This is a genomic window from Mesorhizobium sp. M0052 (assembly GCF_040323255.1).
Classification (GTDB): domain Bacteria; phylum Pseudomonadota; class Alphaproteobacteria; order Rhizobiales; family Rhizobiaceae; genus Mesorhizobium.
In genome coordinates, this window is record NZ_JAMYUS010000010.1 from 113,437 (window position 1) to 171,107 (window position 57,671).

Annotated in this window: 44 protein-coding genes (2 of these 44 only partly in view); 33 read left to right on the forward strand and 11 right to left on the reverse strand. The window is 64.6% G+C overall.

Translation table 11 applies throughout. From position 1 onward, the window contains the following. Positions 1-244, forward strand: partial view of a class II fructose-bisphosphate aldolase gene (fba, locus tag NKJ77_RS15780; protein ID WP_023687044.1) — the end only. The gene continues 821 nt to the left of window position 1, outside the view; 244 of the gene's 1,065 nt are visible here — the last part of the coding sequence; its start codon lies beyond the left edge, outside the window; the stop codon is at positions 242-244. 161 nt (positions 245-405) lie between these two features. Here the strand turns inward: fba and NKJ77_RS15785 are convergent, their stop codons facing one another. The 5 genes from NKJ77_RS15785 to NKJ77_RS15805 form a co-directional block, all read right to left on the reverse strand. Continuing rightward, positions 406-1,512: an isopenicillin N synthase family dioxygenase gene (locus tag NKJ77_RS15785; protein WP_023687043.1), complete on the reverse strand. Its 1,107-nt coding sequence runs from the start codon at positions 1,510-1,512 to the stop codon at positions 406-408. Between the two features lie 136 nt (positions 1,513-1,648). Continuing rightward, on the reverse strand, positions 1,649-2,305 hold the full coding sequence (locus tag NKJ77_RS15790) for a methionine ABC transporter permease (RefSeq protein ID WP_023668578.1): 657 nt from the start codon (positions 2,303-2,305) through the stop codon (positions 1,649-1,651). After that, positions 2,286-3,374, reverse strand: a complete 1,089-nt coding sequence (locus NKJ77_RS15795) for a methionine ABC transporter ATP-binding protein (RefSeq protein ID WP_023687042.1) — start codon at positions 3,372-3,374, stop codon at positions 2,286-2,288. Before NKJ77_RS15795 ends, NKJ77_RS15790 begins: the two co-directional genes overlap by 20 nt. 84 nt (positions 3,375-3,458) lie before the next feature. Next, positions 3,459-4,313, reverse strand: coding sequence for a MetQ/NlpA family lipoprotein (locus NKJ77_RS15800; RefSeq protein WP_023668580.1), 855 nt, complete (start codon positions 4,311-4,313; stop codon positions 3,459-3,461). A 172-nt stretch (positions 4,314-4,485) separates the two neighbouring features. Further along, positions 4,486-5,169, reverse strand: a complete 684-nt coding sequence (locus NKJ77_RS15805; RefSeq protein WP_023668581.1) for an SDR family NAD(P)-dependent oxidoreductase — start codon at positions 5,167-5,169, stop codon at positions 4,486-4,488. A gap of 213 nt (positions 5,170-5,382) precedes the next feature. On the opposite strand from NKJ77_RS15805, the gene NKJ77_RS15810 reads away from it, so the two are divergent. Continuing rightward, a complete protein-coding gene (locus NKJ77_RS15810; RefSeq protein WP_023709949.1) occupies positions 5,383-6,498 on the forward strand; it encodes an anhydro-N-acetylmuramic acid kinase in 1,116 nt (371 codons plus the stop codon). Here the strand turns inward: NKJ77_RS15810 and NKJ77_RS15815 are convergent. Together NKJ77_RS15815 and NKJ77_RS15820 are read right to left on the reverse strand one after the other, a co-directional pair. Then, positions 6,495-6,914 (reverse strand): GNAT family N-acetyltransferase, encoded by a 420-nt coding sequence (locus NKJ77_RS15815; RefSeq protein WP_023684459.1) that lies wholly within the window; start codon positions 6,912-6,914, stop codon positions 6,495-6,497. The two genes, NKJ77_RS15810 and NKJ77_RS15815, sit on opposite strands and share 4 nt — an antisense overlap. A 60-nt stretch (positions 6,915-6,974) precedes the next feature. Beyond that, positions 6,975-8,153 (reverse strand): MFS transporter, encoded by a 1,179-nt coding sequence (locus tag NKJ77_RS15820; RefSeq protein WP_352535427.1) that lies wholly within the window; start codon positions 8,151-8,153, stop codon positions 6,975-6,977. A 48-nt stretch (positions 8,154-8,201) separates the two neighbouring features. Between NKJ77_RS15820 and NKJ77_RS15825 the strand changes: the two genes are divergently transcribed. From NKJ77_RS15825 to NKJ77_RS15850, 6 genes are all read left to right on the forward strand, one after another. Beyond that, positions 8,202-8,741, forward strand: coding sequence for an Lrp/AsnC family transcriptional regulator (locus NKJ77_RS15825; RefSeq protein WP_352535428.1), 540 nt, complete (start codon positions 8,202-8,204; stop codon positions 8,739-8,741). A gap of 98 nt (positions 8,742-8,839) precedes the next feature. Next, positions 8,840-10,243, forward strand: a complete 1,404-nt coding sequence (locus NKJ77_RS15830; RefSeq protein ID WP_352535429.1) for an SWIM zinc finger family protein — start codon at positions 8,840-8,842, stop codon at positions 10,241-10,243. Beyond that, on the forward strand, positions 10,240-11,673 hold the full coding sequence (locus NKJ77_RS15835; RefSeq protein WP_352535430.1) for a DUF5691 domain-containing protein: 1,434 nt from the start codon (positions 10,240-10,242) through the stop codon (positions 11,671-11,673). The genes NKJ77_RS15830 and NKJ77_RS15835 overlap by 4 nt, the downstream gene beginning before the upstream one ends. A 19-nt stretch (positions 11,674-11,692) precedes the next feature. After that, positions 11,693-12,772 carry an ATP-binding protein gene (locus NKJ77_RS15840; RefSeq protein ID WP_352535431.1) on the forward strand — a complete coding sequence of 360 codons (1,080 nt, stop codon included), beginning with the start codon at positions 11,693-11,695 and terminating at the stop codon, positions 12,770-12,772. 4 nt (positions 12,773-12,776) lie between these two features. Further along, entirely contained in the window at positions 12,777-15,029 is a 2,253-nt protein-coding gene (locus NKJ77_RS15845; protein WP_352535432.1) for a DUF5682 family protein, read from the forward strand. A gap of 2 nt (positions 15,030-15,031) precedes the next feature. Continuing rightward, positions 15,032-16,267: a VWA domain-containing protein gene (locus tag NKJ77_RS15850; RefSeq protein ID WP_023687036.1), complete on the forward strand. Its 1,236-nt coding sequence runs from the start codon at positions 15,032-15,034 to the stop codon at positions 16,265-16,267. Here the strand turns inward: NKJ77_RS15850 and tssH are convergent, their stop codons facing one another. Next, positions 16,268-19,042, reverse strand: a complete 2,775-nt coding sequence (gene tssH, locus NKJ77_RS15855) for a type VI secretion system ATPase TssH (protein ID WP_023732192.1) — start codon at positions 19,040-19,042, stop codon at positions 16,268-16,270. 324 nt (positions 19,043-19,366) lie between these two features. Here tssH and tssA point away from each other — a divergent pair, with 324 nt between their 5' ends. The 17 genes from tssA to NKJ77_RS15940 are packed head-to-tail and all read left to right on the forward strand — an operon-like array spanning position 19,367 to position 39,519. Next, positions 19,367-20,545: a type VI secretion system protein TssA gene (gene tssA, locus NKJ77_RS15860; protein WP_023687034.1), complete on the forward strand. Its 1,179-nt coding sequence runs from the start codon at positions 19,367-19,369 to the stop codon at positions 20,543-20,545. Positions 20,546-20,551: 6 nt separating this feature from the next. After that, a complete protein-coding gene (tssB, locus tag NKJ77_RS15865; protein WP_023673718.1) occupies positions 20,552-21,088 on the forward strand; it encodes a type VI secretion system contractile sheath small subunit in 537 nt (178 codons plus the stop codon). Between the two features lie 3 nt (positions 21,089-21,091). Further along, complete coding sequence (tssC, locus tag NKJ77_RS15870) at positions 21,092-22,597, forward strand: type VI secretion system contractile sheath large subunit (protein ID WP_023682611.1); 1,506 nt, start codon at positions 21,092-21,094, stop codon at positions 22,595-22,597. A 52-nt stretch (positions 22,598-22,649) separates the two neighbouring features. Further along, on the forward strand, positions 22,650-23,099 hold the full coding sequence (locus NKJ77_RS15875) for an Hcp family type VI secretion system effector (RefSeq protein ID WP_023673716.1): 450 nt from the start codon (positions 22,650-22,652) through the stop codon (positions 23,097-23,099). Next, a complete protein-coding gene (gene tssE / locus NKJ77_RS15880) occupies positions 23,086-23,841 on the forward strand; it encodes a type VI secretion system baseplate subunit TssE (protein WP_023714850.1) in 756 nt (251 codons plus the stop codon). Before NKJ77_RS15875 ends, tssE begins: the two co-directional genes overlap by 14 nt. 3 nt (positions 23,842-23,844) lie before the next feature. Beyond that, complete coding sequence (tssF, locus tag NKJ77_RS15885) at positions 23,845-25,719, forward strand: type VI secretion system baseplate subunit TssF (protein ID WP_023714851.1); 1,875 nt, start codon at positions 23,845-23,847, stop codon at positions 25,717-25,719. After that, complete coding sequence (gene tssG, locus NKJ77_RS15890; RefSeq protein ID WP_031194673.1) at positions 25,683-26,726, forward strand: type VI secretion system baseplate subunit TssG; 1,044 nt, start codon at positions 25,683-25,685, stop codon at positions 26,724-26,726. Before tssF ends, tssG begins: the two co-directional genes overlap by 37 nt. Continuing rightward, positions 26,723-28,192 (forward strand): type VI secretion system-associated FHA domain protein TagH, encoded by a 1,470-nt coding sequence (gene tagH / locus NKJ77_RS15895; protein ID WP_023714854.1) that lies wholly within the window; start codon positions 26,723-26,725, stop codon positions 28,190-28,192. The genes tssG and tagH (NKJ77_RS15895) overlap by 4 nt, the downstream gene beginning before the upstream one ends. 3 nt (positions 28,193-28,195) lie before the next feature. Next, complete coding sequence (gene tssJ, locus NKJ77_RS15900) at positions 28,196-28,648, forward strand: type VI secretion system lipoprotein TssJ (protein WP_023735638.1); 453 nt, start codon at positions 28,196-28,198, stop codon at positions 28,646-28,648. 58 nt (positions 28,649-28,706) lie between these two features. Then, positions 28,707-30,041: a type VI secretion system baseplate subunit TssK gene (gene tssK / locus NKJ77_RS15905; protein WP_352535433.1), complete on the forward strand. Its 1,335-nt coding sequence runs from the start codon at positions 28,707-28,709 to the stop codon at positions 30,039-30,041. 4 nt (positions 30,042-30,045) lie between these two features. Further along, complete coding sequence (gene icmH, locus NKJ77_RS15910) at positions 30,046-31,371, forward strand: type IVB secretion system protein IcmH/DotU (RefSeq protein WP_023830354.1); 1,326 nt, start codon at positions 30,046-30,048, stop codon at positions 31,369-31,371. 1 nt (position 31,372) lies between these two features. Next, positions 31,373-34,909, forward strand: a complete 3,537-nt coding sequence (tssM, locus tag NKJ77_RS15915) for a type VI secretion system membrane subunit TssM (protein WP_023830355.1) — start codon at positions 31,373-31,375, stop codon at positions 34,907-34,909. Beyond that, positions 34,891-35,433 carry a type VI secretion system-associated protein TagF gene (gene tagF / locus NKJ77_RS15920; protein ID WP_023830356.1) on the forward strand — a complete coding sequence of 181 codons (543 nt, stop codon included), beginning with the start codon at positions 34,891-34,893 and terminating at the stop codon, positions 35,431-35,433. The genes tssM (NKJ77_RS15915) and tagF overlap by 19 nt, the downstream gene beginning before the upstream one ends. A 16-nt stretch (positions 35,434-35,449) precedes the next feature. Next, positions 35,450-36,532, forward strand: a complete 1,083-nt coding sequence (locus NKJ77_RS15925) for a DUF2169 family type VI secretion system accessory protein (protein WP_023830357.1) — start codon at positions 35,450-35,452, stop codon at positions 36,530-36,532. Next, positions 36,529-37,548, forward strand: a complete 1,020-nt coding sequence (locus NKJ77_RS15930) for a hypothetical protein (protein ID WP_352535434.1) — start codon at positions 36,529-36,531, stop codon at positions 37,546-37,548. The genes NKJ77_RS15925 and NKJ77_RS15930 overlap by 4 nt, the downstream gene beginning before the upstream one ends. 3 nt (positions 37,549-37,551) lie before the next feature. Then, on the forward strand, positions 37,552-38,637 hold the full coding sequence (locus NKJ77_RS15935; protein WP_352535435.1) for a DUF4150 domain-containing protein: 1,086 nt from the start codon (positions 37,552-37,554) through the stop codon (positions 38,635-38,637). A gap of 6 nt (positions 38,638-38,643) precedes the next feature. After that, complete coding sequence (locus NKJ77_RS15940) at positions 38,644-39,519, forward strand: hypothetical protein (protein WP_023823520.1); 876 nt, start codon at positions 38,644-38,646, stop codon at positions 39,517-39,519. A gap of 45 nt (positions 39,520-39,564) precedes the next feature. Here NKJ77_RS15940 and NKJ77_RS15945 read toward each other — a convergent pair whose 3' ends face one another. From NKJ77_RS15945 to NKJ77_RS15955, 3 genes are read right to left on the reverse strand one after another with little or no spacing between them, the layout of a single operon-like run. After that, positions 39,565-40,593, reverse strand: coding sequence for a hypothetical protein (locus tag NKJ77_RS15945; protein WP_155923912.1), 1,029 nt, complete (start codon positions 40,591-40,593; stop codon positions 39,565-39,567). A 41-nt stretch (positions 40,594-40,634) separates the two neighbouring features. Then, positions 40,635-41,060: a DUF6484 domain-containing protein gene (locus NKJ77_RS15950; protein ID WP_023823522.1), complete on the reverse strand. Its 426-nt coding sequence runs from the start codon at positions 41,058-41,060 to the stop codon at positions 40,635-40,637. Between the two features lie 7 nt (positions 41,061-41,067). Further along, positions 41,068-43,401 carry a type VI secretion system Vgr family protein gene (locus NKJ77_RS15955; protein ID WP_352535436.1) on the reverse strand — a complete coding sequence of 778 codons (2,334 nt, stop codon included), beginning with the start codon at positions 43,399-43,401 and terminating at the stop codon, positions 41,068-41,070. A 271-nt stretch (positions 43,402-43,672) separates the two neighbouring features. On the opposite strand from NKJ77_RS15955, the gene tagH (NKJ77_RS15960) reads away from it, so the two are divergent. The 8 genes from tagH (NKJ77_RS15960) to NKJ77_RS15995 form a co-directional block, all read left to right on the forward strand. Continuing rightward, a complete protein-coding gene (tagH, locus tag NKJ77_RS15960; protein WP_352535437.1) occupies positions 43,673-44,692 on the forward strand; it encodes a type VI secretion system-associated FHA domain protein TagH in 1,020 nt (339 codons plus the stop codon). Positions 44,693-44,944: 252 nt separating this feature from the next. Next, positions 44,945-46,471 carry a type VI secretion system protein TssL, long form gene (gene tssL / locus NKJ77_RS15965; protein ID WP_352535438.1) on the forward strand — a complete coding sequence of 509 codons (1,527 nt, stop codon included), beginning with the start codon at positions 44,945-44,947 and terminating at the stop codon, positions 46,469-46,471. After that, a complete protein-coding gene (gene tssM, locus NKJ77_RS15970) occupies positions 46,468-49,989 on the forward strand; it encodes a type VI secretion system membrane subunit TssM (RefSeq protein WP_352535439.1) in 3,522 nt (1,173 codons plus the stop codon). Before tssL ends, tssM (NKJ77_RS15970) begins: the two co-directional genes overlap by 4 nt. A gap of 157 nt (positions 49,990-50,146) precedes the next feature. Continuing rightward, entirely contained in the window at positions 50,147-50,905 is a 759-nt protein-coding gene (locus NKJ77_RS15975; RefSeq protein WP_023695276.1) for a PP2C family protein-serine/threonine phosphatase, read from the forward strand. Next, positions 50,902-53,271, forward strand: coding sequence for a serine/threonine-protein kinase (locus NKJ77_RS15980; protein ID WP_352535440.1), 2,370 nt, complete (start codon positions 50,902-50,904; stop codon positions 53,269-53,271). Before NKJ77_RS15975 ends, NKJ77_RS15980 begins: the two co-directional genes overlap by 4 nt. An 11-nt stretch (positions 53,272-53,282) precedes the next feature. After that, entirely contained in the window at positions 53,283-53,744 is a 462-nt protein-coding gene (locus NKJ77_RS15985; RefSeq protein ID WP_023667922.1) for a DUF1036 domain-containing protein, read from the forward strand. Further along, a complete protein-coding gene (locus tag NKJ77_RS15990) occupies positions 53,741-56,137 on the forward strand; it encodes a M23 family metallopeptidase (protein WP_352535441.1) in 2,397 nt (798 codons plus the stop codon). The genes NKJ77_RS15985 and NKJ77_RS15990 overlap by 4 nt, the downstream gene beginning before the upstream one ends. 264 nt (positions 56,138-56,401) lie before the next feature. Continuing rightward, positions 56,402-57,671 carry the 5' portion of a caspase family protein gene (locus tag NKJ77_RS15995; RefSeq protein WP_023695271.1) on the forward strand. Its footprint extends 344 nt past the window's final position, so 1,270 of the gene's 1,614 nt are visible here — the first part of the coding sequence; its start codon is at positions 56,402-56,404; the stop codon falls past the right edge of the window.

The following is a 57,671-nucleotide window of genomic DNA, read 5'->3' on the forward strand; positions in this document are numbered from 1 at the left end:
CAACATCGACACCGACAACCGCATGGCGCTGACCGGCGCCATCCGCAAGGTGCTGACCGAAAACCCGAGCGAGTTCGATCCGCGCAAATACCTGACGCCGGCCATGGCCGCGATGCGCAAACTGTGCAAGGAGCGCTTCGAGCAGTTCGGCACCGCCGGCAATGCCCAGAAGATCAAGCCGCTGCCGGTAGCTGAGATGGCCAAGCGCTACAAGTCGGGCAGCCTTGATCCGAAGTTTGGGTGAAGTCCCCTGGCGCCTCTTCCTTCTCCCCTTGTGGGGAAGAAAGAAGAGCTATTGACATAAAAAAGGCCGGGCGCGAAAGCAGCCCGGCCAAAAGAAGGTCAAGAACCTTCAGAGGGGAACACCGTTCGGTGGAATGGGAGGAAACCGCCGAACGATAATTCCTATATGCGCGCATTCGCTGCGGTTGGCGACGAACGGCTTTCTAAAACAATGCGGGATGCGGAAATTTCGTTCTTGTCTTCCAAGATTTCAGCCGGCTGAGCGCCGGTTTCCAGGAGATCGGCGTAGTGCCGGCGCGCCACGTCGGGATGCGAGCGCAGGCGGCTCTTCAGCACATTGGTACCGACATTGCGAAACAGCGGATTGTCGGGATCGCTGGCCGGACCCCGCGCCTCGGCCGCCAGTTCCTCGGGCAGGTTGAGCAGCGGGATCGTGGCGTCGAGCCGGGCGCTGAAGAAGAAGGGCACCGAAATCCGCTCGACACCGGCCGGTGGCGTTACCACGCGGTGGACCGTTGCTCTCAGATACCCGTTGGAGGCCAGCTCGAGCAGTTCGCCGATGTTGATCACCAGCGTGTCGGGCAGCGGATCGACGTCGACCCAGGCACCGTCATATTCGACCTGCAGCCCCTTGCTCTCGTCCTGCAACAGAAGCGTCAGGAAACCGCCATCCTTGTGCGCGCCGACGCCTTGGTTGTCGCCGGTGGCGTCGCGGCCGGGGTAGCGCACGATCTTCATGCGATGGTTGGGCTCGGCCCGGTAGACGGGATCGAAGGCGTCCTCGGCCTGATCGAGCGACAAAGCGAAGGCCCGGAGCAGCCGGATCGCCACCGCCGTCGCCTTGGCCTGCCATGCGAGTAGCGCCGGCTTCAGCTCGGGCAGCGTGGCCGGCCACTGGTTGGGCCCTTGCAGCCGCGTCCAGGCGGGCACGCCGGGGCCTTGTTCGATGGCCGGGCGTTCGACGCCGATGTCGAGCTGTTCGCGCCAGTCGGCCTTGCCTTTGGTCAGCTCGCCGCCGGCGCGCGTATAGCCGCGGAACTGCGAGGACTTCACCATTTCGATCGCCAGTTTGTCGGCTTCCGGCAAGGCAAAGAACCGGCGCGAGGCGTCGAGCACTTCTGCGGTATCCGCAGCCGATATGCCGTGGCCGGTCAAATAGAAGAAGCCGACATCGCGCGCGGCCGTGCGCAGGTCGAAGAGAAACGTTCGCCGCTCGGAAGCGCCCTGTTCGAGACGGCCGAGATCAAGCACGGGTACGATCCTGGGCATGGTCAAGCTCCTTGTTCCGCTGTCACGGTGGCACGCAGGCCGGTCCGATCAAAGCAACGCGCAATCCAATCTCGGCGCCGATAGAGAAAGCCGGCGCTGCGTTTGGCAGCCTGCCGGCAAATAACGTTCGTGGCGCTCATCCGCGCCGGTCCAGCCTGGCGACCAGCCGGTCACCGACCCACTGGATGCCGCAAACGAGGATGATCAGCACAATGACCACGGCGACCATGACGCTGGTCTCAAAACGCTGGTAGCCGTAGCGGATGGCGAGGTCGCCAAGCCCGCCGGCACCGATGGCGCCGGCCATGGCCGAGGCGCCGATCAGGGTCACCAGCGTCACCGTGAAACCAGCAACGATGCCGGGCAAAGCTTCGGGCACCAGCACCTCACGGATGATCGTCCAGCGGTTGCCGCCCATGGCGCGCGCCGCCTCGATCAGGCCGCGATCGACCTCGCGCAGCGACACTTCGGCGATGCGGGCATAGTAGGGCGTCGCCGCAATCGACAACGGCACGATCGCCGCCCAGGTGCCGATCGAGGTGCCGACGATCAGCCGCGTCACCGGGATCAGCGCCACCAGAAGGATGATGAAAGGCACCGAGCGGAAGCCGTTGATGACGGCGCCGAGCGCGCGGTTCACCCACAGGCTTTCGGCAATGCCGCCGCGCTCGGTGGCAATCAATGCCAGGCCGAGCGGCAGCCCGAAGACGAGCGAGATGAGGCCCGATGCCGCCGTCATCAGGACCGTCTCCCAGATCGAGCGCAGCAGAAGTTCAAACAGAACCGGCGACATGGCCAAGCACCTCCACCCGTGCGTCGCGGGCCTTCAGGAATGCGATTACTTTGGACAGATGTTTCGGATCGTTGCCCGCGACCGCAAGGAACAGCGTGCCGACCGGCTGCTGCTGGACATGGTCGATGCCACCATGGACGAGGCGGAACCGTCCCGGCACGGCCACCGCAAGATCGGACAGCAGCGGACCGCGCGCGGCCTCACCTGCGACGTCGACCCTGAGGATGAGCTCGGCGCCGCCTCCGGGAGCAAGCCGGCCGGCAATCTCGGCCGGCAGTTGCGGGCGGATGCCGCCGAGCAGGCTCCTGGTGATTTCGGAACGCGGCTCGGCAAAGACCGACCACACCGGGCCTTGTTCGACGATGCGCCCGGCATCGATCACCGCGACGCGGTCGGCGATCGAGCGGATCACCTCCATCTCGTGGGTGATGAGCAGGATGGTGAGGCCGAGCTGCCGGTTGATGTCTTTCAGCAAGGCCAGGATGGAGCGCGTCGTCTCCGGATCGAGCGCTGAGGTCGCCTCGTCGGACAGCAGCAGCGCCGGCCGCGCGGCCAGCGCCCTGGCGATGCCGACGCGCTGCTTCTGGCCGCCCGACAGCGAGGACGGATAGGCCTTCGCCTTCTCCGACAGGCCGACGAGGTCGAGCAATTCGGCGGCGCGCGCCAGCCGTTCGGCCTTTGGGCGGCCCTCGATCTTCAGCGGCAGCGCGACATTGTCCTCCACGGTCTTGGCCGACAGCAGATTGAAGTGCTGGAAGATCATGCCGATGCGACGCCGCAGCGGCTGCAATTCACGCTCGCCGAGCCGGCCGATCTCGCGGCCCTCGATGAAGACGTCGCCGGAGTCCGGCCGCTCCAGCCCGTTGAGGCAGCGGATCAGCGTCGACTTGCCGGCGCCGCTGCGGCCGATGATGCCGAGGATCTCGCCCTTGCGCACCGTCAGCGAGACGCCGTCGAGCGCAGGCGTCGCGCCAAAGCGGCGCTTGAGGTCGACCAGGCGTACGACATCTTCTTGCCCGGCCGATATATTGACCGGACCGGATGCCTCGGCCGTGACGTGCTGGTTCATCTCACTGTCCGTTTCAACGCTCGACAAAATGCGACAGCGGCCCGCTCAACAGCGGGCCGCCTGCTCCTGACAACCAGGCGCCAATCAATAGGCGCTGATCCCGGTGCCCTTGTAGACCTTGTCGAACTCGGCCTTGACCGCCTCGTTCTGGTAGGACGCGACCAGCGTCTTCACCCACGCCTCGTTCTCGTTGCCGGATTTCACGGCGATGAAGTTGCGGTAGGGGTTGTCGGCCACTGGCTCCTGGGCGATGCGGTTGTCCGGGCCGAGACCGCTCTTCAGCGCCCAGTCGGTGTTGACGACAGCCGCGTCGAGATCCTCGACCGAGCGCCCGACAATGCCGGCATCCAGTTCCTTGATGACGACCTTCTTCGGGTTCTCGGCAATGTCGGCGGTGGTCGCCAGGATGCCGGTGCCGTCCTTCAGCTTGATCACGCCTTCGTTCTGCAGAACGCGCAACGCGCGGCCCTCATTCGAGGGGTCGTTGGGCAAGCCGATGACGGCGCCTTCGGGCAGGTCGGCAACCTTGGTGTATTTCTTGGAGTAGAGGCCGATCGGCCAGACGCCGGTGTAGCCGACGCGCACGATGTGGTACCCTTGGGTCTTGATCTGGTTGTCGAGATAGGGCTGGTGCTGGAAGGCGTTGGCGTCGATCTCGCCGCGCTCGAGCGCCTCGTTGGGCTGGGTGTAGTCGTTGAACACCACGGTCTCGACGGTCAGGCCTTTTTCGGCGGCCTGGGCGACGACGACGCGCCAGACATCCTCATCCTCGCCGCTGATGATGCCGACCTTGATAGACTTCTTGTCCTCGGCGAAGGACGGCGTCGGCTGAGCCAGACCGGCAAGCGTGACGGCCGAGGCAAAAAGTGCCGCAAGGGCAGCTCGCCGGCTGATGGCTGAAAAAAGAAGAGAGCTGGAAGCGTTTCCGCGTTCGGACATTGTCGATCCCTCGTAATCCTGAAGTCATTGCGGCGAGGTGGAATACCAAGCCTTGACGACATCATCGGCAATGCTGCTTGCCGGATCAAAGAACCGCATTTCTTCTCAAACACGAAGCCGGGAATATTCTCTCAAAGATTTCGCAATTGCGAGAACGGTCACGCCGGACCGGTCAGAATGTCTCGACAAAGGGCCGCAGCTCGACCTCGAAGCTCCAGGCGCTGCGATGCTGGCGATGGGTCGCGAGATAGGTCTGCGCGATCGCATCGGGCGACAGCTGGCTGTCCGGTCGCTCGGGCTTCGTCCCGACCGGCTCGATCTGGCCGTCGATAATGAAATGGGCGACATGGATGTTCTTCGGGAAGAGTTCGCGCGCCATCGACTGAGCCAGACCGCGCAGGCCGAATTTCGGCATGGCAAAGCCGGCGGAGTTGGGAAAGCCCTTGATGCTGGCGGAGGCGCCGGTGAAAAGAATCGAACCGGAGCCGCGCGCAAGCAGCCGCCGCGCCGCTTGCTGGCCGACCAGGAAGCCGCCATAGGCGCCGACAAGCAAGGCTTGTTTGACCGCATCGGGATCGACCTCGGCGATCGGGCCGCGCGTGCGGCCGCTGGCATTGAAGACGGCAAGGGCCAGCGGGCCTTGCTTGTCGGCGGCGTCAAACAGGCCGGCGACGGAGGCCGGATCGGCGACGTCGGTTTCGACGGCCAGCGCGCCGGTTTCCCCGACCAGCGCCGCGAGTTTGGCCGTGTTGCGGGCGGCCAGCACCACACGATAGCCTTCCGTGGTGAGAAGGCGTGCCAAAGAGGCGCTCAGGCCCGCACCCGCGCCGGCGATCACTGCGACTTCGGATGCCATGTCGTTTCTCCTTGGCGATGACGTGTTCGTCTCATAGCTGGCGTCTTGAGCGGCGAGACGCAAGAACGACGTTGCTCGATTTTCGCTGTTCGGTGAAAAACCCTGCCGGCAGGTTCGGAGCAATCGACCGCGGCCAGGGTCTTGCCTGGCGAGACAATCCGTCCGACAGGTGATTGCGTTGGAATCGCAAACGGTGTCGCAAGGGAGTCGACCGTGGAACCAATCTGGGCCGTCGGCCTGATGACCGGCACCGTGCTTGACGGCAATATCGACGTGGCGCTGATCAAGACCGATGGCGAGCGGATCGCCGATTTCGGCACCTATACGCTGGCCCCCTACCCCGCAGCGATCCGTGCCTTGCTGGAGGAGACGCTGCGTCAGGCCCGGGTGTGGAATTTCGACGGGCCGGAGCCGGCGATCTTTGCCGAAGCCGAGGAGGCGCTGACGCGGGCGCAGTCGGCGGCGGTGAAGGACCTTGTCGAAAGCTACGGCCTGACCATGGGCGATATCGGCGTGGTCGGTTTTCACGGCCAAACCGTGCTGCATCGTGCCCCGCAACCCGGGCGGCGCGGCGATACGCGCCAGTTGGGCGATGGCGCGCTGATGCATTCCATTTTGGGCGCCAAGGTCGCCTATGATTTCCGCTCGGACGATGTGCGCGCTGGCGGCCAGGGCGCACCACTGGCGGCTGCCTACCACGCGGCGCTTTTGAGGGAAGCCGACGCCAGCGGGGACACCGCTGTGCTCAATCTCGGCGGTGTCGGCAACGTCACTTGGTGGGACGGCAAGGACAACATCGTCGCCTTCGACACTGGCCCGGCCAACGCGCCGCTCAACGATTTCATCAAGGCAAACGGCCTCGGCGAGATGGACCGCGACGGCGCACTGGGCGCGGCCGGCACCGTCGATGAAGTGCGGCTGGCCAAATTGCTCCAGCATCCGTATCTGACCAAGCCCTATCCGAAATCGCTCGACCGTTTCGACTTCGGCGCCGCCATGGCCGACGGCCTCGGCGCAGAGGATGGGGCGGCGACGCTGACGGCCTTCACCGTCTCGGCCGTCGGCAAGGCGCTCGATTTGTTGCCGCGCCGGCCGAAGCGGCTGGCGGTCAGTGGCGGCGGCCGCCGCAACCCGACGATGATGGCGATGCTGGCGAGGCGCGCCAACGTCGAGGTTGTGCAGGCCGAGACACTGGGCTGGAAAGGCGATGCGGTGGAGGCCGAATGCTTTGCCTTCCTTGCCGTGCGCGTGCTGCGCGGCCTGCCGATCAGCTTTCCCAGCACCACCGGCGTGCCGCGGCCGATGCAAGGCGGGCGGCTGGCAGGTTAGAGCTTCTTCTGCAGGAAGATGCGGCTGCGGCCGACGGGAAAGTCAGGCAGTTCGCCGAAGCGCCGGTAGCCTTGCCGCTCATAGACTTTGGCCGCTGTCGGATTGAACGTATCAATCCAGGCGTTTTGGCAGCCGCGCTTGACCGCTTCCTCCTCGGCAGCGCCCAGCATGTCGCCGGCCATATGCCGGCCGCGCAGGCGTTCGTCGACCCACAGCCACTGCACATAGAGCCAGCCCCAGGCGGTGTATCCCGAAATGCCGGCGACGACAGCGCCGTGCTCATCACGAACGAAGACGGCGATCGGCTTGCGGCCGGAGGGGCCGACATCGCCGTCATTGAACGCCGTCAGCCGCTCGGCCAGGAAGGCGAGGTCGTCTGACGAGGGGTCGGCAGTGGTTTCAAGCGTCGTCTTCATCCGGGCGGGGCTCGCATGGCAAGCCAAGCTCTAGCGAAGGACGGGATGAGAACGCAAGCTTTACGGCTTGATGGGCAGCGGCGATCGCCATGACCCCGCTGCTGCCGCAACCAGCATCAAAACGGCGGCGACGATGGCGCAGATGGCAAAGCCGAACGATGAATAAAGCGGCCCGAAGCTGGTGGTGCCGATGAAGACGGCGAGGTAGGTGACCGAACTGTTCAGGCCCATGATGGTGCCACGGCGCGACGGATCGAGCGCGGTAAGGCGCATCACCAGCACGTTCAGGCCGAAATGATTGGCAAGGCCCCATATGGCGATCATAGCCAGGATCAGCACGAAATTGCTGCTTGCGAGCGCGATGGCGACATAGACGACGGCGACCAGCAGATAGGCGAAGGGCATGACGCGCCGCGCGCCGATGCGGTCGATGACGCCGTCGAGGAAGGCCGCGGCGCCGAAGCCGGCGCCATAGGCGAGTGCGGCCAGCGCATTGGCGCTGACGGGCTCGCCCAGATCCTGGTGCAGATGATCGCCGAGATAGCCGTAGACGCCGTAAAAAGCGGTCATGAAGGCGGTGCAGGCGATGAGCAGCGGCACGATGCCCGGAATGGCCAGCGCAACGAACGGCGACGGCGCCGGGCCGCTCTTCCTGATGTCGCTGAGCGAGGTCATCGACAAGGCAGCAAGCGCAATGGCGGAAAGCACCGCGACGGCGGCGAAGACGGCGCGCCAGTGCACGAGGTCGGCAAGCACGGCCGACAGCGACACGCCGGCCACCATGGAGACTGTCCAGCCGGTCAGCACGACGCCGATCGTGCCGCTTTCGCGGCCGGGCGGCGCAATTGCCGCTGCACTGGCATAGATGGCCGGCATGGCGACGCCGGCGGCGATGCCGGCGACGGCCTGGGCCGCGACCAGCATGATCACCGTCGGCGCCAGCGCGCTGGCGAGAAGCCCGACGGCCAGAAGAAGCAGCGCGCCCTGCAGCATGCGGCGGGCGCCGACGCCGTCGATATAGCGGGCGAGGAACAACGCGCTGGCCGAAGTGCCGAGGCCGAAGGCGGCCGACGCGGCCATCACCGCCGGCACGCTGGTGCCGAAGGATGCGGCGACTGCCGGAGCAATTGGACCCAGGACCAGCGAGTTCGAGCCGATGACGGCGATGCAGCCGGTCAGGAGGTAGGCCAGCGCCGGAATCGGCTGATGGAGCGTTGCAGCTTGATGCGCGTTCGTCATCGGGTCATAATGGCCGAACTGAATTCCGCGACAACAAGGAATTTCGATATGGACGAAGAAACAGATGAGGTTCTGCAGAACAAGGTAGCTCCCCGCGAGCTCGACGCAATCGACCGAAAAATATTAGGCGTGCTGGTCGAGGATGCGACGATCAGCTACGCCGAACTTGGCGAACGCGTCTGCCTTTCGCCGCCTGCGGCGCATGAGCGGGTCAAGCGCCTGCGGCGCAGCGGCGCCATCCGCGGCACCGCTGTGATCATCGACCCGAAGGCGGTGAAGAAGCCGCTGCTCACCTTCGTGCATATCGATACCAAGGGCTGGGGCAAGACACCGGAGCTGATGGCCGTCTCCCAATATCCTGAGGTCGAGGAAATCCATTCGGTGGCCGGCGACACCTGCATGCTTCTCAAGGTCCGCACCGAGGACACCAGGGCGCTCGAAGGCCTGCTGGCGCGTCTCTACGAAACGCCCGGCGTCACCTCGACGCGAAGCTATGTCGTGCTGTCGACCTATCTCGAGCGCCCTGTGCAGCCCGAGATCACGGCGCAATGGCCGACGCCCCGGCATATGGCCACGCCGCTGTACTGATCTGCGCTATCTTCGTCTTGCCGGGGCCACAACAATCCTTCACAAACGGCACCCTATATTGATGCCAGGCATTGATTTGGGGTGACGAGAGGCGCGGCTTGGAATTCGAACTGAAAAACATCGAGGCGCTGGCCCCCGATCAGGCGTCGCTAAGCGCCGCCTCGAAGCTCACCAAGCGCTCGAACTGGCCGCGGCTGGAGAAGAACGAGCAGCAGGCGCTGATCTGGGGCGAATGCCAGGGCTCGGGATCCAACCCCTATCGCACCGTCGTCGACACCGGCGACCACGGCTACAAATGCACCTGCCCGTCGCGAAAATTTCCCTGCAAGCACACGCTGGCGCTGATGTGGATCGCCGCCACGTCGCCGGCCAGCTTCACATCAGCCGAAACAACGCCGGAATGGGTCAATGACTGGCTTGGCCGGCGCAGGAAGACTGCGCCCCCGCCGGTCGACGCAAAGCCTGGCAGGGGCGCGTCTGGCAAGAGCATTGGCGAGGCCTCGCAGGCGGAGGAAAGCACCGTCGATGACGCCGCCACGACGGAGCGCCGCGAGACGGCGCAGCGCAAGCGGGCGGAAGATACGCGCACCGCGGTGGCAGGCGCGCTGGACGAACTCGACCATTGGATTGCCGACCAGCTGCGGCTCGGCCTTTCCGCCTTTGCCGACGCCAGCAGCGAGCGCTGCCGCCGCATTGCCGCGCGGCTTGTCGACATGAAGGCGACGGCGCTTGCCGGACGCATCGACGAAATCCCGGCCCGGCTAATGGCGCTGCGCAGCGAGGAACGGCCGGACGCGGCGATCCGCGAACTCGGCAAGCTGGTGCTGCTGGCCAAAGCCTGGCGCTCGGCGCCCGACGATCCCGAGCTGAAGCGACTGGTGTCGGCGTCCGAAACCCGCGACCAGGTTCTGTCCAGTCCCGACGCGAAGCAGGTCGACAGCCATTGGGAGGTCGTCGGCGAGAAGATCGAGACCCGCCGCGACGGTCTCGTCAGCCATTCGACCTGGCTGCTCGATCTGAAAAGCCCGACGCCGCAGTTTGGGCTGCTGCTCGATTTCTTTCCGGCTTCGGCCGGCCGCCGCTCGGCGGCGTTCACGCCCGGTGACCGGTTCCACGCCCGCCTGGTATTCTACCCGTCGCGCCAGCCACTGCGGGCCTTGGTGGCGGAGCGCAAGGGCGACGTCGTGTCGGGCGCCTGGCCGGATTTCGGCCTCGACGCTGTCAAGGACCCGCTCGCGGCGCATGCGGCGCACCAGGACGCAGCGCCCTGGTCGACCGATAGCCCGCTGATGCTGCCTGCCGGCGCGATCCTGCTCGATGAGCGCGGCACCGCCTGGTGGCAAGCGGCGCACGACCCGCAAGGGATCGCCCTGCCTGTTAGCGGGACCGTCGATCAGACCGTGCTTGGCCTCGACCTCGGGGCCACGGCAGCGCTTTGGAACGGCGCGCGGCTCGATCTGCTGGCCGCGCAAAGCGGCTTCGGGAGGCTCGATCTGTCATGAACGAGCTCGAACTAACCGGCCTGGCGACGATGCGCGACTGCTGGATCACCGGCGGAACCGCGTTCGATCTGGCGCCAACCGCATGGAAGGAGATCGCGGGTGGCGCAAGCCCGGACGAACGGGAGCGACGTCTGCTGGCGATCGCGGCGCAGGCGCTCGATGTCGGCCTGCGGCCGTCGGCGCCGAAGACGCTGAAGCGGCGCCCGCCGCTGCCGAGGCTTGGCCTGCCGCTGCTGCCGGAGCGGTTGCGGCCGCTGTTGCGGGCGGCCCTGAAGAACGCCGCCGATGCGCAGCGCAAGTCGCGTGTCGCGACGCTCGTCGCCAGCCGCGGCTACGTGCTGCATCCGATGGACTGGATGCCTTCGGCATCAGACCAGAACAGCCCTGACATCTATGCGCCGTGGATCGACTGGCAGGCCAGCGTCGAGGGGCTGAAGATTGCCCCGCAGGAGCAGCTGACGGCGCAGAACTGGGATGACTTTTACCCCGCCGCGCGCCGTATCGCGTTGGCCGAGATGCGCCGTCGCGATCCGGCCACGGCCCGCAGCCTGATGGAAGCCAAGGCGACGGGCGAGCCGGCTGAAGTCCGGCTGGCGCTCATCGAACTCATGCATTTCAACCTGACGCCCACGGACGCGCCATTCCTGAAAAGCCTGGCCACCGACCGCTCCGGCAAGGTGCGGGAGCTGGCGGGCCGGCTGCTGGCAAGGCTGGGCGAGCATGGCCGGCCGGGCAACGACGGAGCCGACGACCCCGTTGCCGAACTCGCCGCCTTCATCACAGAAGGCAAATCCGGCTTCATCCGCCGCCGCACCACATACACGCCGGCAAAACTCAAATCGGCTGCGCAAGAAAGTCGTCGCGTCGACCTGTTCGCAAGCTGTTACCTGGTCGATCTTGCGGCGCATTTCGGCAAAACAGAGTCCGATTTCATCGGGGCATGGCAATTCGGTGCCGATGACAGAGCGGATCTGTCTCTCGTTCGGATGGTCGCCGTGTCCGGCAGCGATGCCACGGTGGCGCTGTTGGCGGATACGCTTGTCGCCGAAGGTGGCAAGTCGGCATTGTTTGTCTTCCACCTCATGTTGCGTTTGGACAGCGGCAGGAAGCGGAACCTGATCAGGCAGATCCTGAAGGACGCTCAAAATCTTGAAGCGCTCAACCTGGTCGAAGGCGCCGAAGCGAGTTGGCTTGAATGGGACGATTTGACAAATGGCAAGGCGCTGTCGGCACTGCGCACCATGGTTGCGGGAAACGACGAGCCCGCGAAGCTAAGCGCGGACCACGCCCTGGAAACGATAGGCTTTCTTGCCACAGCGGAGACCGCTGAACGGTTGATCGGCGACATTGTTGCGGCTGGCATGCCGCCGGCGGCAGCCTCGCTCGCTTTCCTGCGCCTCAACGCGGCCCTGACGGGAACCAACACATGACAATCCGGAGAACAGCACCATGAACGCAGCCATCCGCCTCCCTGTCGAGCAGGCCTATGCCGCTGAACTGCAGGCGCTGGCGCGCAATGACGAACGCCAGAAGCCGGCCGGATGGAGCCTGTCGCCGAAGGCCGTGCTGACCTATCTGCTCGGCGGCAAGGCAAGCGACGGCACCGTGATATCGCCGAAATATGTTGGCCGCCGCCGGCTGATGGAAACCGCGGTGGCGACACTCGCTACCGACCGCGCGCTGCTGTTGCTCGGCGTTCCCGGCACCGCCAAGTCCTGGGTGTCGGAACATCTCGCCGCCGCCATCATGGGCAACTCGACGCTAATCGTGCAGTGCACGGCCGGCACCGACGAGAACCAGGTCCGCTACGGCTGGAACTATGCGCAGCTTTTGGCCAAAGGGCCGAGCCAGGAGGCGCTGGTGCCGACGCCGCTCTACCGCGCCATGGAGAGCGGCAAGCTATGCCGCCTGGAAGAGTTGACGCGCATGGGCTCCGATGTTCAGGATACGCTGATCACCGTGCTGTCGGAAAAGATGATGCCGATCCCGGAACTCAACACGTCGCTCTATGCCCAGCGCGGCTTCAACATCATCGCCACCGCAAACAACCGCGACAAGGGCGTCAACGAGCTGTCCTCGGCGCTGAAACGCCGCTTCAATGTGGTGGTGCTGCCGCTGCCCGAGGACATGGCGGAAGAGGTGGCGATCGTCTCCAAGCGGGTCGACGAGATGGCCGGCGGGCTCGACCTGCCGGTGCCGAAAAATGTCAGCGAGGAGATCGCTCGCGTGTTGACCATTTTCCGCGAGCTGCGCTCGGGCGCAACCGCCGACGGCAAGGTGACGCTGAAGACGCCTTCGGGTTCGCTCTCGACCGCCGAGGCGATCGCCACCATGGTCGGCGGCCTCAGCCAGGCGGCGTGGTTCGACAGCGGCAAGCTCGGCGCCGAAGGCCTCGCCGCCAGCCTTGTCGGCGCCATCGTCAAGGACCCGGTGCAGGACAAGGTGGTGCTGGAGGAATATCTCGAAACGGTGCTCAAGAAGCGGCCGGACTATGCCGGCTATTACGCGGCGCTGAACGCAGCGATCTGAGGTCATGAGCGACGTCGCCTATTTCGGCATCCGCCATCACGGGCCGGGCTCCGCCGACAGCCTGGTGCAGGCGCTGCGGGACTTGCAGCCGGTCGCGGTGCTGATCGAAGGGCCGAGCGACGCATCCGCCCTGCTGCCATTGCTGGCGCGCCCGCAGATGCAGCCGCCGGTGGCGCTGCTCTGCTACCCCGAGGACGATCCGGCCGCGACAAGTTTCTGGCCGTTCGCCGAGTTCTCGCCGGAATACCAGGCGGCGGTGTGGGCGGTGGAGAACAAGGCGGCATTGCGGTTCATCGACCTGCCGTCATCGGCACGGTTCGCGGCACCGGCAACCGACGACACCGACAAAACGGCTGACGCCGACAAGCCCGAACCCAAGGACGAAACCGGTGACGATGGCGAGCCCGCATCGCATCGAGACCCGATCGGCACGCTGGCTGCGGCCGCCGGCTATGAAGATGGCGAAAGCTGGTGGGCCGACATTATCGAGCAGAATCCGCAGCCGGGTCCAATCTTCGCTGCCATCACCGATGCGATGACGACGCTGCGCGACGGCGAAGGTGCGATCGCGCCGTTCGAGGCCAAGCGTGAAGCGCATATGCGATTGGAAATCGCCGCCGCGCGCAAGGAATTCGCCGGACCGATCGCCGTCGTCTGCGGCGCATGGCATGTGCCGGCCCTGCAGGCCGCGCACACGCAGAAGAACGACCAGGCGCTGATCAAGGGAATTGCCCGGCGCAAAAGCATCATGACATGGGCGCCATGGACCGGGCCGCGTCTTGCGCTGGGCTATGGTTATGGCGCTGGCGTCGTCGCGCCCGGCTGGTGCAAGCATCTGTGGCGCACACGAGGGCGGCGCGACGCCGCGACGCTGTGGCTGGCGACGATCGCGGCGGTGCTGCGGGCGAAGGGCCATCTGGTGTCGACCGCGTCGCTGATCGAGGCCGAGCGGCTTGCGCGCACACTGGCTGCCATTCGCGAGCGGCCGAAGCCCGGCTTCGAGGAATTGCGCGATGCCGCGATCGCGGCGCTGTTCAACGGCGAAGCGGTGCTGTGGGCGCTGGTCGAGGCCGAGCTGCTTTTGGGCGCGGATGTCGGCGAGATTCCGCCCGACACGCCGCTGGCGCCGCTGATCGAGGACCTGCAGCGCAACCAGAAGGCGGCGCGGCTGAAGCCGGAGGCGCTGGAACGCGAGCTGTCGGTCGATCTGCGCAGCGAAAGCGGACTGTTTCGTTCGACATTGCTGCACCGGCTGAACGTGCTTGGCGTGCAATGGGGCAGGCTGGCCGACGCCGGCCGCAGCCGCGGCACCTTTCGCGAAAAATGGACGCTGGCCTGGGAGCCGGAATATGCCGTGCGCCTGGTCGAGAACCTGATCTACGGCCCGACTATCGAAAAGGCCGCCAATGGCCGCCTGATCCAGATGCTCGGTGCGGCCGCGAGCCTCGACACGCTTGCCGCCCTTGTCCAGAGCGCCATTACGGCGGATCTGTCGGAGGCCGCGAGCGCCGGCCTTGTAGCGTTGGAGGCGCGCGCAGCGCACAGCAGCGAATGCCTGGAGATGCTGGCCTCGGTGCCGCCGCTTGCCGACATCATCCGTTACGGCGAGGCGCGCAAGACCGAAACCAACCGGCTGTCCGGTTTGTTGGAACGGTTGATCGTCGAAGGCGCGATCGCGCTGCCCTATGCGGTGCGCGACCTGGACGAGCAGGCCGCCACCACGCTGGTCGGTGCTGTGCGCAAGGCCGACACGGCGATCCGGCTGGTCGAGCCCGGCGAAGGCGTGCTCGATGCATGGCGCAACGGCCTGACCGGCGTGCTGGAAGGTCCGGGCTCGACGGCGCTGCTCGCCGGCTGCGCCGCGCATCTGCTCTATGAAGCCTGCCAACTGTCGGCAGAGGACGCCGCCGGGCTGCTCGGACGCAGGCTGTCGCCGGGGACGCCGGTCGCCCAGGCAGCGGGGTTCTTCGAAGGTTTCTTCAGCACTGCCGGCCAGCGGCTGATCTACGACGAGGGCCTGCGCGGCGCCGTCGATGGGTGGCTGAAATCGCTCGACGAGGAAGCTTTCATCGCGCATCTGCCATTGCTGCGCCGCGTCTTCTCCAATCTGGACTCGATGGAGCGGCAGCGGTTGATCGAGGCCGTGCTCGGCCGCACCGCAAGGTTGCCGGCCGGCCTGACGCCGGCGCCGGATGGCGGCGAGGGCTGGCGCCGTCACCTGGAGCGGCTTGGGCCATTGCTGGCGGGCGGAGTGTGACAATGGATGACGAAGCCGAAGTGCCCGAACCCGGCCCAGCATCCTCCGATAGCGGGCGCGAGCGCCGCTGGCGGCTGGCGATCGGCGCCGATGACGAGGCTTCCTCCGCCCTTTCCAGTGATGACAAAAAACTGTCTTCGGCGCTCGATGCGCTTTACGGCGACGGCGCCAATGCCGATGCCGACCCGCGCAAGCGGCGCGGCGGGCTCGGCCGCTCGGCGCCACGCGTGGCGCAATGGATGGGCGATATCCGCTCCTTCTTTCCCGCCCAGGTGGTCCAGATCGTCCAGAAGGATGCCTTTGAGCGGCTGAACCTGAAGCAGATGCTGATGGAGCCGGAATTCCTCAAGGCGATCGAGGCCGACGTCAACCTCGTCGCCGACCTGATCTCGCTGCGTTCGGTGATGCCGGCCAAGACCAAGGACATCGCCCGCACCATCATCGCCGACATCGTTGCCAAGCTGATGCAGCGGCTGGAGCAGAAGACCGCCGAGGCGATCCGTGGCGCGCTCGACAAGTCGCGACGCACCAACCGGCCGCGCCAACGCGACATCGACTGGCCGCGCACCATCTCGGCCAATCTTCGCCACTACCAGCCTGAGCACAAAACCGTCGTGCCGGAAAAACTGGTCGGCTTCATGCGCAAGCAACGCCGGCTGGTCGATCTCGACGAAGTGGTGCTGTGCGTCGACCAGTCCGGCTCGATGGCGAGCTCGGTGATCTACGCCTCGATTTTCGCCGCGGTGATGGCGTCGCTGCCGGTCGTGCGCACCAAGCTGGTCTGTTTCGACACGGCCATCGTCGACCTGACCGAAGAGCTCAGCGACCCGGTCGAGGTGCTGTTTGGCGTGCAGCTCGGCGGCGGCACCGACATCAACCAGGCGGTCGCCTATTGCGCCGACCGCATCGAGCGGCCGACCAAATCCCACTTCGTGCTGATCACCGACCTCTATGAGGGCGGCAACGGCCAGGACTTGCTGCGGCGGCTTGCGGCGCTGGTCCGGTCCGGCGTCAATGTCATCGTGCTGCTGGCGCTGACCGATCAGGGCCGGCCGGGCTATGATCCGGCGATGTCGGCTTCGGTCGCGGCACTTGGCATACCGGTCTTCGCCTGCACGCCGGACCTGTTTCCCGACATGATGGCGGCGGCGTTGCGGCGCGAGGATATCGGCGCCTGGGCAGCCGGCGCCGACATCAAGCTGATCCGCGCCGAGACGGAGCCGAGCAGTCAGGCCTGACTATTCGAACGAATAGGCAAACCCGTCAGTGGAAGCGCTGACGGTCACCTTGGTCATCTTCTCGCCGTCGAGCGACCGGTTCAGCACGCCGCGGCTGAGTTCCGGCAACAGCGTGTTGGTGAGGATGGCGTCGATCATGCGGCCACCGGACTCGATTTCGGTGCAGCGCGCCCTGACCAGCGCCATGACGCCGTCGCCGATCACCAGTTCGGCGTCGTGGCTGGCGCGCAGCCGCCGCGCGATCTTGCCGAACTGATGGCGGGTGATGGCCTCGATCATCGAATCCGAGAGCGGATAGTAAGGGATGGTCACGACGCGGCCGAGGAAGGCCGCTGGAAACACCTTCAGCAGTGGAGCGCGCAGTGCAGCATCGAGGCCGTCGAGCCCTGCCCTCACCGTGCCGTTGCCGGTCCGCTCCATGATGACTTCGGAGCCGACATTGGACGTCAGCAGGATCAGCGTGTTCTTGAAGTCGATGCGCCTTCCCTCGCTGTCATCCATCATGCCCTTGTCGAAGACCTGGAAAAAGATCTCGTGGACGTCGGGATGCGCCTTCTCGACCTCGTCGAGCAGGATCACCGAATAGGGTTTTCGGCGCACGGCCTCGGTGAGAATGCCACCCTTGCCGTAGCCGACATAGCCGGGCGGTGCGCCCTTGAGCGTCGAGACGGTGTGCGCCTCCTGGAATTCGGACATGTTGATCGAGATCAGGTTCTGTTCGCCGCCATAGAGCGTCTCGGCCAACGCCAGGGCCGTCTCGGTCTTGCCGACTCCCGAGGGGCCGCAGAGCAGGAACACGCCGACCGGCTTTTCCGGCGCTCCGAGCCCGGCGCGGCTGGTCTGCACGCGCTTGGCAATCATCTCCATGGCGTGATCCTGGCCGACGACACGTTCGGACAGCGTGGTGGCCAGCTTGAGCGCCTTTTCGGTCTGGCTGGACAGCATCCGTCCCGTCGGGATGCCGGTCCAGTCCTGGACCACGGCAGCTACCGCATTGCGGTCGACCGACGGCAGGATCAGCGGCGTCTCGCCTTGCGCGGTGGCAAGCTCGGCCATGAGTTCACGCAGCCGCGCCAGATCGGCGGCAGGATCTGACGGCGCAGCTTCGGCAGCCGGCGCTTCGGTCTCGGACGTTTCGGCCTTGGGCGTCTCGGCCTTGGGCACCTTGGTCTTTTCTTCGTCCGGCGCTGCCGGTTCGGCTTCGGCCTCAGCTGTCGCCACCGCATCGAGCGGGACGCCGTCGCCGCGCAGCCGCGCGCGCAGTTCGAGGATCTCGGCAACCAGCGCCTTTTCGCGCTCCCAGCGCTCCTCGGCGGCGGCGAGCATGGTCCCGGCTTCAGTGAGCCCGGCCTCGACCCGCGCCTGCCGGTCAGTTACTTCGATGCCGATCGCGGCCTCGCGGCCGATGATGCCGCTTTCGACTTCCAGCGCCTGGCGGCGCCGCAAAATGTCCTCGACCTCGGCCGGCGTCGCATGCTGCGAGATCGCCACCCTGGCGCAAGCGGTGTCGAGCAGGCTGACCGCCTTGTCGGGCAATTGCCGCGCCGGGATGTAACGATGCGACAGGCCGACCGCCGCCTCGATCGCCTCGTCCAGGATCTGCACTTCGTGATGCTGTTCGAGCACGCCGGCTACACCGCGCAGCATGAGCACAGCGACCGCTTCCGACGGCTCATCGATCTTGACCACCTGGAAACGGCGGGTCAGCGCCGGGTCCTTTTCGATGTGCTGCTTGTACTCGGCCCAGGTGGTTGCGGCGATGGTGCGCAATTCGCCGCGCGCCAGCGCCGGCTTCAAGAGATTGGCGGCATCGCCGGTTCCGGCGGCACCACCGGCGCCGATCAGCGTGTGCGCCTCGTCGATGAACAGGATGACCGGCGTCTCGGATGACTGAACTTCGTCGATCACCGCCTTCAGGCGCTTCTCGAACTCGCCCTTGACGCTGGCGCCGGCCTGCATCAGGCCGACGTCGAGCATACGCACGCTGATGCCCTGCAGGGGCGGCGGCACGTCGCCCTGGGCGATGCGCAGGGCAAACCCCTCGACCACCGCGGTCTTGCCGACACCGGCCTCGCCGGTCAGGATCGGGTTGTTCTGCCGGCGCCGCATCAGGATATCGATGATCTGCCGGATCTCCGGGTCTCGGCCGACGACCGGGTCGATCTTGCCGTCATGGGCGCGCTGGGTGAGGTCTGTGGCGTATTTGGCCAGCGCGGAGTCCCCGCCCGGAGCTCGCCGCGGCGCCTCCGCGGTGGGAGCCACTGCTGCCGTGGCGCCGGCTTCGAGCGAACCGTCCACCACCTCGGCAAAGCGGGCGATGACCCCGTCGGCGTCGATCTTGTCGAATTCGCCGCTGATCTTCGCCACCAGGCCTTCCAGCACCGGCGTCTTCAGGCAGGCGAGCACGACATGGGCGCTGCGGACCTCCTCCATGCCGAATTCCAGCGTCGCCAGATTCCAGGCTTCCTGGATGGCGTGGAAAATGTGGTCGGAAAATTCCTCGATCGAGGTGGCGCCGTAGGGCAGCTTGTCGACGGCGCGGGTCATTTCGCTGGTAAGCCGGCTGGCATCGACGCCGGCATCGGCAATGATCATCTGCACATCCGAACGCTCGGACAGCACCAGTTGTTCTATGAAATGGACGAGTTCGACGTAAGGATTGCCGCGCAGCTTGGCGCTGTCGGCGGCGGCCTTGAAGGCGCGCAGGCAGACCGGATTGAGCTTGCCAACCAGTTCCTTGCGTTTGAACCCCTGCGACGACCGGCGCTGTTCCATCGAACGTGCTCCTGCAATCTGCCCGTCGACAGCCTGCCACATAAGCAGCCGCTTGACAAAGCGCTTGATGCAGCCGGCCTTTTCCCTTTGTGGAGAGTCCCGCGCCGCCAAATGCAGACAACCACGATTTTTTCTAATCCTATGCGATGCGCTTCACATACGAGGTTGGCCAAGCACGCCATGAATTGCGCCATCCGAGACGCAGTTGCACCGACATTCATTAGCGCTCGTTAACTTTTGAGCGGATGGCGAATTGTGGGAATATGCAACCGTGTGCTAACGTTGGGTCACGTACGGTTTTAGAGCCGGTCGCCGGGGGTATCTGTGATCGATCTCGCACTCTGGCTTGCTCCGCTGGACGGTGAAAATCCGTCAGGCGAAGACTTGCGCAACGATCCGGCTTTTCATGAGCTGGAGCGGCTCACGGAGCCGCAGGTCAAGGTCGTCCATGACGGGCGCAACAAGCCAGCCGCGCAATCGACCATTCCGGTCGACTGGCCTGCCGTGCTCGGCAAGGCCGAGGAGTTGCGTTCGCATGGCCGCGACCTGCGCCTGCTCGTCATTGTCGCCCGGGCGCTGGCCAATGAAGAGGGATTGGCCGGACTGGCACAGGGCCTGACCCTGATTGCAAGGACCTTCGAGACGCATTGGGAGACGATGCACCCGGCGCTGCGGGCCAGCCCCCAACCACGCGAGGCCGCCTTGCGCCGCCTCAACGCGCTGGCCGACCTGCAGAACGGCCAGGAAGGCCTGCTGGCGAACCTCAGGCAGATGGTCTTCTTCGCGCCGCGTCCCATCGGGCCGATCAGCGGACGCGATCTCGAACAGGGTGCGCTCGACGATCGCGTCATGCTTCAGGAAGCGGCGTCGGGATTGAATGCCACGGAGAAGGCAGCACTGGTCAGCGCGCACGGACAGCTCCTGAACCGGGTGGGCAGCGGTTGTGCCGCCCATCAGGACCAGGCCGGTGAACAGATGACGGCGCTCATCGCCGGGGCGCACGCAGCGATCGAGGCGCTCGACGCGGTCGATGCGGCGCTGAATGCCCGCCTTGACAGCAACGGGGCCGCCGTCCCGGACCTGAAACGATTTTTGCAGCGCGTGCTGACGACGCTGGAACGCAATACGGCGGTCGAGACCACGGAAGAGGCAGCGACGAAGGGGGCTGCCAGCCCGGCTGCTCCCCCGGCAAGCCCGGCCGCGCCGGTCAGAAACGGTCATGGAGCCGAGACGATGGCAAGCTACGCGGAGACCGGTGCGGGGCTCCCGGACAGGATTTCCTCGCGCGACGATGTGGTGAAGTGCCTCGACCTTGTGGTCGCGTTCTACGACCGCACCGAGCCGTCGAGTCCGATCCCGCATCTCGCCCGCCGGGTGCGCAGGATGGTGCACATGGATTTCGTTGAACTGATGGAAGACCTCGCCCCGTCGGGGCTCAAGGAATTCCGGCTGCTCGCCGGCGTTCCCGACGCCAAGAAGACTGCCCAGAAGGATGAAAGGTAGCAACACATGCCAGCCGAAAGCAAAGCGAAGGTCATCGAGCGAAATCGCGCCCCGCGCGTGCAGATCGCCTACGATGTCGAAACCTACGGCAGCCCGACGACGATCGAACTGCCGTTCGTCATGGGCGTGATGGCCGACCTGTCGGGCGCATCGCAGACCAGGGAAGCGTCCAAGACGGTGCTCGACCGTTCCTTTGTCGAGACCGATGCCAACCGCTTCCCCAAATTCATGGAAGCGCTGGGACCCAGGGTCAAGGCGCGGGTGAAGAACACGCTGCCGCAGGCCGAGGGACAGGAGCGCGACGAAGAACTGGCGCTCGACCTGACCTTCACCAAGATGGGCGATTTCGCCCCCGACAAGATCGCCGAACAGGTCCCGCAACTGGCCGAAATCCTCAAGATGCGGCGCCAGCTCGAGGAGCTGCTCGGCTTCATGGACGGCCGCGTCGATGCCGAAAAGCGCATCGCCCAATTGCTGAACAATCAGCCGCTGCTTGGCCAGATCGCCGCCCAGGCGCTGTCCGACGACAAGGGTGAGGAATAGATCATGGCCGAACAGCAAAAGACCGCAGCATCCGTCGCCGAGGCCGAGGCCGTCGATCTCGGCGAATTCAGCCAGCTCTTGGAGAAGGACTTCAAGGTCAAGAAGGACGACAGCGAGAAGCTGCAGCAGCTGGTTCGCAACCTGGCTCTGGCGGCGCAGTCGCGCTCCGAGACGACGACGATTTCGTCCAACTCGATCAAGTCGATCAAGTCGTTGATCGCCGGCATCGACAAGATGCTGACGACCCAGGTCAACGAAATCCTGCACGCGCCGGAAGTGCGGCAGATGGAAGGCACCTGGCGCGGCCTCTGGTACCTCATCAACAACACCGAGACGGATCAGAAGCTGAAGATCCGGGTGATGAACATTTCCAAGGAGCAGCTGGCCGATACGCTCGAAGACTATGAAGGCCAGATGTGGGACCAGAGCCCGATCTTCAAGAAGGTCTACACCGACGAGTATTCGATGCTCGGCGGCGAACCGATCGGCTGCGTCATCGGCGCCTACGAGTTCTCCAACCACCCGCGCGACGTCGGCCTGTTGCGCAACATCTCCGGCATCTGCGCCTCGGCGCACACGCCGTTCATCGCCGCCGCCTCGCCACGGCTGTTCCGCATGGACAGCTGGCAGGAACTGCCCAACCCGCAGGACCTGCAGCAGATCGTCTCCAACCCGGCCTACGCCTCGTGGCAATCGCTGCGCGAGAGCGAGGATGCGCGCTATATCGGGCTGACCATGCCGCGCGTGCTGGCGCGGCTGCCCTACGGCTCGGAGACAGTCCCGGTCAAGGGCTTCTCCTTCGAGGAGGAAGTGCAGGGCGATCACAACAAATATGTCTGGATGAACGCTGCCTTCCCGATGGGCGTCAACATCAACCGCAGCCACAAGCTCTATGGCTGGGGCACCCAGATCCGCGGCGTCGAAAATGGCGGCACTGTGCTTAACCTGCCGGTGCACTCCTTCCCGACCGATGACGGCTCGATCGCGATGAAATGCCCGACGGAAGTCGCCATCGACGACCGGCGCGAGGCGGAACTGGCCAAGCTCGGGCTGATGCCGATCCTGCATCGCAAGAACACCGATCTCGCGGCCTTTATCGGCGCCCATTCGCTGCAAGATGACGAGACGCGGGCGGGCCGCCTGGTCGACCCCGACGCCCAGTCCAATGAGCGGCTCTCCGCCAACCTGCCCTATCTGTTCCCGGTCTCGCGCTTTGCGCACTACCTCAAGGCGATTGCGCGCGACAAGGTCGGATCGTTCAAGGAACGCACCGACATGCAGATCTGGTTGACCGAATGGATCAACCGGTACGTGCTGGCCAACCCGGCCTTCGCCGACGACAAGGCGCGCGCCAAGCGTCCGCTTGCCGCCGCCGAGGTGCAGGTCGACAGCGTGGAGGGCCGGCCGGGCTACTACAACGCCCGCTTTTATCTGCGCCCGCACTACCAGCTGGAGGGCATCAACGCCTCACTCAGGCTGGTGTCGGAATTGCCGTCCGTGAAGACCTGATTGCAGCAACCAAACCTTTGTTTGAAAGCGGTGGAGAACGAAAATGCCCACAATGAAGATCGACGGTTTTCTGAAAGTTCCGGATATCAAGGGGCCCAGCACACGCGACGGCCATGACGACGAGATCGAAATCCATGGCGTCGATTACAAGATGGTCGCGCCCTACGACCCCAATTCCCTCTCGCGCCGAGGCCGCGTGTCGATGGGCATGATCAAGTTCACCAAGCACTATGACAAGGCCTCACCCTATCTGGCCAAGGCCCTGTTCGAAAACAAGGCGCTGGACGAGGTCAAATTCTCCGCGCGGCGGACCATCGACGGCGAGAGCAAGGACTATCTGGTCGTTACCCTGACCGACGCCTCGATCATGGAATACGACATGTCGCAGGCCGATGATGAAGCCGACCTGATCCAGGAGGAAGTCTCCTTCGCCTACAAGAAGATCAAGTTCGTCTATGACGACAATGACGAAGCCGAAATGGATGTCTATGTCGGCAAGTGAGGGGCGAGCAAAGCGCCCTGCCGCCGACAAGGTACAGGCGGGCGGTTCACGGGCCAAGCGCGAGGCGGTACAGCCTTCGCTGTGGGACCGCCTCGTCAACGATCTGCCGGGCCTGAGCTCGGAGATAGACGGGCTCAGGCAGGCTCTGCAGGAGGAGCTTGGCGCAGAGCGCCTGGACGAGCTGCTGGCAGACGGACCGAGGCGCATCGACGCCGATGACGCATTGAACCCCGATCAGAAGCGCCGGCTGCACCGGCTGGCGTTTCAGAACCGGCACCGTGGCGAGCTTGAAAGCCGAGGCATCGTGGTGTCGCCCGATGTGCTGCGCGAGGCCGTGCGGCGCGACATCGAGGCGCTGTTCAACACCGAGCGTTTCGAATCCGCGCCGCTGCTATCCGATCTCGAGGCCGAGCAGATGACCGACCGTCCGACATCGCTGGCCGACTTTCCGGAGGTGCGCCGCAGCGTTGTCAATTATGGCGTGCCGTCCTTCTCCGGCCGGTCGTCGCGCGACTTCGATCGCGATGTTCTGGCACGCGAGATCCGCGCCGTGCTCGCCGCATTCGAGCCGCGGCTGAAGGAGAGCGCGACGAAAGTCACGGTCAACCTCGGCGACAAGACCGGCCTGAAGATCGAGATCGACGCCGTGCTGATCATGACGCCGACGCCCGAGCGCATGCGCCTGCGCACGACGATCAATCTCGACAACGGACTGGCGCGCACCGAGTTCAGGGAAGCCTGAGAGATGGACCGGGTCTTCGTAGAATATTACGAGGAGGAACTGTCCCACATACGCGGGCTGGCGGCGGAGTTCGCCGACATGCATCCGGCGGTTGCCCGCAATTTGTCGCTGGATACGGTGCCGTGTCCCGACCCCTATGTGGAGCGGCTGCTCGACGGCGTCGCCTTCCTCGCCGCGCGCACGCGCCTGAAGGTGGATGCCGAGCGCTCGCGGTTTTCGCGCAGCATCCTCGACGTGCTTTATCCCGATCTCGTCACGCCGGCGCCGGCAACCGCCATGGTGGTGCTGAAGCCCGGCCAGCAGGTGCAGACAATGCTTGCCGGCCACGTCGTCAAGCGCGGCACGCGGCTGGTCTCCAGCCTGCAGGCCGGCCTGTCGACACGCTGCACCTTCACCACCGCGCAGGACATGACGCTGTTTCCGATCGCGATCAGTTCGGTCGGCTATTTCCAGGACCGCAGCGCGCTTGCCGCCGCCGGCATCGGCCCGATCGCCGGCAAGGCCGGCGAAGCGGCACTTCGCATCACGCTGGCGCGGACCGGCAAAGGCAAGCTCGACGAACTGGCGCTCGACCGGCTCGACTTCTATTTCGCCAACCGCACCAAGGCGCCGCTGATCTTCGACGCCATCTTCGGAGTCTGCTCTGGTGTCGGCGCTCGACCGGAAGGCAAGACCAATCCATTGTCGCCGCTACCGCCGCCGGAGATGGTCGGCATTGCCGATGCCGAGGCGCTGATGCCGCGCACGCGGCCGACCTTCGAAGGCTACCGCCTGCTGCGCGAATATTTCATGATGCCCGAGCGCTTCCATTATGGGCGCGTCACCGGCTTGCTGCCGGTCGTGCGCAAATGCCAGGCCGGGCTCGAAATCATCTTCCTGTTCCGGCGTCCGGTGCCCGAACTCGCCGATCTGACGCCGGCGGATTTCGATCTCTTCGCCACCCCGATCATCAATCTCTTCGAGCGCGAGTGCAACATCGTCGAGCTCGACCAGCGCAAGACGCGCCAGGTGCTGCATGCCGACCGCACGCGGGCGCGCGACTTTGAAATCTACCGCGTCATCCGCGTCGAAGACGCCGATGCCGAGGGACCCGACGCGGAGATACCGGAACTCTTCAGCCTTGGGCAAAATCGCGGCAGCGGCTGGGTCTATTCGACGGAGCGGCGGCCGCGCCGGCCGACCGAGGACGAGCGGCGCCAGGGCGTGACGCGGACCTCCTATGCCGGGGACGACGTCTTCCTGGCGGTTTCGCGCCCAGTCAACAGTCAGGCCAACCGGCCGCTCAAGCGCGTCGACGTCGTGGCACTGTGCACAAACCGCGATCTTGCCATCCTCGACGACACGCCAACGCTGACGCTGGAAGCGGGCGACCCGGTGGAATCGGTCAGGCTGCTCGGCGCGCTGCGTTCGCCGCAGCCGGCCATCCCGGCAGCGCTGCCGACCGGCGCCGACAGCGAGTCGCGCGCCGACGACCTGGCCTGGCGGCTGGTCTCGCAGCTGGCGCTGAACTTCCTCAGCCTGGCCAAGGAAGGCCGCGGCGTCGATCCGCTGCATGCGCTGCTCGATCTCTATGCCGAACGCGGCGATCCCGGGCTTGCCCGCAATGTACGCTCGATCGTGCGCATCGATTCGCGCGCGGTGATCGAAAGGCTGGCGATCGAAGGACCAATGTGTTTTGGGCGCGGCACGGAGGTGACGCTGCATGTCGACCAGTCGGTGCTGGCGGGACAGAGCACTCTGCTGCTGTCGGGCCTGCTGTCGCGGCTGTTTGCCCGCCATGCCGGCATTAACGGGTTCGTGCGCACGCGCACGCGGTTGCTCCAGAAACAGGAGGATGTGCCATGGCCGATGACGCCCGGCAATCGCTACCTGATCTAGAGCGAGCCGCAACCCTGTCCGAGAGTTTCGACTTTTTCGAACTGCTGCGCCGGCTGGAGCGGCAAGGCGGCCTGTTCGGCCATTCCGGCCGGCCGGACCGCGAGCCGGCAAGGCTCGGCCAGAATGTGCGGCTGTCCTTCGCAGTGCAGGACGTGGTGGATTTCCACGAACCGACGGACAAGTCGCCGGCGCGGGTGACGGTCAACAATCTCGGCCTGCTCGGGCCTGAAGGGCCGATGCCGCTGCATCTGACGCGCTGGGTGCTCGATCGGCTTTCGCAGCGCTGGTATGCAGGCGCCGAGGCGCGGCAAACGAGCGACACGACCTTCGTCGATTTCGTCAACATCCTGCAGCACCGGATGATCGCGCTTTATTATCGCGCCTGGGCGGATGCGCATCCGGCCGTGCAGGTCGAACGCGGTGTCGGCGGCCGCGTCCGTTCGATGCTGGAAGCGATGGCCGGCATCGGGCTGCCGGGCACCCAGGACGCCGAACTCGATGCGGTAAAGCTTCGCCAGGCCGCCTCGCTCGCCAGCCAGGTCGAGGGTCCCGAACGGCTGACGCTGTTCATTGCCGAAGCCTTCAAGGTTCCGGTGGTGCTGAAGGAATTCGTCGGCGCCTGGATGACCATTCCCAAGGCGCTGCAGAGCCGGCTGGCCGGCAGCTATGCCACACTCGGCCGCAGCGCCACCATCGGCCCGCGCAGCTTCAGCCGGCAAAGCCGAATCGAACTGCGCATCGGTGCGCTCAGCTATATCGACTACAAGGCGTTCCTGCCCGGCGGCGAGCGGCTGAAGTTGTTGAAGCAGGCGGTGCGCGACCTGATCGGCGAGACCATCGATGTCGATCTCAGGATCGTGCTTGCGGCAAAGGCAGTGCCGCCGGCAAAGCTCGGCACCGTCCAGCTTGCCCGCACCACCTGGCTGGCGCGCAACCCTGCGCGAGGCGATGCCGAAGACATGCGGCTGCGCACCATCGTCGGCTGGCGCGAAGAGGTGGCGGCATGAGCCTGCTGCTGACGCTCGAACAGGGACCCCGCGCGCAAGTCACGCGGCAGGCGCGGCTGGACGAGGGTGAGCTGGTGATCGGCCGCAGCGCCGACGCCGACTGGCAGATCAACGATCCCGACATGTTCGTCTCGCGCGCCCACTGCAAGATCACCAGCAAGCAGGGCGGCTATTTCGTCACCGATACTTCCAGCAGCGGGCTGTTCATCGACGATGCCAGCAGCCCACTCGGCGCGGGAAATACCGAGCGCCTGCAAAGCGGCATGCGGCTGCGGTTGGGCGACTATGTGGTGTGCGTCGATTTGCAGACGGCGAAGACCGAGGCGCCGGCCTTGAGGCCTTCGATGCCCGCCAGCAAGCCGGTGGCGTCGCGGGCGCCGGTCAGTCTCGGTGGCGACGATTTCTTTTCGTCCACGACCCAAGAAGAGCCGGGACGGCCACGCCCTGCCAACCTGCCCGATCCGTTCGAAAAGCCGGTGCCCGGCGCGTTCGCGCGTGCGGATGAACGCAGCTCGCAGGCGTTCGACGATCCATTCAGCCTCGACCCGGTGGCGACGCCGGCGCCAGAGGCCGTCACCGACAAAAGCGGCGGCAAGCCGCTGTTCGACGACCCCTTCGGCCTCGACTCCGCGCCGCTGTCGAGAGAGCCTAGCAGATCCAATTCCGAGCAGCCGCCGGCCTACGATGACGGGTTTGGTTTTGGCCCGGCCGAGTCCACCAGCCTCGACGTTGGCGCGACGGATGGCGGCGCAATCGATGCGGCCTCGCCTGCTCCCTCCGCGGCGCCGTGGGAGCTGCCGGCTCGCGCGGCCGAGCCATCGCCAAAGCCAACCCCGCAACCACCGCCCCGCCCTCCTGTCCGGCAAGCTGCAGCACGGCCATCGACCGGACAGCCGGACGCGGACTTTCGCGCTGCTTTCCTGCGCGGCATGGGTATGGACGAGGCCGGCTTTCCCGGCCGCAATCCGGTTGCCGACATGGAGAAATTCGGCCGCGAGTACCGGCTGATGATGGATGGGCTGATGCAGCTTTTGCGCAAGCGCGCCGAAGAGAAGGGCAACGCTCGCGTCGCGCAGACCGTGGTTGGCGCGTCCGAGGTCAACCCGCTCAAATTCCTGCCCTCGGTCGACGATGCGCTGGTGACCATGCTGGCCGAGCGCAGCCCCGGTTTCCTCGGCGCCGAAGCGGCGATCAAGGACGCGGTGCGCGATCTGGCGCAGCATCACGTTCGCGCCTGGCGCGGCGTGCAAGGCGCCCTCAAGCGCATGATCGACCGCTTTGATCCGGCGGCGATCGAGCAGGAACTGAAGTCGAGCTCGGCGATCGGCAATCTGCTGACCGGCGGGCGCGGCGCCAAGCTCTGGGAATTGTACCAGAAACGCCACCGTGAAATCGCTCACAGCGCCGAGACGCGCTTTCTGGGCGAGATCGGCGCTGATTTTCGTGATGCATATGAGGAGGACTGAGACATGATCGACAGACGCGAATTTATCCTTGCCATCGGGGCGACGGGACTGCTGACGGCTTGCCAGAGCGGCCCGCCCAAACCATCCGTCATCACAGTGAATCTTGCCGGCGGCGCCGGCATGAACCCGGGACCGGGCGGCGGCGACAGGCCGGTGACGGTGATGATCTTGCGGCTGAAAAGCACCGGCGCCTTCAATTCGGCCGATTATTTCGCCCTGCAGGGCGGTGCCGGCTCCGCACTTGGCGGCGATCTCATCGGCTCCGACACGATTTCCGTCGGACCCGGCAAGACCGCATCGAAGACCATCACGGTCGAACCGGAAGTGGCCGCACTCGGCTTCGTCGCGCTGATCAGGGAACCCACCGGACGCAACTGGCGCACGACCAAGTCGGTGTCGCCGGGATCGAAGTTCACCGTCAATGTGAAGCTCGGCAGCGGCGGCATTTCCGCCTAGCGGCGGCGGGTCCGCAAAGCCGCGCCAAGGTGACGAGCAGGAAGCAGAGAGTGCCGGCATGAGCGATGCAAACAGGGTGCTGTGGTCGGAGGGGCTTTTCCTTCGCACCCAGCATTTCCAGCAACAGGACCGCTTCTTCGAAGCGACGGTGCGCGGCGCCTTGCAGGCCGGGCATCTGCATACGTTCGGCTTTCGAACGCTGACGCTCGATCAGGCACAGCTCGATGCCGGCCAGATTTCGGTGCTCTCGGCACGCGGCATCTTTCCAGACGGGACGCCGTTCGCGATCCCCGAGACGATGGATGCGCCGCGGCCGCTGGCGGTGACGCCGGAAATGGGCGCGGGACCGGTGCTGATCGCGCTGCCGCTCGAACCGCCCGGCGGCGTCGGCTTCGACCCCGCTCATGCCGAGCCGTCCGGCGCGCGCTATCGCGGCCGGATCGTCTCGGTGCGCGACGCCGTGCATGGCGGCTCCGATCCCGAGGAAATCGAGATCGCGCGACCACAGGCGCTGTTGCTGGCGCCGGGCACGGCCGTGGGCGGCTACACCGCGCTGCCGGTTGCCGATCTCAAGGGTGTGCGCGCCGATGGCGGCGTGGCCCTGGACGATACGTTCCTGCCGCCGACCTTGGTCATCGGCGCGGCGTCCTGGTACAGCCGCCTGCTGCAGGAAGTGGTCACCGGCGTCGACCAGATCGCCGAGGCGCATGGCAAGATGGTGCTGGGCGGCCCCGGGCGCAGCGTCGAGGATCTTCTGATCCTGAACCTGGTCAACGCCGCGCGGCCGCGGCTGGCGCACATGCTGGCGCAGGACGTGTTCCATCCGGCCGAGGTCTACATGGAACTTGCCGGCCTTGCCGGCTCGATGGCGACCTACGGCTCGAGCGCAAGGCGGCTCGGCGAACTGCCCGTCTATGACCACATGGCACCGGGCCCCGCCTATTCGGCGCTGGCCGACGCGCTGCGTTCGCTGATCCTCAGCCTGCGCTACATCGAGCCGAAATCGCGCGCGCTGCCGGTCATGCGCCATGCCACCAATGTGTGGAAGATCCGCATCGACAACCCGAAACTTCTGGTGGCGAGCCGCATCGTGGTGCGGATCGGCTCCGAACTGTCGGAGGATGCCTTGCGCAAGATTTTCGTCAACCAGGCGACCGTCGGCTCGGCCAGCGAATTCGAAGGGCTGTGGAAATCACGCCTGCCCGGCATTCCGCTAAAGCCACTGCATTCGCAGCCGCGCGAAATTCCCTATGACGGCGACCGGCTGTGCCTCGAACTCGACCAGAAAAGCGAGCACTGGGCTTCGCTTCTCGAAGCGCCCGGTTTTGTGATCGGCGTTTCGGGCGTGCTGCCCAGCGAACCGCAGGTCGACTGCTACTCGGTCAACAGGTGAGATGATGAGCAGGGACGATCCATTCGGACTGTCCGAGGATCGGGAGCGGACGCGCATTCGGCTGAGCGGAGCGCCAACGCCGCGCGCCATGCCGCTGCCGGCGTCAGGGGTGACCGCGAAACGCTCCGCGCGCGCGCATCCGAACGTGCTCGTCAACGCGTTCTCGCCGCTGCTGGAATTTGCACCCGAACTCGAAAACGCGCAGCCGCCTGAGAACCCGGAAGCCCTGCGCACCAGGCTGCTCGACGAACTCGTGCGCTGCCGCGACGCCACCATGGCACAGGGATCGTCACTTGAGTGCGCCGACCAGGCCGCGTGGCTGGTGGCCGCGTTGCTCGATGATCTGGCGCTGAACACGCCGTGGGGCGGCGCCAGCGCATGGCCACGCCAGCCGCTGGTGGTGATGCTGCGCGGCGACGTCGATGCCGGCGCGCAGTTCTTCGCCCGTCTTGAAGAGCTGGAGCGCCATCCCAATCGCGACCGCGAAATGCTGGAGTTGCAATATCATTGCATGGCGCTCGGCTTCCGCGGCAAATATCGCGTGCCGGGCCGCTCCGGCGACCGTTCGCTCAATGCCGTGCGTGTGGCCGCGGCGCGCTTCCTGCGCGACAGCGACGCCGAAGGCGCACAGCTTTCGCCCAACTGGAAGGGCGTGATCGCCTCCGACGAGCCGCAGCGCTTCATCGTGCCGATCTGGGTGATGGTTGCGGCAGCGGCGGTGATCGCCACCGCCATTCATATCGGGCTGTCGATGAGCCTGAGCAGCCAGGCGGTCGAGCTTTCGGCGCTGGTTCGCGCCTTGCCGCCGCCGACGCGTACGGATGTCACCCGCGCTTCGCCGAAGGTCGACGCGCCGCCGCCGGTGGCGGTGGATTTCGCGCTGCTGCCGGAATTCCAGGCGGCAGCACCCGACGAGCTCAAGAGAGCGCTGAGCGGCACGGAGAGCGTGTCGCTGGCGCGGCTGGTCATCCAGGCCTCCAATCCCGAACTCTTCCAGTCGTCGCGCGCGCAGCTGACAGACGGCTTCGATCCGCTCATCGCCTCGGTCGCCAAGGTGATCCTCGAGAACCAGGAGCTGATCGGCGATATCACCGTGGTCGGCCACACCGACGGCGTTCCCTTGCAAAAGACCAACCCACTGTCCACCAACCAGCGGCTGTCGGAAGCCCGCGCCGCGGAAATTGCCGATATCCTGATTCAGAACGGCGTGCCGAAGGAGCGCGTGCGCTCCGAAGGCCGGGCCGCCACCGATCCGGTGGCCGACGACGGCACACGCGAAGGCCGGGCCTTGAACCGCCGCGTCGAAGTGCTGGTCGAAAAGAGGCTGTGACATGTTCATCCTGCGCTTCCTCTGGGCGGTCCTGACTTCGCGTTTCCTGTGGACGCTGATCGGCCTGGCGCTGCTGTCGCTGATCATCTGGGTATTCGGCCCGATCGTACGGGTCGGCGACTATGTGCCGATGGCGTCGGAGACGGTGCGCATCGTCATCATCGCTCTTCTGGTGATCTTCTGGCTGATCTGGCTGATCGTCGCGCAGCGCCGCGCGATCCGCGCCAACCGCATGTTCGTCGCCGAGATTTCCGCCCCGGTCGAGGAAAAGCGGCTCAGCCCGGGCGAGGAAAACGTCGCCGCGGTCGGCGCCAAGTTCCAGGACGTCATGGTCGAGTTGAAGCGCCGCAAGCTCGGCGGCCGCAAGTTCCTGCGCGAGATGCCGTGGTATGTGATCGTCGGCCCCCCGGCGACCGGCAAGACGACGGCATTGCGCCAATCCGGCCTCAACTTTCCGATCGACCTCACCGACGATCTGCAGGGCATCGGCGGTACCCGCAACTGCGACTGGTTCTTCTCCGAAAACGCAGTGATGATCGACACCGCCGGGCGCTATGTCCAGCAGGAAAGCCAGCCCGATGTCGACGCCGTGGAATGGCTGGGTTTCCTCGATCTGTTGAAGAAGCATCGTGGCCGTCGTGCGCTGAACGGCGTCATCGTTGCGCTTGGGATCGACGCGCTGTCCGAGGGCGACGAAGCCGTCAAGGCGCATGGCCGCAAGATCCGCAGGCGCCTGGCCGAGCTCGAAGAGCGGCTGGAAATCCGCCTGCCAGTCTATCTGATGCTGACCAAGGCCGATCTGATCAGAGGCTTCGAGGCCTTCTTCGGCGGCCTGTCGACGGCGGCGCGCGAACAGGTATGGGGGACGACCTTCCCGCTCGATGCACGCGTCGACGCCAAGACGATCGCGGGCGAAATCACGACGCTGTCGAGGGAGCTGGAAAAGCGACTGGTGCCGCGGCTGGAAGACGAGGATAAGCTGGCCGAACGGGCCGAGATCTTCCGCTTTCCCGCACAGCTGCAAAGCCTGTCCGAGCCCATCCAGGTGCTGGTCGAGGCGATGTTCGGCGAGAGCCGCTACGAGGAGGCAGCCTGGCTGCGCGGCCTCTATCTGACCTCGGCGACCCAGGAAGGCGCGCCGATCGACCGGCTGACCGCGGCGCTCGCCTCCTCCTTCGGCCTGCCGGCACGACGCACGATGCCGGCGCAGCGCTTCGAGAAGCGCAGCTTCTTCCTCAAGAACCTTTTGACCGAGGTGATCTTCAAGGAGGCCGGGCTCGGCACCTTCGATCCGCTGGCGCAGCGCCGCCGCAGCTGGGTCTGGCGCGGTGCCGCCGCTGCCAGCGCGGCTGCGGCCATACTCGCCGGCGGCCTGTTCACCTGGTCCTACTACGACAATCGCAACGCCATCGCCGCGCAAGCCGGCCAGTTCGAAGCGCTGCAGGCGCCGCTGACGTCGACCGCCGCGACGCCCGCCTCGGTGCTGCAGCCGGCTATGGACGTTGCCCTGACCGCCATGGACGAAGTCGCCAATGCCAGGACTGCGCCTCCGAACAAGGCACAGGACCTGCTCGGACCATCGGCTTCGGCCGAGATGATGCGGGCGCAGACCGACACCTATGACCACGCTCTGCGCAACGTGCTGGAGCCGCGGATGGTGGCGTTGCTCGAAGCGACCATGTGGCGGCAGATCCGCGATCCGGACTTCATGCTGGGGGCGCTCAAGACCTACCGCATGATGACCGGCCTGTCTCAGATGGACTCCGACTTCGTCGAGAATTGGTGGGTGAACGACCTGCCCGAATTCGCGCCGGCCGCGCCCTTCCCGACAGCCGATGCGGAAGAACACCAGCTGGCAGCGATCCGCCGCATGGCGGTCGACGACAGCTACATCGCGCCCGACCAGGCGCTGGTCGCCGAAGCGCTGAAAACGGTCTGCACGATCTCGCTGCCGGCGCGGGCCTACAAGCAATTGCTGGCCGATCCGGCGGTGGCCGGATTGAAGGAATGGATCCCCGCCAATTTCGCCGGGCCGAACGGCGCCAAGGTGTTTTCGCGACGCTCCGACAAGACGCTGCGCGTCGGCATATCAGGCGCCTTCACCTATGACGGCTTCCACGATGCGATCCTCGACCGGGTCGAGGATGTCGCCGCCCAGGCGGCACTCGACCGCGCCGTGTTTGCCGGCGGCTGCTCGGAAAATTCCGAGACGTCGGTGTCGGCGCTATCGGAAGATATCCTGAAGCTCTACTATGACGATTACATCGCGCAGTGGGACAGTTTTTTGCGCGACATGCGGCTGGCGCCGCTCAGCGACCTCAACATTGCCAGCGAGAATCTGAAGGACCTTTCCAGCGCCGATTCCGCGCTGAAGCGGCTGTTGACGGCGGTGGTCCAGGAGGTCGACCTCACCCGCTCGGACGAGGCGCCGACCGACGACAAGGCGGCGGCGAAGGGCGGCTCGAAACTACTGGGCAAACTCGGCAAGCTGGGCAAGATCGTCAAGACCGGCGCCAAGCTGTTGCCGCGCGCAGGCTCGGCGAGCGAAGTCGACCTGACCGGCACGCTGGTGGCCGAGCACTTCAAGCCGCTCAAGAGCACGATTGCCGAGGTCGACGGCCAGCCGCCGGCGCTCGATGCCGCGGTCGTCGCGCTGACGGCGCTGTCCAACGTGCTGCAGACGGTGACCGCCAATCCCGACCCGCAGGACGCGATCAAGAAACAGGGCGGGCTTGCCGAACTGACCGGCGCCGTCGCCCGCCAGGCGCAAATCCTGCCCGACCCGGTCAACACCTGGCTTAGCGGCATTGCCGGCGACACCAGCGGGTTGACGCAGAAGGCCGTGGCCTCCGAGCTCAACGCCATCTGGCGCGCCGACATCCTGCCCTTCTGCCAGGCCGCGCTCAACGACCGCTATCCGTTCAGCCCCGACAGCGCGGTCGACGTCAACGTCCGCGACTTCGCCCGCTTGTTTGGGCCGGCAGGGATGATCGACGGCTTCATCAACGACCATCTCATCAGCTATGTCGACACCTCTGCGCAGCCATGGAAATGGCGTGCCGATTTCGGCCTCGACCCGTCCGCACTTGCCGCCTTCGAGCAGGCGCGGCGCATTCGCGACGATCTCTTTCCCGGCGGCCAGGGCCCGGTGATGGCCTTCACACTCGAGCCGACCGACCTGTCGCCCAACATCACCCGCGTCACCCTCAACCTCGACGGCCAGAACCTGGTCTACTTCAACAATGCGACGCGGCCGCAGCCGATGACCTGGCCCGGCAAGGACGGCACCGGCGTTATCTCGCTCGCCTTCCAGCCGATCGACGGCTCGCCCGAAATCATGCTCAACGAGACGGGAAGCTGGGCGTGGCTGAGGATGCTGCGCGGCGGCCGCTTCACCGGGACGTCGCTGTCCGATGTCTACAGCCTGCGGCTGGGGACGAAAGGCATGTACGCCGATTTCAAGCTCAAGGCGGCGAGTGTCGAAAATCCCTACAACCTCCAGATGTTCAAGAAATTCTCATGTCCGCCGCAGATCTGATCCTGCCTGGCTTCTACGGCAAAATGCCCGCCACCGGCGACTTCGTCAGCCGGCGGCTGACGGGCGAGTTCGTGCGGCTTTGGGACCGCTGGCTGGCGCAGCATCTGGTGCCGCTGTTTGGCCAGGACATCTGGCCCCCGGCCACGGCGCTGCGGTTTCTGGCCGGCCCGAACTCCTTCGGCGCGTCGGCGGGCATCATCCTGCAGAGCGCCGACAAGGTGGGCCGGAAATTCCCCTTGAGCGTCGTTGCCCTGCTACCCGAAGCGCCTGTCGCGCTGACGCATGCCGAGGCATGGTTTGCCGGAATCGAGGAGGCCGCCACCGCCGCCCAGCAGGGCGAGCTGACGCCCGAAGAACTGGATGCAGCTTTGACGGCACTGCCGATGCCACAGGCCGAGCCGGGCGAAGAGCTGATCGCCGACATGGTGATGTGGACGGCGCACTCCGACATTTTCGACATCGATCCGCACGCGCCGCAACCGACGCTGGAGACAATCCTCGCCGGCAGCTGGGAGACCAGCTGATGGGAGCGCAACTCTGATGTTCGTCAGCCAGAACACCACCCCGTTTCTCGCCGAGACTTTTCCCTATCAGGACAAGCATTGCGTGAAGTTCTGCGTCGCGGTCGTTCGCGCGACATACGATGTCGATGAGCAAGGCAACTGCACGCCCAGCACGACGCAGTCACCCTTCGTCTACGCCGATACCCACTACGGCGATCCCGAGACAACGTCGGTACGCGTCGAAAGTGATTTCGTTCCGGTCAAGCCAAAATGCGAAGTGCTGCTCGACGCCCAGGCGGTCGCACCAATCGGCCGTCCAATGGAATCGATGGAAGTTGCGCTGATCGGGCCCGGCATCGACAAACGCGCCATCCTCACCGGGCAAAGACGCTGGTTCAAGACAGGTCTGGGTGTGCAGGCCTCACGGACTACGCCCTTTGTCAGCATGCCTCTCGCGTGGCATCTCACTTTCGGGGGAACTGACAGGACGGATCCCGAGAAGCCGCACGGCGATGGCATGAACCCTATCGGCACCGGCTTCCTGGTGAGCCAAGCCAATCCCGACGGTGTCCTTTTGCCGTGCGTGGAGCACCCGCAATCACGTGTCCGCATCTGGAACGACCGCGTGAAGCCGATCGGCTTCGGCCCGGTGCCGCGCTTCGCCAAACAGCGCGCGCAATATGCGGGCACCTATGACAAGAACTGGCTCGACAATATTTTTCCCTACTTGCCGACGGATTTTGATGATCGCTATTTCCAGGCGGCGCCACAAGATCAGTGGCTTGATCTGCTCAGTGAAGGGATGGTTTTCGGCTGCCTGGGGATGACTGAAAGAGGGCGCTTCGCGGCTAGGTTGCCAAGGCTCTCCGTGCCCGTCCGGTTTGTCTACGAAGACCGCATTGAGCGCAAGACCCTCGTTCCCGACACGTTGAACATCGTGCCGCACGAAGGCAAAATCGTGTTAGTGGGCCGGGTGAGCACGAAGGTTCCGCGCAAATTCGTGAAACTGCAGCAGGTGGAGATTGGCGTTAATCTCATCCCGGATGATGATGACAAGCCACACTACGCTGGACTGGGCGTGGCAATTGAAGCCCTGAAAAACCAACGGCGCCTGTCATGAGTTGGGTCTCCTGCATCAGCCTAGTGACACCGGTTGGCTACAGCGCCGCCAGTTCGATCGCGGCCATGCGGGGAAAAATAGCCGCATTCAACGAGCTGAGCTATCATGATGCGGAAGGCGAGCCGATCATCGGCGCAACAGTCGACGCCTTGCCGCTCAAGCTGCGAGGTCGCGAGCGCATCTCGGCGCTGGTCAAACTCGCATTCGAGCAACTCGATGCCGACACCGTGACCGGTCTGCCTTGGGGGCAGATGCCCCTTCTGTTGTGCACGCATGAGAACGAAATGCCTGGTGGCAGGCTCAAAGGAATTCTGGCGGGAATAACACTACCGGACGGACGCGGGCTGACGGGACCGAAGCTGCTGCATATCGCGGGCGGCCCTGTCGCGGTTTTCACCGCATTGTCCCATGCCGAGACGCTTTTGAAGAGCGAAGGATATCCCGCATGCATCATCGTCGCCGTCGATAGCCTGGTGGATGCGCGCACATTGTCGTGGCTTGATCTACATCAGCGATTGAAAACCAGTGCAGTCACCGACGGACTGGTTCCTGGTGAAGCTGCCGGGATCCTGGTGGTGACGCGCGATGCCGCTTCTTTGACCGCGATCAGCATTCTCGGCATCGGTTTTGGCGTCGAGGGGTCGACCTTGTTCAACGAGACGCCGTTCCGAGCCGACGGCTTGAGCGCCGCCCTGAAGGCCGCGCTTGCCGATGCCGGCGTGCCTATGCACAAAGTCTCGTTTCGCCTGTCCGACGTTGCGGGTGAAAGCTACGCTTTCGAAGAGTTGGTGCTGGCACAGATGCGCAATATGCGTGAAGTCCGGCCCTGCCAAGACGTTTGGCACGCAGCGGATTGCATTGGCGACAGCGGCGCCGCCGCCGGCATCATCCAGTTCGCCTGGGCCGAGCAAGCCTATGCGCGCAACTATGCGCCGGGAAAGCTCGCCGCGCTTCACGCAAGCTCTTGCTTCGGCCCAAAGGCCGCAGCAATTGTGGCACCCAGAAGGCCTAGTTGACCGATGACAAAGGACGTCTTCGCCGAGAAGTGGGAAATCGCCGGCAAGAACGGCATGAACAAGTCATTGGCGCGCTTTCCCGACGTGTGTCTGTCACCGCCTTCGCCGCCAGCCGGGCCTATCCCGGTTCCTTATCCTGACACGTCGTTTTCGAAAGACCTCCAAGAAGGGTCCGAGACGGTCAATATCGGCGGCAAACCCGCCGCGCTCGCCCAAAAGTCCTATTACAAATCGTCGCCTTTGGGCAACGAGGCGGCCACCCGGAGCTTTGGCGCGTCTGTCGTCACCCACCAAATCACCGGCAAGACCTACTTCCAAGCCTGGGCGATGACGGTGAAGTTCGAGGGCAAGAACGTTTGCCGGCATATCGACATAACAACAAGCAATCACGCCTCGCAGATCGGCGCAACGCCACCGGCGCCTACGAATGAAACCCAGGACATGAAACAGGCCAAGGCGGCCATCCAAGCCGGCAAATGTCCCTGTTGCGGCAACCCTTTGCATAAGTGGCAGATGGACCCCAAGACCAAGAGACCGTATCGGGTGATGACGGCGGGCGCCTTCTGGCGAAAGCAGATCAGCTTGATCAAAGTGCCGGACAAGCAGGCCGAGAAAGATACACTAACTGAGACCCTCGAGCGGATGAACAGAAGAAAGACCAGGCAGCGCAAGAAAAGAAAGGACGGCCAGCCGAGTTGCCCAAATGTCCAGACGAAGGAGAACCAGGGCTGCGCACTCCATTTCGACATACCTCAGCATCGCGATAAGATTACGCGACATCGTCCGACCGTGAAGCGACCACTTGGTCCAACAGCGGCCCAGGCAGCGGGCGACGCCTTCAGCTCGAAGAAGAAGAGCGCGGTTCTGAGTATCTGGAGCAAGATGAACCCGACGAATCCGATTCCCGCTGCTTATCCCCCTCCAAACAAGCCACCACCTAGCAAACTAAACCACAAGACGCCGCGCATGGCAGGTGGTTGCAACGATCAAGGAAACGTCGTTCCCCAGCACTACATGAACACCAAGGCGTGCAACGATATCGAAGATGACCAGAGCGAACTGGAAAAGGTCGCGAGCCTAATTTATTGAGTAGACATGGAACACTATCCAAAGATTGCCAACACCGCATTCGAGGAACTCAGCTATGGGTTTCATCCCAAATCGTTCGACCTCTATGCGTTGGACCTAGCCCGCCTCGAAACGAGCACACGCGCATGGGAGCGGATAGCAGCGGTTCTGCTAGGATGCACGCGCGGAAACTTTTCAAGGCTTCCGGAACTCGGCCCGTTGATGCGAGACAATCCGCTTTACCTACTTTGGCATGCGATCGCCAACATTTCCGGTTATGCCGGCACACTTCAGTCGGTGCGGCAGACTTTCGATCATATCGAGGACAAAAGCGGAGACAATTTCCTCTATTTCCTGGCAATTGCACTGGGAGCTACATCCAACCTCTCTGCGGTCGACTACCTTATGGAAGCGCACAAACGAGCTGGGGACATCGAGCCGCTAAGACAGATCGAGCAGGAAATATCCTTCCTTCTTGAAGCCGAGGATGGCCCATTGATGGCGGGTTCCATGGAGGAAGTCTTGACGGATGAGGGCTGGGTCGAGAGAGCTAACCGCGAGAGATATTTCGACCAAGTGAAGCAGGCGCGCGATGCGGTGCTAGAGCGCGTAGGCTCCAAGGATATTCCGATCTATGGAGGCGAGGCGATCGACATCGCCAAGATTGCGAAGCGCATGTATCGCAACTTGAAACAGGACGAGGAGCGGGAGCAAAGGCTGGCACGGGAAGCGACGCTGTTCGAGGCTACCACAGGCATCAATTGCTCGAAAATGTTCGATAGAAACGGCAACTTGAAATCGTTGCAGGCTGCCGGAATCCTCGAGACATTTTTCGACAGCGATGAGATCGGGGGCTTCAAGGCGGGGCAGAGATATTTTTTCGGTCACCCGATTGGGATCTGAGCAGTTCCACGCGTGTGCGGAGAGATCGCTGCTGCAAGGTTGGCCCTATCCGAAAAATCCACTCGCCTTGGCCCACTCCATGACTTTGTCAGCCAGCGGGATTTTTTGCTCGCCATATTCGAAGCGGTGGACAAATTCCAAACCGGCTTCGGCTGGGTCAATGGTGAACAAATCATCTTCTTGCGCAGCGTCGGGGAAGAGCTCCAGAAAAGCCGCACCCGCTGCGGCGGCCATCGCGGGTTCGCGCATGCGATCGACGAGCCAGTTGAGTTGGGTCTTGTCGTTGAGCATCCCAACTGCGCGGACAGCCGCCGGGTTCGCGGCGCGCATCAGACCTCCCAGCCAGGATCGGACTTCCCTCGACTGCGTTGTCTTGATCAAAGTACGCAGCGCGGTGAGTGCGTTAGCGTCGTCTGATGCGGCTACGGCCTCAAGATCGGGCCTAACCCGCTCCCCAAATCCAAGCTCTGCGAGTGCGACACCGGCCCAGAAGCGTACCTGGGCATCGCGATCATCGAGCAGCGCCGCGACAACCTGGACAAGCTCGATATGTCGAAGTCTCGCCGTGAGCCTAAGACCGATACACCGCGTCTCTGCGCCAGAGTCCTTTAGCAAACGCAAAAGCGTTCTGCCGGGGTCCATCTTGTGCACGTCGATCGCGTGAGCGGCAAGTTGCCGCTTAACGGGATCCTCGTGCGACACCCACTGTCTGACCCACCTCGCGATCTTGTCCGCTCGATGGATTTCCAACGCGCCAACAAAGCCGTAGGCTGCGTTCCTTTCAGCGCGGAAGAATTCAATCGACTCGTTCAGGCTTTTTTCGTCTTCCAGCTCAATTGCCAGCCATGCACACGTGAAAAGTTCGCCTTTGTCGGGAAAATCGGCCCATTGTTCGATGGCAAATGGCCAAGCCGCCGCGCCGGCGATCCGCAGCGCGTCTAGATGCACCTCAAGCCGGTCGCCAAAGCTCTTTGCCACCTGAACGTCCGGCGGGTCTGCATTCAGCAGCGTATCTCTTTGCGCCCAAAGGAATGCCACCAATTCGACATGCTGACGGAGCACGTCATCAGCCACCCTGTTGGGCCGCGCCTGCGTTGTGACCTGTGGCCCAGTCATCAGTTCAGATTCACGGAGCCACCGCGGATATTGTTCGCACCGCTAGCATGGCTCACGATGTATTTTCCGCGAAGCGAGATATGTCCATCACTGTCAAGTATGAGACTGGACTTTCCGCAGCGAAGTTCGATCCTCTTCGAGGCCTTCAGTCGGACATATTCACCATCGCTGATAACGCGCTGGGCCGCGCGCTTGCGGGCTGGTTCGATGATCGGTCCCATGATGAGCGGACGTCTCGGGTCGCCGTCCTGAAACAGCAACGCCACTTCTGATCCTATCATAGCCTGATTGAGCTCAACCAGGCTTCTGGCCCTCAGCGCCACATCCTCGGGATTGCCGGGAAATACAACCAGCGGACCCTGATCGTCGAAACCAAGGAACAGCCCGATGACCACCCCATAGATACGCTCGACAACTTTGCTCATCGCGACCTCAATTCTCGTTGATCTTCGAGCCCTTCAGGATGATGTCACCCGAGGCCTTGGCGTTGATCTTACCAGATGCCTTCAAGAAAATGTCCTTTCCCTCCACAACGATCGTGCCATCCTTTTTCATGACAACCTTCGAACTTCCGCATGTTAGGGTGATGTCGTCCGCCGCTTCGATCGACAGGCTTTTGCCAGACTTTGTAACCGAGTCTTCCTTGATGTCGGTAAGGCTACCCTTTGCAATCTTGAGCATGAACCCGCCACCAACTTCAGTGGAGTCATTCGACGTGATTTTGGCTATGCGCGAAGCGCCTACATCGGTGGCCTGTGACGCGGCGATCGCGACGGTCTGGCCAGCACCGATGCTGATGCTCTGATCGGCGCCGATGGTCCAGGTATCGCTCGTGCCTATGTTGTGCGTCTGGCTGATGCCCACGGTCATTGAGCGTGTCGCGCCGATGGTATTGGTCTGCACCGCACCCACGGTTCGGGTCTCGGAGGCCCCAACGGTATCGACCCGCGCCGCGCCAACAGTCACCGTCTGCACGATCGCGACGGTCTGGGTGTGGTTGGCGCCGATCGTCTCGGTCGAGTTCGAGCCGATGTTGATCGTCTCATCGACCCCCACCGTCAGTGAGCGGTTCTTGCCCACCGTCTCGGTGTCGTTCGACCCGATATTGGTGGTCTGGTCGACGCCGACCTTGACCGTCTTGTTGTTGCCGACGTCCTCGTCGAGGTTGTGGCCGACGGAGTGCTTGGCGTCGTGGTCGATGCGGTCGGACTGGTCGTGCTGGACCAGCTTCTGGCGATCATTCTTGATCAGAAGGTGGTGGTCCTTCTGCGCCTGGAAGTTGACCAGCTCCGAGCCGGCCTTGTCCTCGAACATCAGTTCGTTGTAGCCGCCACCGCCCTTCGACGAGTTGGACTTCCAGCCGGACTGCGTGGCGTTGCCAGGCAGTCCGTAGGGCGGCATCTGCGAGGCGTTGTAGACCCGGCCGGTGATGATCGGCAGGTCCGGATTGCCTTCGATGAAATCGACGATCACTTCCTGGCCGATGCGCGGGATCTGGATGAAGCCCCAGCCGCTGCCGGCCCAGGTCTGCGACACCCGCACGAAGCAGGAGCTCTTCTGGTCCTTCTTGCCGAGGCGGTCCCAGTGGAACTGCACCTTCACCCTGGCATATTTGTCGGTGAAGATCTCCTCGCCGGACGGACCGACCACGGTCGCCGTCTGCGGCCCGCGCATGATCGGCCTTGGCGTGATGCGCGGCGGCCGATAAGCAACTGAGGTCGGCGCCACACCGAGCACCACCTTGAAATTCTCGCCATCGGTGTCGACGCCGGCGCGATAGCCCGGATCGAACAGCCGGTACTCGGCGCTGATCACCAGATACTCCTTATTCTGGTCGTCGCGCGGAAAGCCGTCGAGCTTGAAGGTGCAGCCGGAGAACAGGCCGCGCACGGTGCCGACAGCGGCAATGCGCATATGCGGCGCCTGGATTTCTTCGCGCCTGATCGCCGCCAGGCTGTCGCCGCGCCCGACTTCCAGATGCGCGCCGGGGTGGCGATAGTTCTCGCCCGCGGCCTGCTTGTGGCCGAAGGGCTGCGCCGACTTCGCCATCAAATCGGCGGCGGGTTTTTCGAAGTCATAATCGGTGTGGGCATAGGCGCCGGGGCGCACCGCGCTGCCTGGAATCCAGTCGGTGATGTATTCGACGTCGCGGCGCGAGCCCTGCCCTTCGAACTGATATAGCACCGTCTCATAGCCCGGCGCCGGCTTGAGCTTGCTCATGGCGTCGGCCAGGATCAGTGTGTGCTCACCCTCGGCATGCTCGAAGAAGTACATTATGCCTTCATGCTCGAGCAGCCGCTGCACGAAATCGAGGTCGCTCTCGTCGTACTGCACGCAATATTCGCGCGGCGGATAGGAGCCTTGCAAGCGCTTCTCGAACTTGGCGATGCCGCCATATTTGGAGAAGATCTCCTCCACGATCTCGACGGCAGTCTTGTCCTGGAAAATGCGGCAGTCGGTGGTATTGCCGAGGAACCACAGCCACGGCCTGACGACCGCCTCGTAGTGAGCCAGCCGATCTTCGATGCGGGTAAGGCGAAACTCGGCGATGAGGCCGCTGAACCAGCGCTTGGGGTCGGCCTCGCCTTCGATCGAAACGGCGCCGCCCAGCATCTTCAGCGGGTCGATATCGGCATTGGTCGAAACAAATCCAACGGTGTAGGCAAGGCAGCGGCTGATCTCGTCGCGGCCGACGAGATGCGTGAAAGTCAACAGTTCGGCGCCGACCGGCGTCTGCACAAGCGCGGCGCGTTGTTCACTCGGCATGGGTCGTGCCCCTCCTGAGCGCTAGTGTGGCAGGTTCGAAGCCCTTCTTGTGTTAACGACCTCACGTTCAGGGATATTTCGCAACTTGCCACCCAAGCCATGTTGAGCCTACCACATGTTCTATGGCAGACCAAAGAGGACAAGCGGCAGGCCGTTGCTGTTTGCGCCGCTTTCGCCAGTGTGAAACGCCGCTCTCCCGCTGTGCCCGCAAGCTGCTAGACTGTGGCACATCGGATCAATGGAAACGGCAGCGGTCGACGGTCCATAGCGCATGTTCATCAGTCTGCAGATCAGCAATGTCGATGTCCTGCCTGCCGGGCTGCCGCCCGGATACGCATCGCGCGACCGCGGCTTCGAGATCGGGCGGGAGAACTGTGCCTGGACCTTGCCCGATCCGGACAAGTTCATCTCCGGCCGGCATTGCGAAATCCGCTACGAAGGCGGCGCTTTTTTTCTCCACGACGTCTCGCGCAACGGCACATTCGTCAACGGGTCGAGCCAGCGCCTGACCGGCCCGCACCGGTTGGCGCAAGGTGACCGGCTCCGGATCGGCCGCTATATCGTCTCGGTATCGATCGATGACGGGAACCCAGCCTTCGGTGGCCATGGTTCGACGCAACGGCAGATGCCCGTTGGATCCTTTCCAGACCATGCCGCATCGCCACGGTCACCGACCGCGCCGCCCGCTTCGCTCTCCAGCCGGCCGCAGCAAGCCGACGAGATCCTGCGCGCGATTGCCGCCGGCGCCGGCATTCCGCCAGAGGTGCTTTTGCTGCGCCAGCCGCAGGAGGTGGCCGGCGAGATCGGCGCGGTGCTGCGCATCGTCGTCGACGAACTGGTGCTGCTGTTGAAGGCGCGCGCCGCCGCGAAAGTCCTGGCCAAGACCAGCGACCGCACCATGATCAATTCCGCCGACAACAATCCGCTGAAGTTCGTGCCCGGGACCGACGAAATCCTCGACATCATGTTCGCGCGGCGTAGATCCGGCTATCTCGATGCCCGGCACAGCATCGAAGACGCTTTCCACGACCTCAAGACGCATGAATTCGCAACCTTCGCCGCCATGCAGGCGGCGCTGTCGCGGTTGCTTGACGATCTGTCGCCCGAGGCGATTGCGAAAAAACTGCCGCCATCCTCCTTTGCCTCGAAGAAGACGCGCGCCTGGGACGCGCTGGTCGCGACCTGGCGGGCCAAGGAGGAAGCGCACGAGAACGGCATGCTGGACATATTCCTCACCTATTTCAGCGAAGCCTATGCCAAGGCCGCCAAGCAGAAGACCGGCAAGGGCTGAGCCCCGCGCACTTCTGAAGACACCGTGAAGGCCTACCCAGGCACCGGCCAGCGACCAAAATTGCGCCGGGTTTCCATCGCAACCTTCTGAGACTACGATCACATACGACGATTGAGCACGCGGGTACGGTTGGTCGACCTCGGGGGTCTGCGGCACATGTCATGTCACGGCGAGATAGCGTCCTGCGGTCCGCGTTCGCGCGGACATGGCGCTGAGCGTCGCGCCGCGCGGGCGTAGAGGCAGGGATCGGCGATGAGCTCGAAGGATGATCCTTTCGATCCGACCGGCAAAACCGTCATCCGCCCCAGCCGCCCTAATCCCGGCCGCAAGCAAAAGACGGTTCTCGCCCGCGATGCGCCGGCGCCCGGCAATACGGTGATCGCCCCTGCCAGCGTCCCGGAACCCACGGTTTTCGACCCCAACGCCGGCCGCCAGCCGCCACCCGACGTCACGGGGACGGTGATCTATCAGGGAACGCCCTTCGCCAACGCGCCGGCCGATCCGCCCGTTCACGGCTCAGCCGGGACGGCGGGGAAAACGCCATGGGATGCGCTGCTCGGCGCCAGCGATGCCGTCGATTATGGCGCGGCCAACCCGATCGTCGCTGCCGCGGCGCCCTTGCTGATACTGCTTGGGCATCTGCGGCTGGTGGCCGTCGAAAGCCAGGTCGAGCCGTTGGCGCAACATGTCGCCGGCCTGATCGAGAATTTCGACCGCAAGATCGCCAGGACCGATACCTCGGAAGAGGATGCGCGCATCGCCAGCTATGTGCTTTGCGAAGCCGCCGACGATATCGTCGCCAATCTGCCCGGTTCCAGCCGGGATGCGTGGGCGCAGCACGCCATGCTGCAGCGCTTCTTCCAGGTCAAACCCACCGGCGCCGGTTTTTTCCAGGCGCTGAACACGGTGCTGGCGACGCCGGAACCTCATCGCAATCTCATCGAGCTGATGCATGTCTGCCTGTCGCTTGGCTTCGAAGGCCAGTATCGCGGCCAGCCGCGCGAGAGCCTCGAACGGGTCCGCCGCGACGTCTACGAGACATCAGCCTATTTCCGCGTCCCCGGTGACGACGACATCTCGCCGCGCTGGCAAGGCTTGTCGGTCACATCGGCGCAAGGCTCCAGGCGGGTTCCGCTCTGGGCCATAGCCGCTGCAACCGCAGCAGGCCTGACCGCAGCCTTTTTCACGCTGCGGGTCCTCATCACCAATGATGGCGAGGCTATTGCCGGCGAGTTGCTGGCGCTCAATCCGGCGACGCCGGTCACCATCGAGCGCACCGGCTTCGTCCCGCTGACCGAGGAGGTGAAGGTCGTCGCAGCGCCAACGACGATTGCGCAGGTCGATCGCATCCGCACTGCCTTGGCCAAGGAGATCGAAGCCGGCGGCGTCAGCGTCGGCACCAAGGGTGATTTCATCATCGTGGAAATCAGCAACGCCCTGCTGTTCCAGTCGGGACGAGCCGAGGTCAAACCGGAGTTCGAGCCGGTGGCCGCCAGCATCGCGGCGGCTCTCGATGCGGAGCGCGGGCCGATCCGGATCGTCGGCCACACCGACAATGTCAAACCGAAGAAGACCAGCGCCTTCAAATCGAATTTCGACCTCTCCGTCGCACGTGCCCAGTCGGTGGAAAAGATGATCGCAGCGCATTTCAGCGATCCGTCGCGGACAAAGGTCGAGGGCAAGGGCGAGGACGAGCCCATCGCCGACAATGCAACGCCGGAGGGCCGCGCCAAAAACCGCCGTGTCGATGTAATGATCCCGCGGGAGGAGATGCTGTGACCGGCTGGCTGCTGCGCATCTTCAGCGCGCTCGCGCTCGCCGGCTTTGCAGCCGCGGTCTGGTACGCCGGCCCGTTAATCCGCTTTGCCGGCGCCCGGCCGTTGGATCCCATCTGGCTGCGGGCAGCGATCATCGGCATCGCCGTCGGAACGGTGGCGATCATCTATGCAACCCGGTTCTGGCGCAGGCGCAAGGCGCAGAAGGCGCTGGAGGCCGCCATGGCCAGCGCCGAGGATGACGGCAGCGATGCAAAGGTGCTGGAAGCTCGCATGAACGAAGCGGTCGCGACGCTCAGGCAATCGAGCGGCAAGCGCAACTTCCTCTACGACGTCCCCTGGTACATCGTCATCGGCCCGCCGGGCGCCGGCAAGACCACCGCGCTGGTCAATTCCGGCCTGAACTTTCCGCTTGCCGGGTCGGGCCAGGCGCAGCCGGTGGCGGGTGTCGGCGGTACGCGCAATTGCGACTGGTGGTTCACCGACGAGGCGGTGCTGATCGACACGGCCGGGCGCTACACGACGCAGGATTCCCATGCACGGACCGACAGCAAAAGCTGGCTGGCGTTCCTGTCGCTGCTCAAGCGGCACCGGACGCGTCAGCCGATCAATGGCGTCATCCTGGCGATCAGCCTTGCCGATCTGATGGCGGACGGAGAGCAGGCGGCCCGTGTCGCCGAGATCCGCAGCCGCCTGCAGGAAATCCACGAGGTCCTGAAGGTCCGCTTTCCCGTCTACGTGCTGTTCACCAAGGCCGACCTGGTCTCTGGATTCATGGAATATTTCGGCGGTTTCGACGAAGCACGCCGGCGCAAGGTGTGGGGCGCGACCTTCCAGACCGCCGAGCGCGGCCTGAACATGGTCGCAGAAGCGCCAGCCGAATTCGACGCGCTGGTGAAGCGCCTGACCGAAGAGATGAGCGAGCGGCTGCAGGCGGAGACCGATCCGGTCGCGCGCATCGCCATTTTCGGCTTCGCCGCGCAGCTCGGTGCGCTGAAAGGCCGGATCGTGCATTTCCTCGAGGGCGTTTTCGAGCCGACGCGCAAGCAGCTGAACGCCCCCCTGCGCGGCCTGTATTTTTCTTCCGGCACGCAGGAAGGCACGCCGATCGACCAGTTGCTGGGCAGCATAGGCCGCAGTTTCGGCAGGAATGCCCAGGCGCATCTTTCCGGCACCGGCAAAAGCTTCTTCCTGCACGATCTGTTGAGCCGCGTCATTTTCGCCGAGTCCGGCTGGGTGTCCTATGACAGGGCGGCCGACAGGCGCGTTGCGATCGCCCGCTACGCCGGCCTGACAGCGATCGCGGCCATAGCGATCGCCGCGCTTGGCGTTCTCGGCCTGAGCTTTACGACCAACAAATCGCTGGTCGCCGCGACCGGCCAGGCGGCAGGCCAATACCGCGCGACAGCCGCGCCGCTGCTGGCCAGCACGACGGTGTCGGATGCCGACCTCGAAACCGTCATCGGTGCGCTAGATGCGCTGCGCGGCCTACCAGCCGGCTATGACACCAAGGATCAGCCGACGCCGGCCACGGCGACGTTCGGCCTCAGCCAGCGTGAGCGTATCCTTTCGGCTTCCGAGACTGCCTACCGGCAAGGGCTGGAGCGCATGTTCCGCTCGCGCCTGCTGTTCCAGCTCGAACGCACGATCGAGGCCAGGATGGCCGATCCGATGGCGCTGTACGAGCCGCTGAAGATTTACCTGATGCTGAGCGGCAAGGCGCCGAAAGTGGATGACGAGCTGGTCGTCACCTGGCTGAAACGGGACTGGGAACAGAACCGCTATCCCGGCGCCCACAATCGCGACGGCCGAGCGCAATTGGAGAAGCATTTGCGCGCCATGCTGGCGCTCGACAACGACCAGGATCCCTCGTTCGAACTCAACCGCACGCTGGTCGAATCCGCCCAGCGCTCGCTCGGCCGCATGAGCCTTGCCGATCGCGCCACCGCTCTCATCCAGTCGGCCACCTATGCGGCGGCGCTGGACGATTTTTCGGTGGCCTCGCAAGCCGGCCCGGAAGCGCCGATGCTGTTCGAGCGCAATGACGGAAACGATCTCGCCGGCCTTCGCGTCCCCGGTCTCTACACCCATGCCGGCTTCGACTTCTATCTGGCGCAACTTGCCAGGAGCGCGCAGGCGCTGGTCGACGATCAATGGGTGATCGGCTCGAGCGGCGAGCAAGGCGGCTTCGACCAGGAATTGCTCAAGCTCGGCCCGGAACTTCTCGACCGCTATGGCAAGAGTTTTGCGGCGGCGTGGAACGAGGTGCTCGACAGGTTGAAGTTCAAGGCAATGGCCGCCGACAAACCGCAATATCTGGCGCTGTCCGCAGCGGGATCACCGAGTTCGCCGCTGATGCAGCTGTTCGAGGCGATCGCGCGCGAAACAGCTTTGACGCAAGAGCGCAATCCGGCTGCGCCGTCTCAAGACAGCGACCAGGAAATCGCCGCGCGCGCCAAGGGCCTCGCCCGCATCGGCATCGAGATTGCGGCGCGCAAATCGCAGAGCAGGGCCGGGACCGCCTTTGTCAGTACGCAGAACCAGGATCCCGGCGCCAACATCGAAGCCCAGTTCCGGTCTTTCCAGGCTTTGGTGGCCGGGGCGCCGGGGCAGCGGCCGCTCGACGCCCTGACCCAGAATTTCCGCGAAATCTATCAGAGCGTGCGGCTGGCCGCCGATGTCCCCGCCCAGACGGACCAGGCCAACGCCAATCTGCAGCTGCAGATATCGACTCTACGCGCCAACGCCTCGCGGCTGCCGAAGGCGCTGGCCAGGATGGTGAGCGCGGCGGCGGACGATTTCGAGGGCACCGTCGCCGAAACATCGACCACGCATCTCAACGAGATGCTGGAGGAGACCGTCGGCCGTCCGTGCGAAGAGGTGATTGCCGGGCGCTTTCCATTCGCCCCCGCCGGTACCGACGATGTCGCCATGGCGGATTTTGCCAGATTGTTTTCTCCAGGCGGGGTTCTCGACCGGTTCTTCGCGCAGAACCTGGCGTCGCTGGTCGACATGAGCGGCCAGGACTGGGACTGGAAGCAGGACACCAGGTTCGGCCGCAATCTGGCGAAATCGACGCTGAAGAACTTTCAGCTCGCGGCACAAATCCGCGCGGCTTTCTTTCCGCTCGGCGGGCCGGTGCCGTCGATCAACATCACCTTCACGCCGCTGTCGCTGCATGGCGATGCCGACATGGCGCTGCTCAATATCGACGGCCAGGTGCTGCAGGCCACCCAGGCCGGCAACACGCCGGGACTGATTCCGTGGCCGGGCAAGACCGGTTCGGCCAGTCTCAGCCTGACGCCGGAGCTGCCCGGCCGCGAGTCCGCAATCAAGTTCGACGGTCCCTGGGCTTTGAAACGATTGCTGGACAAGGGGCAGGTCACCGCCAATGGCGATAATTTCGAAGCGCATTTCGTCATCGGCGGACGGGATGTCGCCTACACGATCAAGACCGGGGAGGACGGCAACCCATTCACGCTGCCGGCGCTTTCCGCGTTCAGCTGTCCGAAGGCTTTCTGATGGGGAATTGCATGGCAGGACCAGCGATTGCAGGACGCAGAGACAGCGGCGGCACCACACGGTCCGTCATCAGCGGCTTAGATTTCGATACTCTAATGAATGGGGCTGTGGCAGACTGGCCAGGCACGTCAGCCAAGGCGTTGCGGAGCGTAGGCAAGTGAACGATGCCGCCTTTGAGAGCTACGGCGTGAGCCACAAGGGCTGCGTGCGCAACCACAATGAGGACAGCTTCCTGGTCGAGCCGCAGATCGGCCTCTGGGTGGTGGCCGACGGCATGGGCGGGCACGAGGCCGGAGAAGTCGCTTCGGCAAGCATTGTCGAGCATCTGGCGACGATCGGCATCGCCAGTTCGGCGCCGGATCTGCGCGCCCGCTTTGAGGATCGGCTGAACCGGGCGCATGCCGAGATCCGCCGGATTTCGCGCTCACGCGGCGTGACCATCGGCTCCACCGTTGCCGCACTGCTGGCCATGGACGGCAGGTTCGCCTGCCTGTGGTCGGGCGACAGCCGCGTCTATCTCGTGCGCAACGCCGCGATCTCGCAGATTTCGCGCGACCACACCGAGGTCCAGGAACTGCTCGACAGCGGCGCGATCAGCGCGGCCGAAGCGGAGAACTGGCCGCGCCGCAACGTCATCACCCGCGCCATCGGCGTCAACGACGAAATCGCCATCGACTTCCAGCAGGGAGAGACCCTTGCCGGCGACATTTTCATCCTCAGCACGGACGGGCTGACGGCGCATGTCAGCGACGCGGAAATTGCGGCAGCAGTGCTCTCGGCAGCGCCGCAGGCTGCCTGCGAAAAGCTGCTTACCATGGTGCTCGAGCGCGGCGGCACCGACAACGTCACCATCGTGCTGGTCAAGATCAGAGACAAAGGCAATGGCCTGTCCCGTGCAGGAGGCCAAGACCGATGAGCTCCGACGACAAGACCCGGCTATTGCCCAACATGGCGGATACCAGCGTCGGCACGCAGCTCAGCGGCATCTACGAGCTCGACGAACGCATCGCGTCGGGCGGCATGGGCGAGGTCTATCGCGGCCACAACATCCAGACCGGCGATCATGTCGCGATCAAGATCGTGCTGCCGGAATTCGCCCGCGACCAGACGATCCTGTCGCTGTTTCGCAAGGAAGCCTCGATCCTCAACCATCTGTCGCATGACGCGGTCGTACGCTACCACGTCTTCACCATCGATCCCGGCATCGGGCGGCCCTATCTGGCGATGGAATTCGTCGACGGCCAGTCGCTGTACGACGTCATGCGCGGCGGTGCGATGGCAACGCCGGATGTGCGCAAATTGTGCCACCGGCTGGCCTCGGGCCTCAGCGCCGTGCACCAGGCCGGCGCCATCCACCGCGATCTTTCGCCCGACAACATCATCCTGCCGGGAGGTCGGGTCGAGCGGGCAAAAATCATCGATTTCGGCATTGCGCGATCGGCGGCGGTCGGCGGCGAGACGCTGATCGGCGGCAAGTTCGCCGGAAAATACAATTACGTCTCCCCCGAGCAGCTCGGGCTCTATGGCGGCGAGGTCAGCGAACAGTCCGACATCTACAGCCTGGGGCTGGTGTTGGCGGCGGCGCTGCGCGGCAAGCCGATCGACATGGGCGGCTCGCAATACGAGATCGTCGAAAAACGGCGGACCGTGCCTGATCTCTCCGGCATCGATGCCGATCTCAGGGACATTGTCGAAGCGATGCTGCGGCCTGACCCGGATGATCGACCGGCCAGCATGGCCGAAATCGCCCGGTTGACGCGCGACGACAGCGACGCGACCTTGCCGCCGGCATCGCTCGCGCCCCGGCCCGGTCTGCCGCGAACCGGGCAGACCGCAGGGCCTGTCTCGAAGGTCGGGGACTCGCCGGCCCAAGGCTTCGGTTCGGCCCCGCCAAGCGGCACGGCGGAGCCGTCTTTCGTGCCGCACGTGCGCCCGGCGCACCTGTCGCAGCCGAAACCGGCTGCTGAAACTCCCAAGCGAGCAAGCACACCGCCGAAGCGTGCTACTACAGGCAGAAATCTGACGATCGCGGTGCTGTCGGCGGTGGCCGTGGTATCGCTTGGAGGGCTCTATGCATCGGGTATCGTGGGATTCGGAGACCGGCCTCGCGTCACCGACACCGGCAAGCCGCTCCAACCCGGACTGACAAAGCCGACCGTCGCTGACAAGCCCGTTCCGGACACTGCGCCGGTCGAGAAGATGGTGCCAAAGCCGCAACCAGCGGAGACTCCGGCTGAAGATCAGGCCAAAGCGCCGGTCGAGCCGCAGCCGACGCCGCCAGTCGCGTCGAGCGCTACGGCCCCGCAGCCGGCCGAACCAACCGACAAGACCGTTGCGCTGCAACCGCCATCCGGCCCGTCGCAGCCCGGTGCCGCGAAGAACCCGGAGCTTGTCAGTCCGCCGGTAGAGCCCAAGGCGACAGCGCCAGCCACGCAAACACCTGAACCGACGGCCGAGGCCCCCAAACCCACAGCACCGACGCCGGAACCCACCGCTCAAGCGCCCGAGCCCAAGGCGCGGGCGCCTGAACCGACCGCGGAGCCTAAGCCGAGCCAGCCCGATATCGCCAGCGGTGAGCAGGCCGACAAGCCGGCAGAGCCCGACATTGCCATGAACGTGCCCAAGCCGGAGGTGCCGCCACCGGCCGATGCGGCCGCGGAGCGGGTCACCTGGGTACGCGCCTTCAATGGTGGTGATTGTTTTTTTGCGACGGTGACGTCGGCCGCTGACAAGGGTGTCGCGATCGAGGGCTTCGGCACGTCGGTGCCACCCTTCGAACAGTTGCTTGGGGAATTCCAGGCGAAGTTCCATGTCGAGCCGGATATCAGCGTCCGCCTTATCCAGCCCCCGCAATGCGGGATCACCGGCTTCCTGCGTTTCATGGGCGCGAGCACGGCCGACAGGCCGCAGCTTGTCCTCGACCAGACATCGGTGCCGGACGGCTCGCCGATCGACGGCACGCTGGTGACGCATGGCGGGCTGGTGTCGAGCGTGTTCCTGATCGACCACAGGGGCATCGCCTTCAACCTCGACGACCATGTTGTCGTACAAGCCGACAAGGCGACCTTCTCGATCCCGATCGGGCTCGGCGCCGCCGACAAGGCGGCTGGCAAGGCGTTGCCGCAGATCATCATGGTGATCACCGGGCCGCAGGACATTAAGGCGGCGGACTTCACAACGCCGACGCCGGCCTCGGTGCTGTTGCCCAGGATACTCGACGAGATCGGCGCCAGGAGTTCGGCATTTTCGGCGACCGCCAAATATTTCCGCCTCGGCGGGTAGCACCGACGCCGATGCAACGCCGTCGCCGTGATCCCGTCCTGCTTGCCCGGAACGTGCGGGTGAAGCTCGCCGCGAGCGCGGTCGCGACGCTGTTGCTGGCGCTTCTTTCCACCGGGCAGGCGCGCGCCGAATTCACCGTCTGCAACCAGACGCTCGACGTCGTCAATCTTGCCGTCGGCCAGAAGGTCGACGATGCCGACCAGACCGATGGCTGGTGGACCATCGGCGCCAATCAATGCGTCAACGTCATTCGCGAGGAGCTGACCAACCGCTACATCTACATCTACGCGACGGATGTCTTCGGCCACGCCATCCTGGCAGGCTCCACCGACATGTGCATCGAGCGGCGGCGGTTCTCGATCCGTGGCATCGATGAATGCTGGCAGCGCGGCCATATCGCGGCGAAGTTTCTCGAAGTCGACACGCAGGAACAGGTGCGCTGGACCTTCTTCCTGACCGGAAGCGCGCCGTGACGCACAGCATCGACACCAGCTTCAGAGCAAAGAAGCAGGCGCGCGCCGCGCTGCGCAGGCGCAGGATCTGGATCGGGCTGGCGGCTGGCCTGGCGACAATCGCCCTTGCCGCGATTGCCACCGGCTTTTATTTCACCGCCGACTACTGGTCGTTTGGCGACGAGGACGAGGAACTGCACGCCGTCGAAGGCTCGGACGACGTACCGGCCGACGCATCGGTCTATGTGCCGGCCATCATCGACCTTGCCGGCGACCCGATGTGGATCACACTGGCGCCGGAGGCCGGCGCCGCCAAGAGCCGCGGGATGCCGCGCCCGACGGAGCTCGACCAGGCCGGCATCTCCCCTCAGATCATGGTTCTCTCCGACGTGATGCTGAGCGCCAGCGAAAAATTCATGACGACGATCCCGTCGACGCAAGAGGATTTCGCTTTCTTTCAGGCGCAGCGGAAGACCGCGGTCGCGCCACCCGCCGAACCCAACGATCCGCAGAATGACCTGCAGAACGATCTTCAACCATCGCCCGGCGCGGACGGGGCTCCGGCGGCCTCCGGCCCAGCTCCTGACCCGCAGACCGCTCCGGGTGCATCGGCGGCGGCCGATGACCCCGAGGCCGGCTGGGGCGAGACCATCGATGAGGGCGAAGCAGCACTCCCCGCCTTTCAGAAGACACCGGTCGAAAACAACACCAGCGTTGCCACCGTCAGCTCGGAATACCAGCGCTTCGAGGCGACCCAGGACATTTTCGTGAAAATCCTCAACGACCGCAGCCTGGACAGCGTGGCGCTCGATGCGCATTTTTCCGCCGACGACGCAAAGCTTGCCGGCGAGGGGCTGAAGGCGCTGTTCGACAAGGACGGCCTGCAGCCTGGCTATGTCGTGGCGATGCGCGGCTTCAGGCCGACGCGCGAGACCACGACGATGTCGCTGATGCAGGTCTCGATCTACGCCAGGAACGTCTTTGTCGGCACGCTGACACGCAACGCGGCCGGCGCCTTCGTGTCGGGCGTCGACCCGTGGGTGCGCGAGGACCTGTTCAATTATTCGGGCGCCGAGACCGAAGGCACGCAGAAACGGCAATACCGCCTGCTCGACGCGATCTACTCGACGGCGGCCCGCAACAATGTGCCGAGCGGCATCATCGGCGAAGCCATCATGTATCTGTCGCGCGGACAGGATCTGGATGCTTTCGCCAGCGAGGACCAGCGCCTTGTGCTGATCTATTCGCAGACGCCGCGCGGCAAGAACGAGACCGACGGACGGGTGCTCTATGTCGGCATCCAAGGCACGCAAAAGAGCCTCGATTGTTTCGTTTTCCAGCAGAGCGACGGCCAGTTTTCCTGCGTCTCGGGCGACGACCAGGTGCGCTCGCTGACGGTGGCCAAGGGCATGGTGACGCCGGTCAACGGTGTCATGACGTCGACCTTCGGGCCACGCAAGCATCCGATCCTGGGCGTTGTTCGCATCCACAAGGGCGTCGACTGGGCAGCACCCGTGGGGACCCCGATCGCCGCAGCCTTCGACGGCGAGATCATCTTCCAGGGCGACGGCGGCGGCTACGGCAATGTGGTCAAGATCGCCCATGGCGGCGGCCGCGAGACGCGCTACGCGCATATGTCGAAATTCGCCATTGCCAGAGATGTCGGCACCAAGGTGAAGGCCGGCGACATCATCGGCTATATCGGCACCACCGGCCTGTCGACCGGGCCACATTTGCATTTCGAACTCTATCAAAGCGGTCAGGCGATCGATCCGCTCGGAACAGTGACCGCTGCAATCGCCGTCACTTCCAGCGATCCCGCCGTCGAAACGCTGACCGACCGTATCGTCCACGTCGAATCGGGCGGTAGCGCGCGGGCCAAGAACCCGCTGTCTTCGGCGACAGGCGCCGGCCAGTTCATATCCAAGACCTGGATCCGGATGATGAACACCTATCGTCCCGAACTGGCGCGCTCGCTGTCGACCGCAGACCTGCTCGCTTTGCGCTACGACGCCACCATCTCGCGTGAGATGGTGCGCAATCTGGCGCGCGAGGGCGAAGCCTATCTCAAGGCGCGTGGCCACCAGATCACCGCCGGCCGGCTCTATCTCTGCCATTTCCTCGGTATGGAAGGCGCCCATCAGGTGCTGGCGTCGCCGGGATCGGCGCAGTTGAGCGCCGTGCTCGGCTCGTCCGTTATCCAGGCCAACCCGTTTCTTGCCGGCAAGACCGCCAGCTACGTCGTCGACTGGGCGGAACGGAAGATGGGCCGCAAATTGCCGACGCCCGCCACCACCGATGCGGGCCAGCAGACGACGACGGAAGTCCGCCAGACATCGCCGGAGTTCGAAAAATACAAGCAGGCGATAACGGCACTGGTCGGCTCGATCCAAAATACTCTTGAGCCGGGCTAGAGCTGGCAGTTCGCCCCGGCTTTCGCCAAGCCGATTGGTTCTGAGGCCGGCGAATGATATGTTTGCGGATATTGGGAAGGTTTTTGGGTCCTTGTGAACCAAAACTGTGGCTGGGATCACATACGCCCAACAGCCATTTTGGCAGAAGCGATACAGTCGCTGGTGAAATTTAGCATGCGCAGCCATCAATAACGCGCCCCATTGGGGCGGAGGGCCGATCCCATGAAAGCGTTTGCCGTCCTTTTGAGCGGATTTTTTCTGTTAATGCTGACCGCGCTTGGCACCGTCCAGGCGGCGGCGCCGGATGCCGGTGGCGTCAAACGCGTCGCGCTGGTCATCGGCAACAGCAAATACGTCCATGCCGTCGAATTGCCCAATCCGGCCAATGACGCGCATCTCATCGCATCGACGCTGCGCAATGCCGGCTTCGAGGTGATCGAGGGCGTCGACCAGGACAATGCCGGCATGCACAGCCTGATCAGCAAATTCACCGAGCAGTCCTACGATGCCGACCTCGCCGTCATTTTCTATGCCGGCCACGGCATGCAGGTCGACGGCAAGAACTTTTTGATCCCGGTCGACGCCGAACTGACGTCACCTGCCTATCTCAAGACCCGCACCGTCCAGATCGACGACTTCATGGCCGCATTGCCACCCGACCCGGCGGTCGGCGTCATCATCCTCGATGCCTGCCGCGACAATCCGCTGGCACGCACACTGGCGGCCGCGATGCCGAAGACCCGCTCCACCGCGCTGGGCACCGGCCTGGCGCCGATCGACCCTAAATCAGAGGGCGTCGGCACCGGCGGCATCCTGATTGCTTATGCCACCGACCCGGGCGCCATCGCCTTTGACGGCAACGGCGTCGACAGCCCCTACTCGACCGCGCTCGCCAGGCACCTGACCGAACCCGGCATCGAGATCCAGAGCGCGCTGACGCGGGTGCGCGGCGAAGTGGCCGAGACCACGCAAGGCCGCCAGCGGCCATGGCACAACGCATCGCTGGGCCGCGAGGTTTTCCTTGGCAAACCGGCCGCCGAAGCCGTGCCGGTGGCAAAACCGGCCGCCGACGACGCGAACGCCGCGACAGCGCCCGCCCCTGCCCCCGTCACCAGCGAACCGCCTTCGTGGGAAGTCGAGCAGCGGCTTTGGGACGAGGCCTCGAAGCGCAACACCGCGCCATTCTACGAAGCCTATCTCGAACAGTTCCCGAATGGCCGCTTCGCCACGGTGGCGCGGCTCAACATCGATGCGCTGAACGATCCGAAAGCCCAGGAACGGCAGGTGGCAGCGCTCGATGCCGACGAAGCGAACTCGGGTTCTGCCGTGCGCACCTCGGTCGGCATTTCGGACGACATGAAGAAGGTGCTGGGCACCGAGGCGACGGAGAACGCGATCGGTCTCGATCGCCAGGGCCGCATCGACCTGCAATTGCGCGTCGAGGCGCTGGGCAACGAGCTTGGCCGCGTTGACGGCAATATCGGCGCCAAGACCCGGCAAGCGATCGGCGACTGGCAAGAGGGGAACGGGCTGC

Bases quoted from the DNA above. Each gene is read 5' to 3' on its own strand.
- NKJ77_RS15785 (WP_023687043.1), bottom strand. From the start codon at position 1,512: ATGCCCAGGATCGTACCCGTGCTTGATCTCGGCCGTCTCGAACAGGGC.
- NKJ77_RS15790 (WP_023668578.1), bottom strand. From the start codon at position 2,305: ATGTCGCCGGTTCTGTTTGAACTTCTGCTGCGCTCGATCTGGGAGACG.
- NKJ77_RS15795 (WP_023687042.1), bottom strand. From the start codon at position 3,374: ATGAACCAGCACGTCACGGCCGAGGCATCCGGTCCGGTCAATATATCG.
- NKJ77_RS15800 (WP_023668580.1), bottom strand. From the start codon at position 4,313: ATGTCCGAACGCGGAAACGCTTCCAGCTCTCTTCTTTTTTCAGCCATC.
- NKJ77_RS15805 (WP_023668581.1), bottom strand. From the start codon at position 5,169: ATGGCATCCGAAGTCGCAGTGATCGCCGGCGCGGGTGCGGGCCTGAGC.
- NKJ77_RS15815 (WP_023684459.1), bottom strand. From the start codon at position 6,914: ATGAAGACGACGCTTGAAACCACTGCCGACCCCTCGTCAGACGACCTC.
- NKJ77_RS15820 (WP_352535427.1), bottom strand. From the start codon at position 8,153: ATGACGAACGCGCATCAAGCTGCAACGCTCCATCAGCCGATTCCGGCG.
- NKJ77_RS15825 (WP_352535428.1), top strand. From the start codon at position 8,202: ATGGACGAAGAAACAGATGAGGTTCTGCAGAACAAGGTAGCTCCCCGC.
- NKJ77_RS15835 (WP_352535430.1), top strand. From the start codon at position 10,240: ATGAACGAGCTCGAACTAACCGGCCTGGCGACGATGCGCGACTGCTGG.
- NKJ77_RS15840 (WP_352535431.1), top strand. From the start codon at position 11,693: ATGAACGCAGCCATCCGCCTCCCTGTCGAGCAGGCCTATGCCGCTGAA.
- NKJ77_RS15845 (WP_352535432.1), top strand. From the start codon at position 12,777: ATGAGCGACGTCGCCTATTTCGGCATCCGCCATCACGGGCCGGGCTCC.
- NKJ77_RS15850 (WP_023687036.1), top strand. From the start codon at position 15,032: ATGGATGACGAAGCCGAAGTGCCCGAACCCGGCCCAGCATCCTCCGAT.
- tssH (WP_023732192.1), bottom strand. From the start codon at position 19,042: ATGGAACAGCGCCGGTCGTCGCAGGGGTTCAAACGCAAGGAACTGGTT.
- tssB (WP_023673718.1), top strand. From the start codon at position 20,552: ATGCCAGCCGAAAGCAAAGCGAAGGTCATCGAGCGAAATCGCGCCCCG.
- tssC (WP_023682611.1), top strand. From the start codon at position 21,092: ATGGCCGAACAGCAAAAGACCGCAGCATCCGTCGCCGAGGCCGAGGCC.
- NKJ77_RS15875 (WP_023673716.1), top strand. From the start codon at position 22,650: ATGAAGATCGACGGTTTTCTGAAAGTTCCGGATATCAAGGGGCCCAGC.
- tssE (WP_023714850.1), top strand. From the start codon at position 23,086: ATGTCGGCAAGTGAGGGGCGAGCAAAGCGCCCTGCCGCCGACAAGGTA.
- tssF (WP_023714851.1), top strand. From the start codon at position 23,845: ATGGACCGGGTCTTCGTAGAATATTACGAGGAGGAACTGTCCCACATA.
- tssG (WP_031194673.1), top strand. From the start codon at position 25,683: ATGGCCGATGACGCCCGGCAATCGCTACCTGATCTAGAGCGAGCCGCA.
- tagH (WP_023714854.1), top strand. From the start codon at position 26,723: ATGAGCCTGCTGCTGACGCTCGAACAGGGACCCCGCGCGCAAGTCACG.
- tssJ (WP_023735638.1), top strand. From the start codon at position 28,196: ATGATCGACAGACGCGAATTTATCCTTGCCATCGGGGCGACGGGACTG.
- tssK (WP_352535433.1), top strand. From the start codon at position 28,707: ATGAGCGATGCAAACAGGGTGCTGTGGTCGGAGGGGCTTTTCCTTCGC.
- icmH (WP_023830354.1), top strand. From the start codon at position 30,046: ATGAGCAGGGACGATCCATTCGGACTGTCCGAGGATCGGGAGCGGACG.
- tssM (WP_023830355.1), top strand. From the start codon at position 31,373: ATGTTCATCCTGCGCTTCCTCTGGGCGGTCCTGACTTCGCGTTTCCTG.
- tagF (WP_023830356.1), top strand. From the start codon at position 34,891: ATGTCCGCCGCAGATCTGATCCTGCCTGGCTTCTACGGCAAAATGCCC.
- NKJ77_RS15925 (WP_023830357.1), top strand. From the start codon at position 35,450: ATGTTCGTCAGCCAGAACACCACCCCGTTTCTCGCCGAGACTTTTCCC.
- NKJ77_RS15930 (WP_352535434.1), top strand. From the start codon at position 36,529: ATGAGTTGGGTCTCCTGCATCAGCCTAGTGACACCGGTTGGCTACAGC.
- NKJ77_RS15935 (WP_352535435.1), top strand. From the start codon at position 37,552: ATGACAAAGGACGTCTTCGCCGAGAAGTGGGAAATCGCCGGCAAGAAC.
- NKJ77_RS15940 (WP_023823520.1), top strand. From the start codon at position 38,644: ATGGAACACTATCCAAAGATTGCCAACACCGCATTCGAGGAACTCAGC.
- NKJ77_RS15950 (WP_023823522.1), bottom strand. From the start codon at position 41,060: ATGAGCAAAGTTGTCGAGCGTATCTATGGGGTGGTCATCGGGCTGTTC.
- NKJ77_RS15955 (WP_352535436.1), bottom strand. From the start codon at position 43,401: ATGCCGAGTGAACAACGCGCCGCGCTTGTGCAGACGCCGGTCGGCGCC.
- tagH (WP_352535437.1), top strand. From the start codon at position 43,673: ATGTTCATCAGTCTGCAGATCAGCAATGTCGATGTCCTGCCTGCCGGG.
- tssL (WP_352535438.1), top strand. From the start codon at position 44,945: ATGAGCTCGAAGGATGATCCTTTCGATCCGACCGGCAAAACCGTCATC.
- NKJ77_RS15980 (WP_352535440.1), top strand. From the start codon at position 50,902: ATGAGCTCCGACGACAAGACCCGGCTATTGCCCAACATGGCGGATACC.
- NKJ77_RS15985 (WP_023667922.1), top strand. From the start codon at position 53,283: ATGCAACGCCGTCGCCGTGATCCCGTCCTGCTTGCCCGGAACGTGCGG.